The organism is Microbacterium sp. CCNWLW134 (genome assembly GCF_037083565.1).
Taxonomy (GTDB): domain Bacteria; phylum Actinomycetota; class Actinomycetes; order Actinomycetales; family Microbacteriaceae; genus Microbacterium.
The window spans coordinates 366,454-422,791 of sequence record NZ_JBAOJU010000001.1 but is presented as its reverse complement, the minus strand read 5'-3'; the positions used below and the strand labels follow the sequence as shown (position 1 = coordinate 422,791).

The window sequence follows — 56,338 nt, the reverse complement described above, 5'->3', positions numbered from 1 at the left end:
CGCCAGCAGCCCTGCGTCGGCACGCGGACCGGCCGAGAAGACGTCGGCGGTCTCGGCGAGCACCGCGCGTGCCGCCCACAGCGCCGCATCGGCGTCGCCCAGATGCTGATGGGCGATCTGGTCGGCGCGCTCGGTGCTCGCCGCGGCACGGAGCGCCGGCAGCAGCCCCATCGCCCCACCCCACCACGCTGCCGCGACCCCCACGCCGCCGTGCGCGAAGCCCGGGCGGCGCAGGTACCAGCCGTCGTCGCCGACCGGTTCGGCCGGGGTACCCGAGAAGTCGACCGGGGCACTGACGACCTGCGACAGGCCGCGGGCATGCCACGGACCTGCGTGCGCAGTCACGGTGTCGTGACGCAGCGGCACGGCGAAGAGCCGCCGACGTTCGTCGTCGACCCAGGCGGTCACGAGGGCGTGCGAGAGCGAGCCGGCGAGCGAGCACCACGGTTTGGTTCCGCGGAGCGTCCAGCCCGTGGCATCCCGTTCGGCCGTCAGCCGCGTGCCGGCGCCTTCAGCGGCGAAGACGCCCCAGGTCGCGGCGGCGTCCGGCTCGACGCCCGCCTCGTCGAGGATGGCGAGTGCGTCGAGGTGCGGTTCGAGGATGCGCGCGGCGCCGACATCGAGGAACGCGGCGCCGGCGAGGAGCTGCCAGCGGTCGGTGAGCGAGGCGTCGCGGGGCAACGTCCGTCCGACCTCGGCCGCCCACGCGAGGGTCACGGGCACGTCGACACCGAACCCGTCGATCACCGCCGCAGCGGCGAGCACCTCCTCGACCCACTCCGCCGGCTCGACGAACAGCGACAGGCGCGGCGGCTGTGATGACGTCATCTGGTGCGATCCTCCGAGACCAGTGTGACGGGGCGACCGTTATCGCGGCCTCGGGGTTGTCGCGTGGACGCCGCCCTGCTATCAGCCGGCTGCCGCGGGCGAGGCGCTGCTCCGTGCGGCGCGGAATCCGATCGCCGCGATCGAGGCGAGGAAGGCGACGAGCGCCAACGCGCTGGCGGCCATCAGGGGTGCCGCCCATGGCGAGTAGTCCGCGCCGCTGATGGCGAAGGTGTCAGCCAGGTTCATTCCCGGTGAGAAACTCGCGACGAACTCGGCGGGGGCGCCGAGCACCAGAATTCCGAGATAGCCCACGACGACCCACTCCGGCTCGTTCCTGAGGAGGATCTGACCGAGCACGAGCAGGATGAGCGCGAGGACGGGACCGACGGCGAGGATCGCCGGAACCACGAACCTGTCGATCGAACCCTGGGACAGTTCGGTCTGACGCCAGATCTCTTCCAGCGGCAGGCCCGGGACGGCGGCGAGCGGGTTCAGCACCATGATGTGGATGTAGGCCCACGCGGCGTACAGCGTCACCACCACCGTCCCGATGATGGAGATGGCGAGCGTGAGCCGGCGGCGAGGATCAGACGTCATCAGCCGGCGACCTGCTCGGTGAGCCACTCGCGCAGCAGGCCGAGGAACGGCTGCGGATACTCGACGCTCGGCATGTGCGCCGTTCCGGGGAAGACGTGGAGTGATGCGCCGGTGACGGCTTCGGCGAGATGCTCTGCCTGCGCCCGCGCGGCGGACGTGTCGTGCTCGCCCACGATGAACAGGGCGGGCACCGTGATCTCGGCGAGGCGCCCGTACGCGCGCGGCTCCATCGGCACGGGCCGGGGATCGCCGTCGAGCAGCGGCTTGTTCGCATCGCCCAGCTCGCGCAGCCGCTGGAGGAAGAGCGGGTCGACGTCGGCCGTTTCGCGCGTCGGGCCGACACCCCAGGAGAGGGCTTCGAGCTCGACGAGGAGATCCCAATCGCGCGCCTCCTCGGCCTGTTCGATCGAATGCTGCAGCTCCTCCTCGCGTCGGGTCGGTTCCACATCCGGGAACCCGCCCGGACCCGACCCGATCGTCACGAGACCCGCGACGCGGTCGGGGTGCTCGAGAGCGGTGTCGATGGCGACCGCACCCCCGTACGACGCCCCGATGAAGATCGCCTGCTCCACGCCGGCGGCATCGAGGACGGCGACCGCGTCGTCACGGTTGGAGTACTCCACATCGTCGGAGGGGCTGTTGCCGAACCAGCGAAGGTCGTACCGGATGACGCGGAAATCGCGCTGCAGGTCGGCCCACAGCGGATCCCACATCGCCGAGGTCGCGATGCCGGCGTGGAGGAAGAGGAGCGCGGGCGCGGCGTCAGGTCCGGCGGCCTCCCAGAAGAGGCGGGCACCGTTGTGGCGGAGAGTCGGCATGGGGACACCGTACCCACCACTGTCCGGTCGAGCGATGTGATGCTTCACTACCGGCATGACACTCGGAGCTGTGGGCGGGCAGGTGGCCGACGCACTCGGCTTCGGCGAGCAGGCGCGGGAACTCGTGGCCGAGCCGACCGGCGCATTCCCGTGGGGCGCGCACCTGCCGGTCGGCACCCTGGCGACCGACAGCGTCGCACTGGCATCGCTCGCGATCGCACTCCTCCGGGGCAACCCGTCGCCGGTGCGCGTGGACCGGGCGCGGGTGGCGGCATCCTTCGGCAGCGAGAAGGTGCTGCGCATCCACGGCGCCGCGCCGTCGGCGTGGGCCCCGCTGTCGGGCTTCTGGCGCGCTCGCGACGGATGGGTCCGCACGCACGCAAACTACCCGCACCACGAGCGGGCGCTCCGCCGGCTGCTCGGTCTCGGAGCAGACGCGGAGACGGATGCCGCAGCGGCGGCCATCGCGGCACGAACGGCCGCCGACCTCGAAGACCGCGCCGCCGAGATCGGTGCGATCGTCGGACGTGTGCGGGCTCCCGAAGAGTGGCGAGAGTACGAGCAGGGACGGATCGTCGCGACGTCGCCGATCGTGGAGCGGCGGCGGATCGGCGATGCGGCACCACGGCCCGAGGGTTTCCGGGTGCTCGACCTGACGCGGGTGATCGCAGGGCCCATCGCCACGCGCGACCTCGCACTCGCCGGCGCGGAGGTGCTGCGCGTCGACTCCCCTGCCCTGCCCGAGGCGGGGTGGATCCACCTCGACACCGGGCAGGGGAAGCGTTCGACTCTGCTCGACCTTCGACAGGCCGGTGATCACGCGACCTTCGAGCGCCTGCTGTCCCGCGCGCACGTCGTGGTCACCGGCTACCGGCCGGGGGCATTGGCGCGGTTCGGTCTCGAACCCGAAGACCTCGCCGCGCGGCATCCGGGACTCGTGACCGCCTCGGTCTCGGCGTGGGGAACCGACGGACCCTGGGCGGCGCGACGCGGATTCGACAGCATCGTGCAGGCGGTGAGCGGCATCGCGATGGTGGAGAGTCCCGACGGCGAGACGCCTGGCGCGCTCCCCGTCCAGGCCCTCGATCACGCGACCGGGCACTTCCTCGCCGCGGGCATCGTGCGGGCACTCGGCGCTCAGCGGAGGGAAGGCGGGTCGACCGACATCCGCATGTCTCTCGCCCGCACCGCTCACGCGCTGCTGACCTCGACAGACCCGGCGACCGAGGCGGCCGCGCTCGTCACCGCACCTCCGCCGCTGGCGTTCCCGGGCGCGCCCGAGCATTACCCCGTCGTCGGTGGCGAGTGGGGGGCGGATGCGGCGGAGTGGCTGGGCTGATCGCCGGAGCTCGGGGGAACGGTGATGCGCATCACGGTCTTGCTCCTGCCGATGTGCTGTCACGTGGCCGGGCGCCCATCCCCTTCGCCGGAGGGCTCCAACCCTCGCTCAGCAGGCGGCACGGCGGAAGGGACGGCACGCTCGGCCCGTGAGAAGGCGACGCGGCACACGAGGATTCCGAGGACGAACAGCCCGACGACCGACAGGACGTAGAGGGCGTAGACCGACATCACCCAGAAGAGCGGCCATCCCTCCGGCGCGGTGCGTCCGTCGCTGAGACCCGTGGCCTGCGAGACGAGGTCGGTCGCGAAGAAGGTGACGATGGTCGCGGCGGTGAGGATGCCGGCGGCCACCCTCAGCCGTCGGAGGATCACCGTCGCAAGCACGAGGAGGAGCGCTCCGGCGACGACGACGAAGAACAATTCGCCCGGAATCAGGAAATCGAAGAGGAAGCGGCCCGACCCCACAGCGAAGATGACCCCGAGAACGAGCGGCGCCAGCAGGGGGAAGCCTGTGAGGACCGTTCCCGCGACGGCGCTCACTCGCGCGGTGAGGGTTCCCCAGAGCATGACTGGCGTCCTCTCCGGGCGGCTCAGCCGAGAACGAGCATCAGGATGCCGCTGACGATGTTGATCACGAGGAAACCCCCGACGGCAGCCGCGCCGATGACGAACGGGAGCCAGGCGCCGTCGATACCGGCCCGCGTCTCGCGGGTGGCGACGAACGCCGTGAGCCCGAGAGGGGCGGCGAAGACCGCCCCGGCAGCCACCAGCACGAGCGCCATCACCCACCAGGGAGGAGTCGCCGAGGGCGCATCACCGCCGGCGAGCAGGGAGGCAAGGCCCTCGCCGACGATGAACGCGAGCGCCAGAGAGGGCACGAGGAGGAGGAGTGACCACCAGCCCGCGCGACGTGGGTGTGGCGTCATCGGCGCCGTCGCAGCGTGACCGTGTCCGGGCATCCCTCCCCCTCGCGCAAGGATCGTCGACGCGGCACCCCCATGCCCCCGTTGCCGATCCGTTACTTTGCATGGTGCCGCCGCTCGCGCGCCCAAGGCGGGACCAAGGTCCCGCGCCGTCGCCCGGGAAGTTCAGCTGATCGAGCGGAAGAGACCGGGGTAGTCGAGCACCAGACCGTCGTCGTCAACGGTGAGGAGGGCGCGGAAGTCGGAGTCGCGCGACTCGTACCGCCACTGCCGTTCACCGACGCGGGTGTAGCGCTGCGGATCGCGGACCACAGTGAGTGCGGGGACGGCGATCCACGCGGTGTCGATGTCGGCGCTCTGGCCGATCGGGAGGTCGAGCCGCCGGATCGGGAGCGTGTTGGCCAGCGGGGTCGCAGAGATGTCGATCTCGGTCGCGCCGTCGAGGTCGCCGCGGTGCTCACCGTTCACGAGCCACCGGCCGTCGGAGAACGACAGGCTGAGGGTGCGTCCGCCGATCGCGAGATCGGCAAGCCGGAAGAGACCTGCGGCGTCGGTCTCGACGCGGTACGCGAGGCGTCCGTCCGGAGTGTCGATGTCGCCGTTCGCAACCATGCTGTGCCCTGAGAAGTGGATTTCGCAGGTTTCGGTGCTGGCGGTTTCGAGCCCCTGCCACGTGATGCGCGACATCCGCTTCTCCTCGTTCTGAACATGGGTTCCGATGAACTCCGCCATGGCGGCATCGGTGGGCAGATCCACGCGAAGTCGGATGCTGTCGGTCGCCGGTCCCGCTCCGTTCACGACTGCTGCGCCCCCGAGCGTATCGAGGTGCGGGGCGACCGTCGCCGCCACGCGAGACGGCAGATATCCCACGTCGCGCCCGTTCGAGAAGACCGCGACCCGCGCGGCACGGCGCGAGCGGCGGTCGGTCTCGTGACGGAGGACGTACAACCGCTGACGGCGGTGATGCCGCTCGGGGTCGTTCACGACGTAGTGCGTGCGTTCGAGCGCGACCCGCCGTGTCGGCAGATGACGAAGATCGGGAAGATCGACATGACGACGGGAGCGACCGGTCGCCACGTGGATCAGGTGTTCCCACCATGTCGGCATGGGCGCCCCTCCTTGACTGTGGTGCGCCTTCTTCAAGGCGGAGCGAACTCCTATCTTTTCACGCTCGCCTGTGCGAGTGCCTGGCGCAGTGGAGGGCGGCTCGACGCTTTTCGCTCGCGCTGCCGCCGCGGCGTCGCGCGCTCAGGTTCGGCGGCTCAGCTGTCCGCGGATGATGCCGAAGAGCACGGTGCCGACGAACAGGATGATCCCGATCACACCGAGCCACAGCAAACCTTCGAAGACGAATCCGACCACCGTGAGAATCGCCCACACCACCAGGAGGATGACGACCACTGTCCACATACCCGGAGGCTACGCCTGAGGTGCGGCCTCCGATAGGGACCTTCGACTCATCCCGCTTCGCCGACTGTGGTGGAGACGCACCCGGGTGAGCACCGCGACCGGGGTGAACGGACGCCCGTTGAAGCGCGTCGCGGTCACCGACGTGTAGGCGCCCATGACGGGGCTTACCACGAGGTCGCCGACCCGCAGGTCGGGGAGGTCGCAGTCGCGCGCGATGACATCGGCCGAGTCGCACGTGGGCCCGGCGAGGGTGGCGCGGCGGCGTGGCGGGGCGGGCGCGATCAGATCGCGCTCGGCGAACACGAGCGGATGCACGCCTTCGGTGAGCACGTTCGAATACGAGCCGTACAGGCCGTCGTCGAGGTAGTACCAGCGCCCGTCGGGGCGTTCGGCGACACCGTCGACGCTCGTGACCAGCAGCGCCGACTCGGCGACGAGCACCCGGCCGGGTTCGGCGAGGATCTCGTAGCGCGCGGCGAGCGGCTCCAGCACCGGACGAATGACCCGCGCGATCTCCTCGAGCGCCGCGACCGGCCGGTCGTAGGCGATCGGAAACCCGCCGCCGATGTCGAGCAGGGTGAAGCGGCGACCACTCGCGCGCTCGAGGCGCGACATCAGCGCAGCCGTGTCGCGGATCGCGGCGGCGAAGCGGGCGGGGTCGTCGAGCTGGCTGCCGACGTGGAAGCTGAAACCTGCCACGGTGAGGCCCCATGCGTCGGCGCGAGCCACGAGCGCTTCGGCGCGCTCGGCGCTGACGCCGAACTTGCTCGACAGGTCGCTCCCGGCGTGGGGGCTGCGATAGGCCAGTCGCACGAGCAGGCGCACGTCGGGCGCACCGCCTCGGCGGAACTTCTCGAGCTCGATCTCGTTGTCGACGACGAAGGTGCGGATGCCGGCGGCGAGCGCCGCACCGATCTCGGCAGGCTTCTTGACGGGGTGGGTGTGGATGACGCGATGCGGCGCGACACCCTGGCGTTCGAGCAGCGCGATCTCCTCCCCCGAGGCGACGTCGAAGCCGCATCCCTCCTCGGCAAGAGCGGCGATCACCGCGGGGTGGGCGCAGACCTTCACCGCGTAGTGGAACCGCACGAAGGGAAGCGCCGTTCGCAGCCGTGTGTACTGGCGCACCACGATCGCGGGATCCAGGAGCAGCACCGGAGTGCCGTGGAGCGCGATGGCGGCGCGGGCGTCATCCGTCTGCATCACCGCCGCGCACTCGCGCCGGCGACGGTCGATGAGGGTCGCGGCGGTCTCGTTCATCAGTCCTCCTTCGGGTGCGCGGGGCGGAGCCGGGTCTTGGTGGTGAGCACGAAGCTCGTCGCGGCCATGGCGTAGAAGACCCCGTCGGCGAGGATCTTGCCGGCGAGCAGTCCCCAGAACGGATCGGGGATCAGCCAGACGCACAGCGAGATCGCCACCGGGCGCACGACGAGCGAGTCGACCAGCTCGGCGGCGCCGAACTCGGCGACCAGGAGGACGACGGTGAGGGTGAGCGCGCGGAAGCCGCGGCGCCCGAGCCGGCGCTGCTCGAGGACGACGATCGTCGCGAGCACGGCGTAGAACCCCAGGCTCTCGCCGATGATCGCCGCGACCGCGACGGCGACGGGGTGGGTGATCCACTCGAGGATCAGCAGTCCGAGAAGAAGGAGGGTGGCGGTGCCGACGATCTCCGCGAGCAGGTAGCGACGGATCCAGAATCGGATGCCGCGGCGCGGAGTCGTGGTGATGGTCGGCGGTGTGACGGCGGGGGCTGCTAGAACGGACATCGGTGTCCTCCTCCCCGTGAGAGAGGGCATCGGCGTGGTGGTGATACGCGCGAGCGCCGATCGGTCGGGCGTCAGACCTCGGCGAGGAGGTGTTCGAGCACCTGGGCGACGCCCTCTTCGGCGGAGGCGGGAGCGGTGCGATCGGCGATCTCACGGACGGACGGATGAGCGCCCGCCATCGCATAACTCGTGCCGGCCCACGACAGCATCGGGATGTCGTTCGGCATGTCGCCGAAGGCGATGACCTCGGCGGGGTCGACGTCGAGGCGCCCGCAGAGGGTGTGCAGGGCGCTGGCCTTCGTGACGCCGGCCGCGCTGATCTCGACAAGACCCGGCATGGTCCAGGTCACGGTCGCGGCGTCGCCGACGATCTCGGCGATCCTGCCGTGCAGCAGGTCGGCATCGACATCGGGATCCCTCACGAGAAGCTTCACCGCGGGGTCGGTCCAGATCTCGCGGAGCGGTCCGCGCGGCGCCCCTGCGACGGCGGTGCGTGCAGCGAATCGCGGGTCGAGACGGATGCCGTCGGCGCACTCGATCGCGAACCGTGCGCCGGGGAGCTCGGCGGAGATGATCGCCGAGAGGGCGAGACCATCCTCGGCTTCGATGCCGGTGAGTGAGATGATCTCGCGCGCGTGGGCGTCGTACGTGATGGCGCCGTTCGAGACGATCGCCATGCCGTGGTTTCCGACGTGCGGCCAGAAGCCGGTCATCCAGCGGAGGGGTCGGCCCGTGACGAAGACGACGGCGACGCCCGCGGCGTCGAGGCGGCGCAGGACGTCGGCGGTGTAGTCGGGAAGTTCGAGCGTGCCGTCGGGGACGAGTGTGCCGTCGATGTCGGTCGCCACCAGCGTTCGACGGCCTGTGTTCACAGTCTCAAGGGTAGGTGGCGTGCAGGCGGATCGGGCCTGTGCGGCCATACTCTGGCGGGACCATGACTCACGCCGCCGTCGCACCGATCGTCATCGCGATCGACTCCTTCAAAGGGTCGATCCGGGCGGCCGACGCGGCCCAGGCGATCGCCGAAGGATGGTGGAGCGTCGAACCCGAGCGCGACGTCGTCCTCTGCCCGATGGCCGACGGCGGAGAGGGAACCCTCGACGCATTCGCCGCCGCGGTCCCCGGGGCGCGACGGATGTCCTCCTGGCTGCTGCTCCCCGCAACCGACGACGCCCCGAACGGAACGGGCGTGGTCGAGCTCGCGTCCACCTCGGGGATCGAACTCCTCGGCTCGCCGCCGCAGCTGAGACCGTGGGACGCCGACACCCGCGGCTTCGGCGAGGCGATCGCCGCCGCGCTCGCGCACGGGGTGTCACGGCTGATCCTGGGCATCGGCAGCAGCGCATCCACGGACGGCGGCGCGGGGATGCTCACCGCCCTCGGGGCGCGATTCACCGATGCCGTGGGCAGGCCGATCGCCCCGGGGGCACGCGGGCTCTCGAGCGTCGCCGACGCCGACCTGCGCCACCTCGCTCCCCTGCCGCCGGGCGGCGTGACGGTCCTCACCGATGTGACCAGTCCGCTCCTCGGTGAGCGCGGGGCCGCGGCGGTCTTCGGACCGCAGAAAGGGGCCGGGATCACCGACATCCCACTCCTCGACGCCGCCCTCGCGCGCTTCGCGGACCTGCTCGATGCCGACCCCGAGACCCCGGGCGCGGGAGCCGCAGGCGGCACCGGCTTCGGCCTGCTCGCGTGGGGCGCACGCCTCGTGCCGGGTGCGGAGGCGGTGGCGCAACTCATCGACCTACCGGCCCGACTCGCCGCGGCATCCCTTGTCATCACGGGCGAGGGCTCCTTCGACCGGTCATCCGCAGCCGGGAAGACGGTCGCCCACGTGCACGATCTCGCGGCCGCGCACGGGGTGCCGGTCGCGCTCGTTGCGGGCCGCATCGCCGACGACACTGCCACCGACCGGTTCGCGACCGTGGTCTCACTGACGAAGATCGCGGGTTCCGCCGAGGCCTCCCTCGCCGACCCGCGGCTCCGACTGCGAGAGGCGGGGGCGATTCTCGCGCGATTCGGACCCACCCCCCGCCGGCCGCTGATAGCGTCCCACTCATGACCGTCGCCCGGGAGAGCGCGGCCACGGGAGCACCGCACACCACGGCCGGGCAGCCCGACACGGCCGAAAACCGGCCCGCGGTCACCCGCTTCACCCCTCTCACCTTCATCTGCGTCGGCGTCGCGATGGCGGGCGGGCTCGCCCTCGGCCTTCCGATCGCCGCCGTTCTCGCCGCAGCTTCCGCTCTGATCCTCGCCCTCGTCGGCGCCGCCGTCGCCCTCTCCCGTCACCACCCGTTCGCGCGCCTCGGCGGCGCGAACGTGGTCACCCTCATCCGGCTCACCGTCGTGGCCTTCCTCCTCGCCGTCCTCTTCGCCGGCGGCGGACATCCCGTCGCCGTCATCGCGGTCAGCGTCGTCGCGCTCAGCCTCGACGGCGTCGACGGGTATCTCGCGCGCCGCCAGGGACTCTCGTCACGATTCGGGGCGAGCTTCGACATGGAGGTCGACTCGGCCTTCGCCCTGGTCCTCGCCCTGCTCGCCGGACTCGGGCCCGCCGGGCCCCTCGCGATCCTCCTCGGCCTCCCCCGCTATCTCTTCGGCGCGGCCGCCCTCGCCTATCCGTGGCTGAACGGCCCCATCCGTCCCCGGTACAGCCGCAAGGTCATCTGCGTCCTCCAGCTCATCGCCCTCATCGCGCTGCAGTTCCCGTTCCTGTCGGCTCCGGTCGCGATCGCCATCGTGATCGTCACCGCGGGACTGTTGGCCTGGTCGTTCGGCGTCGACATCCTGGAGCTGCGTCGGAATGCGGATGACTCGGGCCGGCCGGCACTCATCCGCCTCGGGCAGGCTCTCCTCACCGCCCTGATCCTCGCGGTCGTGTGGCAGGTCGCAGGCGGCGTCGACGTGCTCGACATCCTCTTCACCGCGAACCCCTGGTGGCTGCTGGCCGCCTGCGTGCTCCTCGTCACCCACACCGTGCTCTCCGCGCTCCGCTGGCGGGTGACCGCCGCCCCGCTCGGCATCGACCTCTCGGGCGGGCACGCGATCCGCGAGTATTTCCTGGCCCAGCTCGTGAACACCACTCTGCCCGGCGGGGTCGTCGGCGACGCCGCCCGCGCCGCGCGGACCCGCCATCAGGCCACGCTCGGTCGCTCGGTCGGGGCGGTCGTCGTCGAGAGAGGAGTCGGCCAAGTCGCCCTCCTCGCGGTCTTCGCCGTCGCCTTCCTCGCCACCCTCTTCGCCCCCGGCGGCATCGCATGGCCCCCCGTCCTCGTGGCCGGAATCTCCGTGGCGCTCCTCGCCCTCGCGATCGCCGGGCTCGTCCTCGTCCTTCGCCTGCGGTTCGCGCCGCCCGCCCCCGGCTCGCGGCTCGGCCGACTCGTCGACGGCACCCGTCGGAGCCTCACCGCCCCCGGCGTGCTCCCCGCGCAGCTGGTCCTCAGCGCCGGCGCCACGGTGTGCATCCTCGCAGCCTTCGCCTGCTGCGCCGCTGCGGTCGGAGCCCCGCTCCCCCTCGGCGCGGTCTTCGCGGTGGTGCCGCTCGTGCTCTTCGCGATGGTGCTGCCGATCTCGGTCGGCGGCTGGGGTGTGCGCGAGGGTGCCGCCGTCGCGCTGCTTCCGATCGCCGGCCTCACCACCGCTCAAGCCTTCGCCGCGAGCGCCGCCTTCGGAGTGATGGCCCTCGTCGCCTCGCTCCCCGGCCTCGCCCTCGTCTGGACCCGCCGTCGCACCCTGGAGACCACCACATGACAGACCGCAAGACCCTCACCCGCCGCACCCTGCTCGGCGCCGGCATCGTCGGTGTCGCCGGCATCGCGGCGGCCGGCATCGGCCTGAGCACGCGCCCGGGAGGGCTGTTCGGCGGCGGAGACGCTGCACGCGCGGCATCCCTCCAGCTGTCATGGCTGCACTCGGTGCAGTTCGGGGGCAGCTACATCGCACAGGACCGCGGCTGGTACGAGGGTCTCGACGTCACCCTCCTGCAGGGCGGCCCCAACGCCCCCGTCGAGCCCCCGGTCGTATCGGGGTCGGCGCTCATCGGCATCTCTGCCGCCGACTACACCGCCGCCGCCGTCGCCGAGGGGGCGCCGTTCAAGATCATTGGCGTCGCGATGCAGAAGAACCCGTTCGTCATCGCCTCCCTCCCCGGAAATCCCGTGAACGAACCCGCCGACCTCGTCGGCAAGCGCATCGGCATGGCCCTGGCCAACACCCCGGTGCTCGAGACGCTGTGCACCCTGAACGACGTCGATGTCGACGGCATCGAGGTCGTGCCGACGCAGTACTCGGCCCAGCCCCTCCTCGCCGATGAAGTGGACTGCCTGCTCTGCTGGGAGACCGACCTGCCGGTGGCGATGACCGTGCAGGGAGTCGAGAGCGTCACGATGCTGATGGCCGACTACGGCTACGCCCTCCACTCGCAGACCTACATCGCCACCGAGGAGAGCCTCGCCAACCGGCGGGCCGACCTCGTCGCGCTCATGCGCGGCGAGGTGCGCGGATGGGACGAGTATCGCGCCGACACGAATGCCGCCGCCGCCCTCACGCTGGAGATGTTCCCCGACGCGGGCCTCGACCTCGAGACGCAGGAGCTGCAGGCCGAGCGGCAGGTGCCGCTGATGTTCTCGGAGGTCACCGACGAGAACGGGTTCGGATGGTGGACCGACGAGTCCGTGGCGCAGAACCGCGAGACGCTCGCCCTCCTGGGGCAGGACGTCCCCGCCGACCTCTGGGATCGGTCGGTGCTGGAAGAAGTCCATGGCAGCTGAGCCCCGGGTCCTCGTCGATGGGGCAGGCAAGGTCTACCCCGACGGGCTCGAGGCGGTCGCCTCCCTCGATCTGGAGTTCGCCGGCGGTTCGACGACCGCCCTGGTAGGGCCGTCGGGATGCGGCAAGTCGACGCTCCTGCGCATGATCGCCGGACTCGAAGACCCCACCTCCGGATCGATCACGATCGACGGCGACTCCCCCCATGCCGTCGCCGAGCGCGGCGAGCTCGCCGTCGCGTTCCAGGACCCCTCGCTCCTCCCCTGGCGGAGCGTTCGCCAGAACGCCGCTCTCGCGCTCACCCTCACCCACCGCGACGTCGACGCGGCAGCGATCGACCGCATGATCGCGCGCGTCGGCCTCGACGGCTTCGGCGACGCTCGGCCCGCCGCCCTGTCGGGCGGGATGCGACAGCGCGCCGCGATCGCGCGCGCTCTCATCACCGAGCCCCGCCTCCTGCTCCTGGACGAACCCTTCGGCGCGGTGGACGAACTCACCCGGCAGGACCTCATCGCCGAGCTGCCGCCGCTCTGGCGCGAGAGAGGCACCACCACGCTGCTGGTCACCCACTCCATCTCGGAGGCCGCACGCATCGCCGACCGCATCGTCGTCCTGAGCCCCCGCCCGGCACGGGTGGTGGACGACATCGCCGTCCCGCGCGGCGACGCCGCGGCGTTCGAGCGGGTGGTCGCCGCGGTGACCGAGGCGCTCTCGCGGTCGCGGGCGGCATGACCGTCCGATCTTCGACGGGCCGCAGGGTCTGGGTCGACACGGCCCTCGCCGTCGTTCTGCTGCTCGTCGTGTGGGAGGTCGCCGCACGCCTGCTCACCTCGGCCTTCGTCCTCGCGGCGCCGAGCGAGATCGCCGTCGCCCTCGTCACCCAGGCGGGGCTGCTGTGGCGGGCGCTCCTGGTCACCGGGCAGGCCGCGCTCGCCGGATTCGTCATCGGGAATCTCGCCGCCATCGCCCTAGCCGCCCTGGCGGTGCTGCTCCCGGCGACCGAGCGGATCGTCACCGCCGTCGCACTCGTGGTGTTCTGCCTGCCGCTCGTCGCGACCGGGCCGGTGCTCCGCGTCATCCTGGGCCCGGGCGACGGTCCCCAGGTCGTCCTCGCCGCCCTCGCGGTGTACTACACCACGATGATCCCGCTCCTCGTGGGGCTTCGCGCGGCGCCCGCCACGTGGTTCGACCTCGTCCGCAGCTACGGCCGCGGGGCGGGGGCGGCCCTGGTGCACGTGCGCGCCCGGGCGAGTCTGCCGTACCTGATCGCGGGGCTGCAGATCGCTGCGCCCGCCGCGTTCCTCGGTGCGATGGTCGGCGAGTTCACCGGTGCGCAGAGCGGCCTCGGGGTGCTGACGATCCGCGCGTCGCGCGACCTCGACATCCAGCTCACCTGGGCGCTCGCCACCGTCGCCACGGTGGTCTCGGTCGTGGCGTACGTCGTGATCGGCGCGATCGGGCGCCGCTTCGTCAGCGAGCGGCCCCCGCTCATCCTCGCACCGGTCCGGCCCCGCCTCCCGCGGCGAGAGCGGGTACGCAGCGCGGCGATCACGACCATCGCGTTCCTCGTCGTCATCGTCGTGCTCTGGTGGGGCGGGATCGCGGTCACCGGGATCAGCCCGTTCTTCGCGCGCACGCCGGTCGACGTCATCCGGATCTTCGCCGGCGTCGACGACGGCGGCGAGGTGCGCGGCATCCTCCTCGCCGCCCTCGGCGAGACCGCGCTGCTCGCGATCGCCGGATACCTCGCCGGGCTCGCCGTCGGCGCGATCGGCGCGATCGCCCTCACTCTCGCCCCGCGGGCGGCGACCGTGTCGATGCCCATCGCCATCGCGCTGCGCGCCGTGCCCATCGTCACCACGGCACCCCTGGTCATCCTGCTTCTGGGGCGCGGGCCCGTCGGCGCGATCTCGCTCGTGGCGCTCATGGTCTTCTTCCCCACGCTCATCGCCTGCCTCGAGGGCCTCCGTCAGGCGCCCGGCCAGGCCCTCGACGTGCTGCGCAGCTACGGCGCACCCGCACGCGTGCAGCTCGTGCGCGTGCGGATCCCCGCGATGCTGCCCGCCTTCTTCGCCGCCGCCCGCATGAGCGTGCCGGCCGCGGTGCTCGCCGTCACCGTGGTGGAGTGGCTCGCGATCGGCACGGGGGTAGGCGCTGCGATGGCCCTCGCCGCCTCGCAGTCGGGGTACGACCTGCTCGCCGTCGCGGTCGTCGCCGTCACCGCCCTGTCGGCGCTCGGGTACGCCTTGGTCGGTGTCGTCGAGTCGCGGGTGCTGCGCGTCTACGCTCCGGAGCAGCAGGCGTGAGCGGGCGGGCGGCCTTCGCCATCCCCGGTGACCTCGACACTGTCACGGGGGGCTACCTCTACGAGAAGCGTCTGCTCCTCGGGCTGCGCGAGGTCGGGGTCGACACCGCGTACGTGCCGCTCACGGGATCCTTCCCCGATCCCTCCGAGACCGAGGTGGATGCCGCGCTGGCGGCCCTGCAGCAGGTCGATCCGCGGCATCCGCTCATCCTCGACGGCTTCGTGTTCGGAGCGATGCCGACCGCGGCGCTCGCCCGCGTGCGCGCGCCGATCGTGGGGATGGTCCATCACCCGCTCGCCCACGAGGAGGGCCTGTCGCCGGAGCGACGGGAGTACCTCTTCGCCAACGAACGCGACAATCTCCATCTCGCGGCGGCCGTGCTCGTGCCGAGCCCGCACACCGCACGCATCCTCATCGACGAGTACGGGGCAGACCCGGGCACGATCACGGTCGCGCGGCCGGGCACCGATCCCGCGCCGGGGGTCCGGCGCGGCGCGGAGCCGCCGCTCATCCTGTCGGTGGGGATCCAGCATCCGCGGAAGGGTCACGACGTGCTGCTGCGCGCACTCGCGCGCCTCACCGACCTCCCCTGGTGTGCCGAGATCGTCGGAACGCCGTGGGACCAGGGGTTCTCCGCCTCGCTGCCGCCGTTACGCGACGAGCTCGGGCTCGCGGGGCGTGTGCACATCGCCGGCGGTATCGGCGACGACCAGCTCGACGGGCTCTGGGCGCGGGCGACGGTGTTCGCCCTCGCGACGCGTTACGAGGGGTACGGGCTGGTGTTCGACGAGGCCCTCGCCTGGGGTGTGCCGATCGTGTCGTGCCGCACCGGCGCAGTGCCCGAGACGGTGCCGGTCGAGGCCGGCGTGCTCGTGCCGCCCGCTGACCCCGAGGCCTTCGCCGCAGCCCTCCGCTCCGTGCTCGCCGATCACGACCTGCGTGACCGGATGACGCGCGCGGCGCGCGCCGCGGGCGCTGCCCTCCCGTCGTGGCTCGACACCGCCCGCACCGCGCAGCAGGTGCTGGAGTCGGTCACCCGTCGTTCACTCACCCCACGTTCCCCGTTCATCGACTTCGAGGGGTCGAAACCCGAGCATTGACCAACCGTTGTCTGACGGCTCGGATCGATGAGAGGCGCCACGATGACCGCACCCCTGCGGGTTCTGTCGCTGTACGAAGGGTTCTTCGCCGGAGGCGCGCGGGTGCTCCATACCGACGTCGTCGCCGGGCTGCACGCCGGCGGCCAGAGTCATCGTGTGCTCTCGGTGGCGGCGCGTGCGCGGCGCGAGTCGACCGTGCAGGTGATGTGGGATGACCCGCGCTGCCGTCGCCTCGTCGAGGCGGGCGTGGAGGTGCGCAGCCTCGGGCGCACCGCGGGCGATGCCCCGCTCGGTCCCGAGACCTTTGGCTCGCGGCACCTCCGCCGCGCGTCGGCGATGATCGCGCAGGCCGACATCGTCGTCTCGCTCAAGGAACAGCCGCTGGGGCTGTTGCTCGCCCTCCGCGACCGCGGCATGATGCCCGACGTTCCGGTCGCCGTCTGCCTGCACCGCTCCGACCCGGCGCACGCGGGATCGGCGCGCGACTGGCTCGCCGAGGCGGCACGGACGGGACTCGTCTCGGCCGCGATCGCCTGCGCCGCGTCGACCCGCGACGCCTACCGCGAGGTGCTCGGCGGCGGCGGGGAGGGCGGCGTGGAAGCGCAGGTGGTCGCGAACGGCATCGACACGGAGCGGTTCCGGCCGGGGACGGCGCGCGAGCGCGCGGCGATCCGGCGGTCGCTGGAGATTCCCGCCGACGCGCCCGTGGTGCTCTTCGCCGCGCGGTTCGACGCGATGAAGAACCCCGGGCTGTTCCTGCGGGCCGTCGCCGCGCACGCCCGGCGACGGCCCGAGACGCACTACCTGATGTGCGGGGCGGGGATGTCGTCGGCGAACCCTGCACTGCGTGCCGCGTTCGCGGAGGCCGGCGTCCCGGCATCCGCTCGGGTTCACCTGATGGGTATCCGCGACGACATGCCGGCCCTGCACCGGATCGCCGACATCGTCGCGCTCACCAGCGCCTTCGGCGAGGCGTCGCCGCTGTGCCTCATCGAGGGCGCCGCGTCGGGCGCCACACCGGCCACGACCCCGGTGGGCGACGCCGCACGCGTCGTCGAGGGGTTCGGGATCGTCACGGCCCACGACGCCGCGTCGATCGCCGGGGCGTGGGACGTGGTGCTCGCCGAGCGACCGGCGTTCCGGCGCCTCGCGCTCGCGGCACGGCCGCGTCTGTCGCGCGCGCGGATGATCGAGGAATACCGCGGTGCCATCGAGGCCCTCGCCACACGCCTGCCGCTGGCTGCGTGACCCCCGCCCGGCGACCCCCTGTCGGTGGGCGCGGTGGCAGGATACGCTGACCGTGTTGCCCCAGACCTCGGCAGCCTGCTCAGACGTTGCGCCGGAGGTGGGGGAATGTCACGGAAGACACCGCCGATCCCGACGGCGCGCTCGACCTGAACACCTGGGGGTTTTCAGCGCCGCGAAGACGTCGCCTCTCGGCGACCCACCGTCCTCGCGGCAGCGCCGTCGGCTGCCCGGCGAGGGGCGGCCGACGGCGTTCGCTCACGAAGACGCCGCGAGGCGCGCGAGGCCCTCGTCGATCGACACCGCCGGCGCCCACGCGAGCGCTTCGCGGGTTTCGCGCTGGTCGAACCAGTGCGCGGTGGAGAGCTGTTCGGCCAGGAAGCGGGTCATCGGCGGCTCGTCCTCACCCGGCCTCACCGCCCAGATCCGTTCGATGATCGACCCGGCGGCGCGCGCGAGAGACGCCGGAACACTCCACCGCGGCGGAGCGACGCCGGCGGCCAGGCAGATGCCCGCGAGGAGCTCGCCCACAGCGCGGGGCTCGCCGTTGGTCAGCACGAACGCGCGACCGTGCGCGTGCGCGGCGCGCGCGAGGGCGGTGCTGATGCCGGTCGCCGCGTTGTCGATGTAGGTGGAGTCGATGAGCGCGGTGCCGCCGTTCAGGAGCGGCAGCCGCCCGGCGCGGGCACGCGCGACGATGCGCCCCACCAGCTGCGGGTCCCCCGGTCCCCACACCAGATGCGGGCGGATCGCCACGACCGGCATCCGAGGCGTATCGCGCGCGAGGGCGAGGAGCTCGGCCTTGGCCTTGGTGCGGGCGTAGTCGCCGCGCGCATGCTCGGGTGAGGCGGGCTCGGCCCCGACGCCGGCCAGCGCCGTTCCGGCGTGGGCGACCGACGGTGACGAGACGAAGACGAACCGCGAGACCCCGGCGCGCTCGGCGGCATCCAGGATCGTGCGGGTGCCGCCGACATTCACCGCCTCGAACTCGCGCGGGTCACCCGCGAGCGACACCTTCGCGGCGAGGTGGATGACCCCGTCCACGCCGTCGAGCGCGCGCGTCGCGGCATCCTGATCCGTGACCGACCCCAGGATGTCGTCGGCTCCCGCCACCCCGGAAGGGCGACGCTGGAGCGTCCGCACCTCGTGTCCGGCGGCGACGAGGTCGGCGGCGACGGCGCCGCCGAGGAAGCCGGATGCTCCGGTGACGACGACCTTCACGGCGTCGTCGGCCTCTCGCCGGCGAGCACGCGCTCGGCCCAGACCGACAGTCGGGTGCGGTCGATCTTGGAGTTGTGGCGGATGTCGGTGGGAAGCGCCGGCACGGCGAGCACCGCGACGAGCGAGACGTCGGTGGCTGTCCGGATGCGGGCGGCGAGCTCGGGAGCGGCGAGGCCGGGGGCCTTCGTGGCCGGCGTCGTCTCGATCACCGCGACCGCCTGGCGGAGCCCCTGCGGACCCACGCCGACCACCGCGGCCCGGCGGACGCCGTCGACCTTCTCGATCTGCTGCTCGGGACCCACAGGGGCGAGCGGACCGTCGGCCGTGACGAGCACGTGCGGCACGCGCCCCTCGACCCAGAGGCGCCCCTCGGCGTCGAGGTGTCCGACGTCGCCGGTGCGGTGCCAGCGCCCGCCGTCCACAGGGGTCTCACGGGCGGCCTCGCGGTCGGTGAGCCAGAGACGGTCGTAGTGGTCTTTCAGATGCGGGGCCGAGACGAGGATCTCCCCGAGCACGCCGGAGGCCTCGCTCGGGTTTCCGGTGGCGCGGCCATCGGCGTCGAGGGCGCTGATGCGGATGCGATTCCCGCCGATCGGACTGCCGACGCAGACCCCGGCGTCGGGGGCGTCCGCCGCCGCGCGGATCCCTTCGAGGGTGATGTCGGTGACGAGGAGGCACTCGGTCATGCCGTACGGGGTGTGCGCGGTCGCGTTCGGCATGACGCGCGCGGCGGCGGCGAGAAGGGTCTCGCTGATCGGTGCGCCGGTGGAGAGGAACGTCTCGACGCCGGCGAGCGCGGCGCGGTCGTCGGCGGTGAGGGCGTCGGCGGTGGCGACGACGTTGAGGATCGCCGCCGGCGAGAGGAACACGATGCGCGCCTGCGAGGCGCGCACGGCCGCGGCGACGGCGGTCGCGGTGAGCGTGCGAGGCGCCGAGACGTCCATGTCGGGGGTCACCGAGAGCGTGCCGAGAGCGGGGCCGAGGAGGGCGAAGGGGGCGAAGCCGGTGACGAGGCCGGTGCCCGGCGAGACGTCGAAGTGTGCGGCGAGGATGTCGCGGAGCGCCGAGAGCTGCCGATGGGTGTACGCGACGCCCTTCGCTGGGCCCGTGGACCCGGAGGTGAAGAGGATGGCGGCGGGGTCATCCGGGCCGGGAATCGGGGGGAGCTCCGCGGCGGTGCCGGCGCGGGTGACATCGGCGAGGCTGTGGCGGATGCCGAGGGCCCGGGCGCTGACGGACGGCAGGGTCGGCACCGAGATGCGCATTCCCGGCCAGCCGAGCACCCGGGCGGCGGCGAGGCCGGGCAGCTCGCCGATGACGACGTCGGGCCAGGCACCGCGCACCGCGCGGGTGAGGCCCTTCAGACCCAGACCCGCGTCGGCGACGACGACGACCGCGCCGATGCGGAGGCATGCGTAGATGATCGCCGTCAGGGTGGGGCCCGGGGGAACGAGGAGGGAGACGCGATCGCCCGGGCGCACGCCGACGGCAGTGAGTCCCGCGGCGAGGGTGCGCACGCGGTCATCCAGGTGCCGCCAGCTCACCCGGCGGGTCGCGCCGGTCGCGCCCATCTCGATGACGGCCGTGGCGTCGTCGTCGCGGCGCGCGTCGAGACGCTCCCAGAGCGGCGTCCACTCGGTCAGCGGTTCGGCGTCGGTGTGTGACGTCGGTGCGACCTCGTAAGCGTCGGCGAGCCACGTCAGCACGGCGGAGGCGTAGTCGCGGTCCTCGGCGATGAGGTGCCCGGCGCCTTCGAAGCGGTGGACGTCGGCCTGCGGCATCCGCTCCGCGAGATCGTCGAGATACCGGTCGCCGAAGATCGGATCGCGGGGGCCCCAGAGCATGAGGGCGGGCACCGTGAGTCGGCTGACGCCGTCGGCGATCCGCTGCAGCTCGGCGAAGCTCCCGTGGCGGGCGTCGACAGGGATGTCGGCGACGAACCCGCCGATCGCGCGTCGACGATCGGCGGCGCCGTAGGGCGCGCGGAACGCGGCCTTCACCTCGGGGCTCAACGCCGGCGAGGCGAGGGCGAGGGTGGTGTCGAGGAACGCCGTCGTCTGCACCGTCGAGGCGGCGAGGACGCCGCGCGCGCCCGCGAGGCGGAGCGGCGCAGGGATCGGCACCCCCTCGGGGTGATGCACGGCGGTGTTGAGGAGCATGACGCCGGCGAGGAGCTCGGGGTGGTCGATGGCCCACCCGAGCGAGATGACTCCGCCCCAGTCGTGTCCGAGGGTCACGACCGGGCCGTCGAGCGCGAGCGTGTCGGTGAGCGCGGCGAGGTCGCGTACGCGCTGGGCGAGCGGGCGCGGCACGTCGGTGCGCTCGGAGAATCCCATGTCGAGCTGGTCGACCGCGACGACCCGCCATGCGGGCGCGCCCGCCTCGGCGGCCGCGAACGAACGGGCGACGACGCTCCGCCAGAGGTACGACCACGTCGGGTTGCCGTGCACGGCGAGGATCGTTCCGCGTGGGGCGACACCCAGCCTCTCGAGTGCAGGGCCGGTGTCGAGGACGTGCCAGGTGCGCGTCACCTGCTCGTCCACGCCGCGGCCGGGGACGGCGACGAGGCGTGAGAAACGAGGGTCGAGTCCGGGAAGGTCGGCGGGAGGCAGCGCGGCCGGCGAGGTCACCGGTCCGTCACCAGGCCAGTTCCATCATCGCGGTGTTCAGCCCCGAGCCGACGCCCATGAGCAGCACGCGGTCCCCGCGCTTCAGCGAGGACTGCTGCTCGGCCAGGGTGATCGGAATGGAGGCGGGCCCCACGTTGCCGTAGCGGTCGTAGGTGACCGGTACCCGCTCGGGGTCGAGTTTCGCGGCCCTCACGATCGCGGTGGTGTGCACCGAGGAGACCTGATGAGTGATGTAGCGGTCCATGCCCGACCACTTCCACTCGGGTGCCGCCTCTTTCCATGCCGAGACGACGAGGTTCAGGCCGCCCTTGAGGAGCGCTTTGGCGTCGGTGAACATCCCGTCGACGCTGCCGACGCAGAGCTCGTGGAACTGCGTGGCTGCGCGAGTCACCCCGCCGAGGAGCCGGTGGCCCTCCGGGTGCTCGTCTGCGCGGCCGAGGACCGCTGCCGCCGATCCCGAACCGAGGGTGAGAGAGGCGAACTCGCTCATGAAGCCGTCGCGGTCGGCGTCGGAGTTCACGAGGCGGTTGATGGTGTTGATCTGGATCTCGTCGGCGTCTTCGCCGTTGACGACGATCGCGTAACGGATCTGGCCCGACTCGATCATGCCCGCGGCGAGGCTCATGCCGTTGACGAACCCGAGGCAGGCGTTGGCGATGTCGAAGTTGATCGCCGAGGTGGGAAGGCCGAGGCCGTGGTGCAGGCGCACCGCCACCGAGGGCTCGAGGTGCTTGCGGGTCACCGAGGTGTTGATGAGAAGGCCCACCTCGCCCGGCGCGACACCCGCATCGGCGAGCGCCTTCGCGCCGGCGGCGATGGTGGCGTCATCCGACGACTCGCCCTCAGCCCAGTTGCGCCGTTCGTTGACGCCGGCCACGCGGCGGAGCAGCCCTGGACGCAGGCGGAGACGGGCAAGCGCCGCGGAGAGACGGCCTTCGATGTCGTCGGACGTCGTCACCCGGCTCGGCAGCACACTCGCCACCGACAGCAATGACACATTGCTGAACCGGGTGGTCGCATTTCCGGCCACGAAACCTCCGTTCGACGGGCTCGAGCACGCCCGCCGGTGAAACCAGAAGTCTACGCGGGCCGTATACGCACCCTGGCATGCAGCTCCCAGGAACCGGCTCGGGCTTGCATGTGCAACCGCGAGATGCAAGGTCTTCATTCCCGGCGCCCATCGACCCACAATCGCGCCATGGATGACGACGAGCAGAAGAAGATCGCGGATGACTTCGCCGAGGCCGTGAACATGACACCGAAGGAGCTGGAGGACTGGCTCGACACCGACGAGTCGAAGGACGTCGGGCAGAAGGACGGCGGCGGCGAATCGACGGGGCACGCCTCGGGGCGGCGGATCGTGACCATTCTTCGGAAGAAGAAGGCCGATCTCACCGACAGCGACTACGCGCACATGAAGAAGGTGTCGGGGTACGTCTCACGGCATTCATCGCAGCGTCCGAGCGGCGATGTGACCGACACTCCCTGGCGCTACTCGCTCATGAACTGGGGCCACGATCCGAAGAAGTGAGGCCGTCCCGGAAGAACTCGACACCGAGGTCGGCGTGGTCGACGAACACGCCGTCGACGCCCCCCTCGCCGTTCGCACCGTCTCTGATCAGGGCCCACTCCGCCTCGTAGTCACCGAAGGCGGCCTTGCCGCCGGGTCGCCGGAACTCCTTGACGAGGAACGGGTTCTCGGGCCGGCACGTCCAGGTGAAGACCTGGAGTCCGCGCGCGTGCGCGTCGGCGACGATGCGCGAGCGGTCGGTGGCTCGGCCCAGGCGGTCGGGGGCGAGCAGCATCCGTTTATCCACGCTGATGCCGTCGACGCGCCCGATCAGGCGATCGAGCCCGGCGGGGTGGGCGATCGACGGGTAGGTCGGAGCGTCGTCGCCGTGCGCGACCACCAGGTCGAAGGGCTTGCCCGCCGCCTCGAGCAGGTAGACATACCGGGCGGGGAGCCCGCGCTCCTGCAGGGCGAAGAGGATGCCGGACTCGAACGACTCCACGATGAGCGGCCACTCCCCCGCCGCCCACCCGGCAGCGCGCAGCTCGTCGTGGACGATGGCGGCGAGGTCGAAGCCGAGCGAGGCCATGAAGGTGGCGTGCTTGATCTCCAGCACGACGCCGATCTCACGCCCCTGGGCGAGCGACGCATCGCGCACGAGGTCGAGCACGTCGATGAGGCGCAGCACCGGCTGCCGACCGTCGAAGGTCGCACTCGTCGGGCGGACCTCGGGAAGGCGCTCGCGGCACCTGAGCGTGGCGAGCTCCTCCCAGGTGAAGTCCTCGGTGAACCAGCCGGTCAGGGCGACCCCGTCGACCTCCTTCGTGGTGCGACGATCGGCGAATTCGGGTCGCGTCGCGACATCCGTCGTTCCGGAGATCTCGTTCTCGTGACGCACGACCAGCACGCCGTCCTTCGACAGCACGACGTCGGGCTCCACCGCGTCGACGCCCATCTCGAGGGCGAGGGTGTACGAGGAGCGCGAGTGCTCGGGGCGATAGCCGGGGGCGCCCCGGTGGCCGATGACGAGGGGGCGGCGCACGATTTCAGGCTAGACGCTCAAAGTCCCTTCACAGCAGGCCGCCTGCCGGGAATCGGACAGGGTCCGATATCGTTGATTCACAGCACACCGCTGTGGCCCGAATACTTTGGAGTGTGAGAGCAGTGGCCCTCAACAACCCCGCATTCAACAACCCGGCGTTTCAGGACCCTCGCGCCGTGCAGTCATACCCGGGCGGTGCGCGTGCAGCAAGCCTGACTCCGCCGCCCGCCGCCGCCGCAGGGTCCGCCTCGCGCGGTGGCGTCGACCTCGCCGCACAGGCCCAGATGGAGGGCGCCTTCGCCGGCCCGCCCGCCGGCTCGGCCGAGACCGGCCGAATGACGATCGAGGACACCGTCGTCAAGACGGCGGTGCTCTTCGCGGTCTTGGTCGCCACCGCCGCCGTCGGCTGGGTCTGGACGCTCGGCGGCCTCGTGCCGACGACCCCGAACGTCTCGGCGCTGCCGATGATCGTCGGCGGCCTTGCCGGCTTCGTCCTGGCGCTCGTGATCATCTTCACCTCGCGCAAGAAGGTCCGCCCCGCGCTGATCTTCGGGTATGCCGCGGCCGAGGGACTCTTCGTCGGTGGCATCTCGGCATTCTTCGAGGTGATGTACCCCGGCATCGTCCTGCAGGCGACGCTCGCCACCCTGGTGGTGGTTGGTGTGACTCTCGCCCTCTTCGCCAGCGGCAAGATCCGCGCCTCTGCCCGTGCGACCAAGATCTTCCTGATCGCGATGGTCGGCTACCTGGTCTTCTCGCTGGTCAACGTCGGCTTCATGCTGTTCGGTGCCACCGACAGCGCGTTCGGCCTGCGCAGCGACATCCAGATCTTCGGCATCCCGCTCGGCGTCATCATCGGCATCGTCGTGGTTCTGATGGCCGCGTACTCGCTAGTGCTCGACTTCGACCAGGTGCAGCAGGGTGTCCGCAACGGCGCCCCGCGTCAGTACGGCTGGCTGAGCGCCTTCGGCATCATGGTCACCGTCGTCTGGCTCTACATCGAGATCCTCCGCATCCTCGCGATCCTTCGCGGCAGCGAGTAATCTCTCGCGTCTCGAACGGCCGGCCCGGTTTCGGGCCGGCCGTTCTGCTGTGAGCAGAACGCGTGGCGCAGCGCGGCATCCGCTCTTTAGCCTCGCTTCATGACCGACCGTCTCCCGCCCGAACCACTCTGGCGCGACGCCCTCGGCGAGCGCCTGCGGCGCCTGCGCCACGAGCGCGGCGAGCGCCTCACCGACACCGCCGATCGCGCGGGCGTGTCGCCGCAGTACCTCTCCGAGGTCGAACGCGGCCGCAAAGAGCCCTCGAGCGAGATGATCGCCGCCATCGCCGGCGCGCTCGACACCACTCTGGTCGACCTGACGCTCGGCGTCGCCGACGATCTGCGGAGCGTCCAGAGCGTGCGTACCACGAGCATCCGCGGCGCATTCGCCCTCGCCGCCTGAACCGCGCCCGGGTACGGTGGGCCGCATGGCCGCGAAGACACCGCCCGCGATCCTCGACGTCGACGGCGAGGAGGTGCGGATCTCCAGCCCCGACAAGGTCGTCTTCCCCGAGCCCGGGATCACCAAGCTCGACCTCGTCGAGTACTACCTCGCCGTCGCCGACGGAGCCCTCCGTGGGGCGGGCGGGCGCCCGATGGTGCTCAAGCGCTTCCCGCGCGGCATCGACGCCGAACCGTTCTTCCAGAAGCGCGTGCCCGAGAACCACCCCGCGTTCATCGACACCGCCACGCTGCACTACGCGTCGGGCACGTCCGCCGAAGAGGCCGTCATCCGAAACCCCGCCGGGCTCGCGTGGATCGTCAACCTCGGATGCCTCGACCTGAACCCGCACCCCGTGCGCGCGGAAGACCTCGACCACCCCGACGAGCTGCGGATCGACCTCGACCCGATGCCGGGCGTCGAGTGGTCGCAGATCGTCGACGTCGCCCTCGTCGCCCGCGAGGTGCTCGACGACGTGGGGCTCGTGGGCTGGCCCAAGACGAGCGGGTCGCGGGGCCTGCACATCCTCGTCCGTATCGCCCCGGAGTGGGACTACAAGCAGGTGCGCCTCGCGGCCGAGACCCTCGCCCGCGAGGTCGAGAACCGCGCACCCGGCCTCGCGACGGCGCGGTGGTGGAAGGAGGAGCGGGGCGAGAGCGTCTTCGTCGACTTCAATCAGAACGCCAAGGACCGCACCGTCGCCTCGGCGTATTCGGTGAGGCCCCGGCCCGACGCCCGGGTGTCGGCACCGCTGTCGTGGGACGAAGTGCGCACCGCTCTTCCCGAGACGTTCACCGTGCCGACGATGATCACCCGGTACGCCGAGATCGGCGACCCGCACGCCGGCATCGATGAGGCCGTCGGGTCGCTCGACGGACTGCTGCGGCTGGCCGATGAGCTCGGCCCTGCCGAGAAACCGCCCCGCGGCGGTGACGGATCCGGACGCCGCCAATCGACGATGCCGCTCATCGAGGTCGCCCGCACCAAGACCAAACCCGAGGCGGTGGAGGCGCTGGAGACGTGGAAGGCGCACCACTCCGGCGTCGCCGCGCAGCTGCATCCGGCCGACGTCATGATCGACGGCATGCGCGGATCATCCTCCCTCTGGTACCGGGTTCGGGTGAACCTGCAGCATGTCGCCGAGGGCGAGCGGCCCCCGCAGGAGGACCTCATCGCCGACTACGACCCGTGGGCCGGAAAGGTCTGGCCGAAGGCCGAGCGGTAGATCACGTCGGCCGCTGGAGCCCCGCGACGATGGTGTCGAGTCCGTACGCGTAGGCCTCGTCGAGATCACCGCCCAGGCGGAAGGCTCCGGCCAGCTCCATGGTGAGGAAACCCGTCGCCCACGCCGTGACCACGCGCGCGGCATCGAGACTCTTCGTCGCCTCGAGGATGGGGTCGGCGACGTCGCGGAACGCTCCCGCCGCCGACTCCGAGTCGAGCAGCAGGCGGAAGCTCGCCGGATTCGCTCGCGCGAACGCCCGGTACGCATGGGCGAGCTCGGCGACGCTTCCGTCGGTCGCGGCGAAGCGGCGGGAGAGATCGGATGCCGCATCCTCTGCTACGAGGCGCAGAAGCTCGTCGCGGCCCTCCACCCGCTTGTAGAGAGAGGGCGCGCGGACCCCCACACGCTCGGCCACAGCCTGCATGGTGACGCCCGCGAGCCCGTTCTTCTCGAGCAGATCGCGGGCGGTGGCGACGATCGCCGGGAGGGTGGTGCGCTCAGGGGTGGGCATCGCGTGTCTCCATCGAAGGCGAGGGGGCGTGGAATAACGAAGAGCTATTGACGTTAGCCATGAAGGCTATGTATCGTAGCCATCGTAACCCACGCAGAGAGAAGACGGCAATGCGACTCGCACCCCAGCTCCACCGCATCGGCAACGACATCGTCGCGGCGTATCTCGTCGAGACCGCCGACGGCATCACCCTCATCGACGCCGGACTCCCCGGGCACTGGCGAGACCTCCTCCGCGAGCTGCGTGCGATGGGACGGGAGCTCAGCGACATCCGAGGGGTCATCCTCACGCACGGCGACAGCGACCACCTTGGCTTCGCCGAGCGGCTGCGCAGCGAGCACGGTGTGCCCGTCTACATCCACGCCGCCGACGCCGAGCGGGCGAAGGGCGGCTCGAAGCCGCCGACGCCGATGGGACGCAAGCGGCTCGGCGCGCTGGTCGGCTTCTTCGCCTATGCGGCGCGCAAGGGCGGGGCACGTACCCGACACCTCACCGAGGTCATCGAGATCGAAGACGGGCAGGTGCTGCCCTTCCCCGGCGATCCGCAGATCGTCGCACTCCCCGGCCACTCGCCCGGAAGCATCGCGGTGCACGTCCCCGCGGTGCGGGCGGCGTTCGTCGGAGACGCCCTCACCACCCGCTCGGTGCTCACCGGCGAGGTCGGGCCGCAGCCGGCGCCCTTCACCGACGAGCCGGCCGAGGCGCTCGCCTCGCTCGACCGGCTCTCCGGGCTCGACGTCGAGTGGATCCTCCCCGGCCACGGCGCGCCCTGGCGCGGCCGGCCGACCGACGCGGTGGCCGCGGTGCGGGCGGCGGCGTCGGCCTCACTCCCCGGATTCGCGGGGTGAGGCCGGTCCCTAACTCCTGCACTTCGGCGCCCGGGGCAGCTCAGCGACCGGAAACCGGCGCCCGACGGCGCGAAACGCAGGAGTTGGGGGACACGGGGTGGCTCAAGCCCGGGTGAGAACGGTGTCGGCGAGGCCGTACTCGACGGCCGCGGCGGCGGTGAACACCCGATCGCGGTCGGTGTCGACGCGCAGCTTCGTCGCGTCGACGCCGGTGTGCCGGGCGAGGATCTCCTCCACCTCCCCGCGCACGCGCACCAATTCATCCGCCTGCAGGATGAGGTCGGGGATCGCTCCTCGGCCCTGTCCCGCCGGCTGGTGCAGCACGACGCGCGCGTGCGGCAGCACGGCCCGCTTGCCGGCGGCGACGGTCGTCGCGACATCAGGCCGCACGTGCTGCATCGTGTCGTAGATGGCGAGCATCGCCGCGGGGTCGCCGCCCTCGCAGTTGATGTAGAGCTGGATGTCGCGTTCGGGGCTGTCGGCATCCAGGTGCAGCAGCTGAGCGATGAGGGCGTTCGCGACGCCCGCGTCGATGGCGGTGCCGAGGTAGACCACGCGTTCTGCGAGAAGGTGCGAGTAGACATCCATGATGCGATCACCCCGGGGATGCTGCGCCACCACGTTCGGGATCGTGTACCCGCTCACGCCGCCACCTCCGATGCGCCGATACCGAGGCCGGCCGGCCGCCGCCGGCGCGGCACGACCTGGTCGAAGCCGTCGACGATCCCATCGATGAAGCCGTAGGCCTTCGCCTCGACTGCGGTGTACCAGCGGTCGCGGAGCGAGTCGTCGAAGACGCGGTCCACGGGCTGACCGGTGTCGTCGGCGATGAGGGCGAGGACGGTGTCGCGGGTGTGGCGGAGGTCGTCGGCCTGCATCTCCACCTCGACCGCCGACCCGCCGATGCCGGCTGAACCCTGGTGCATGAGCACCCGCGCGTGCGGGAGTGCGCGGCGCTTCCCCTTCGTCCCCGCCGACAGCAGGAATTGGCCGGCGCTGGCGGCCATGCCGAGGGCGAGGGTGGCGACGTCGTTCGGGATCAGGCGCATCACGTCGCGGATGGCGAGCATCGCCGGCACCGATCCGCCGGGCGAGTGGATCCACAGGGCGATGTCGGCGGCCTCGTCCTCGGCGGCCAGCGTCAGCAGCTGGGTGGTGAGGAGGGTGCCGTTGTCGTCGTCGAGTGCGCCGTCGAGCACGAGCACGCGATGGTGGAACAGTTCACGTCGGGTCTCGGGCCCGAACGCCGAAGGGCGGGGTGTGTCTGACATGCATCTCATCGTGCGACGGATGCCGCGGTCGCGGCCGCGCGCGCGGCCATCAGCGGATCAGCTCACGGCAGAGCGCCGCGAGGGCTTGGCCAGCACATCGCGCACCGAACCGGCGAGCGCCGACATCACGTGCTCGGGCTCGATGCGACGCGCCGCCTCCACCGCCTCGACGGAGAGCCGGTGCCGCAGGTCGAGGTCGGTGAGCACCCACACGAGTGCCTGCGTCATCGCCTCGATGTCACCGTTGGGCACGAGCAGTCCCCCACCGCCGGCGAGCGCTTCGGCGGGCCCGAAGGGCGCGTCGTAGGCCACGACCGGGCATCCGCGCACCAGGGCCTCCGCCAGCGAGAGCCCCTGCCCCTCGTGCCGGGAGGTGGAGAGGAAGACGGCGGCCTCGTCGAGCACACGCCCCGGGTCATCCGTCGGTCCACGCAGCACCACATGGGATCCGACGCCCAGCTCGTCGATGAGCGCCTGCACCTCTGCGCGCAGCGGCCCGTCGCCGAAGATGTCGAGCCGCGCCTCGGGAAGCACCTTGATGACGCCGGCGAACGCCCGTACGGCGTGGTCGACCCGCTTCTGGAACGCCAGCCGGTTGAGCATCACGACCTGGTGCGGGTCGCGGCCGGCGAGCGGCGCGACGGCGGATGCGGCGGGGACCCCGTTCGGCACGACGATGTGGACGTCCGACGCGCCGAAGCGCTCCTGGATGGCGTCACGCTGCGCCGCGGTCGGCCAGAGCACCGCATCGAACCGCTCGGCGACGCTGAACCACCTCTCCCACAGGGCGTTCGTCTCGGCGTCGAGGGTGTAAGGCGGCTCCATGTGCACCGTGTGGATCGAGTGCAGCAGCCGCACATCGGGGTCCTCCCACCCGGCGAGAAGCTCGCCGAGCTGCCGCGACTCGCACACGACGATCACCGGCCGTGTCGGGTCATCCGCTCGGAGCTCCGCCGTCACGTGTTCGAGCCATGCGCGGTAGAGCGCGCCGAACCCGGAGAGGATGCCGCGCACCCGCCCGTCGGTGCCGTGCACGGCGATCGGGGCCGAGGTGATGTGCCAGTCGGGGTCGTCGGGGATGACGGGCAGCGACAGCGCCGGGCGACCCGCGGGCACCGGGCGGTATTCCAGCGCCGGGTCGGGGTCTCCGGGATGCACCGCATCGAGCAGCCACGCGGCGGCACCGCCATCCGCTCCGCTCGCCTCGTCGAAGAGGTTCCGCATGCGGTCGACGCCGACGATGAGGTCGCGTCCGTCGAAGACGGCGCGGTGGTGGGCGTGTTCTTCGGGCGTGCCGGGGTCGACGGTGAGGAGGAGGGGCCCGCGCCCGCCATGCACGCCGGCGGCGGCCATCTGGCGCGCCCGCGCGAGGGTGGCCAGGGTGTATCCGCCGTCTCGGTCGGGGATCAGACGGCTGGAGAGGATGACGTACTCGGCGTCGGGGAAGACGGTCATCCGCTCAGCTCACTCCCACTCGATGGTGCCCGGGGGCTTGGACGTGACATCGAGCACCACCCGGTTCACCTCGCGGACCTCGTTGGTGATGCGGTTGGAGATCTTCGACAGCACGTCGTACGGCAGCCGCGTCCAGTCCGCCGTCATGGCGTCTTCCGAGGAGACGGGGCGGAGGACGATCGGGTGACCGTAGGTGCGGCCGTCTCCCTGCACCCCGACCGAGCGCACATCGGCCAGAAGCACGACGGGGCACTGCCAGATCTCGCCGTCGAGGCCGGCCTTCGTCAGCTCGGCCCGCGCGATGGCGTCGGCATCACGCAGAATCTCGAGACGGTCAGCGGTGACCTCACCCACGATCCGGATGCCGAGGCCGGGGCCCGGAAAGGGCTGGCGCGCGACGATCGCCTCGGGGAGGCCGAGCTCGCGACCGATGGCGCGGACCTCGTCTTTGAAAAGGGTGCGCAGCGGCTCGACGAGCTCGAACTGGAGGTCTTCGGGAAGGCCCCCGACGTTGTGGTGCGACTTGATGTTGGCCGCCCCCGTCCCGCCGCCGGATTCCACGACGTCGGGGTACAGCGTCCCCTGGACGAGGAACCGGATTGGCTCGCCGTCGGCGGCGGCCTCGGCGACGAGGTCGCGCTCGGCGGCCTCGAACGCGCGGATGAACTCACGCCCGATGATCTTGCGCTTCTGCTCCGGGTCGGAGACACCCTCGAGCGCAGCGAGGAACTGCTCGCGCGCGTCGACGGTGATCAGGCGCACGCCGGTGGAGGCGACGTAGTCGTTCTCGACCTGCTCGCGCTCGCCCTTCCGCAGCAGCCCGTGGTCGACGAAGATCGCCGTGAGCTGGTCGCCGACCGCGCGGTGGACGAGCGCGGTCGAGACCGCGGAGTCCACACCGCCCGAGAGCGCCGAGATGACGCGGGCGTCGCCGACCTGGGCGCGGATCTTCTCGACCTGCTCGGCGATCACGTTCCCGCTGTTCCAGTCGGCCGGGAGCCCCGCGGCCTTGTGCAGGAAGTTCTCGAGCACCGCCTGACCGTGGTCGGTGTGCTTGACCTCGGGATGCCACTGCACCCCGTACAGGCGACGGGCATCGTTCGCGAACGCGGCCACCGGGGTCGCAGCGGTGCGGGCGAGCACGTCGAAACCCTCGGGGGCCTTCGCGACCTGGTCGCCGTGGCTCATCCAGACGTTCTGCTCGGCGGGCTGACCCTCCAGGAGCGTTCCCTCGGTCACGATCGTGGCGTCGGTGGCGCCGTACTCGCGCAGGCCGGTGTGCGCGACCTCCCCGCCGAGGGCCTTCGCCATCGCCTGGAAGCCGTAGCAGATGCCGAGCGTCGGCACCCCGAGCTCGAGCACGCCCGGGTCGAGGGCCGGCGCGCCGTCTTCGTAGACCGACGACGGTCCGCCCGAGAGGATGATGCCGACGGGCTGGCGCGCGGCGATCTCGTCGGGGGTGGCGGTGTGCGGGACGATCTCGCTGTACACCCCGGCCTCGCGCACCCGTCGGGCGATCAGCTGGGCGTACTGCGCGCCGAAGTCGACGACGAGGACGGGACGCTGGGACGTCTCGGTCTGTTCGGTCACCGGGTGCCTTCCGAAGCGGGGACGGTGGATGAGGCGGACGCCGCGGCAGCGGCCTCGCGCTCGGCGAGGTAGCGGCGGACCTCACGGGCCACCCGCGCCTCCATGAAGAACGACAGCAGCGGCACGACGCCGCCGAGGGCGAGGGTGATGAAGCGCAGGAAGGGCCAGCGCATGAGGCTCCAGATGCGGAAGCACGCGAAGAGGTACACGACGTAGAACCAGCCGTGCGCGACGAGGATGAACAGCGAGATGTTGAACCCGTCGCCCGTGGAGATCATCTCGCAGGTGTTCGTCGCCGGCAGGAACAGCGACCACCACTGGCAGTCGGCGCCGGCGATGACGGGAGCGAACCAGAGGAATCCCCCGGAGCCTCCCGCGAACAGCTCGATGTGCAGCGGGGTGTACTTCAGGATCATCTCCGCCACGAGGAGGAGCAGGCCCACACCGGTGATGATCGAGCAGATCTGGTAGAAGGTCAGCGCTCCGCGGATCGCCGGAAATGAGGCGAGTTTCGGGGCACGCGGCATGCCCCGAGTCTACCGGCCGGGCCGCAGCGGCGATTCAGGATGTCTCGGCGCTGAACCAGGCGCGGGGCCGAGTCAGACGCGGGCGGCCACGATGCCCCCGTCGACGTCGATCGTCGCGCCGTGCAGGTACGCCGCCTCGTCCGACGCGAGGTAGCGGACGGCGAAGGCGATGTCGATCGGTCGGCCGGGCTTACCCGCCGGGGATCCGGCGGTCATGGCCTCGAGGATCTCGGCGGCGTCGGCGTTGCCGGGAGTCAGGGTCGCGCCGGGCGCGACCGCGTTCACACGCACCCCGCGCGGACCGTACTCCGCCGCCCATGCCTTCGTCAGGTGGTCGAGGGCGGCCTTCGTCGCGGGGTACAGGCCCACCGCCGGAGTTCCGACGTTCGCCATCCACGAGGTGATGTTCACCACCGCGCCCGCACCGCGCTCGGCCATGGCCGGAGCGAGGGCCCCGACGAGATCGTGCGGGACGCGGATGTTGGTGGCGAGGAGTGCGGCGACATCCGCATCGGGAAGATCTGCGGTCGGGCCGACGGGGAAGATCCCCGCATTGTTGACCAGGATGTCCACGCGGCCGCCCAGCGCTTCGACGGCGCGCGCGGCGAAATCCCGCGCGGCGTCGGGGCTCTCGGCGAGGTCGCCGGTGACGACGCTCGCTCGCCCCCCGCGCTCGGTGATGGCGACGGCGACGGCGTCGGCGCGCTCGGCGCTCCGGCCGTGGACGACGACGTGCGCTCCGGAGGCGGCCAGGACGTGGGCGATCGCCTCACCGATCCCGCTCGAGGATCCGGTCACGATCGCCGTTCGGTCGGCGAGCCGCTCATCGCGCGGGAGGGTGGGAAGGGAGGAGGAAGTGGTCATGTCCTCAGACTCCCGCTCGACGACGTGGACGGCTTGATTCTCACCGTCGTGACCTTGACGGAAACCGTCTGGGATTGAATGGTCGAATGGATACCCGCACGTCCGCGACCCTCGAGCGAGCGGCCGAGAAGGCTCGTCGTCACGGCCGCGACACCGCTCGCGCGGAGGCGTTGGGGGTCACGCTCGGGCGCACCACCGCGCCGACGCCGATGCTGTTCGTTCGCTACCCGCCATGCCTGGCGATGGTGCTTCACGGCCGCAAGCAGTCGCTCGACGCCGATGGTGCGGGAGCGGAGTGGGGGCCGGAGCACTTCCTCATCACGCCGGTGAATCTGCCGGTGATCGCCCGGGTGATCGAGATCGGCCCCGCCGGCGATTTCCTCTCGCTGAACTGGCGGCTCGACCCGACCATCGTCAGCGAGGTCGCCGCGCACCTGCCGGGAGCCGCGACGAGTGCACCGTCGCCGCGCCTGGGTACGGTGACCGCCGGCATCGCCGACGCCGTCGATCGTCTCCTCGGTCTCCTCGACACCCCGGAGGACGCGCCGGTCCTGCTTCCCCTGATCATCCGCGAGCTCACCCTCCGCCTGTTGCAGAGCGATCAAGCGCCGCGTCTGCACGCCGCCGCGGAGCACGCGCACGCCGATGCGGTCAGCACCGCGATCGACCACTTCGCCGCCGATCTCGCGCGCCCGTGGACGGTCGACGACGCCGCAGCCCTCTGCCATGTCAGCCCCGCGACGTTGACGCGGCGGTTCCGCGAGATCACGGGTCTCACACCGATGCGCTACCTGAAGCGGCTGCGCCTCGGCGAGGCCCGCCGTGTCATGCTGACCGAGGGGCGATCGGCGTCGCAGGCGGCCTTCGCCGTCGGCTACCTCAGCGCCGCCCACTTCTCGCGCGACTACCGCGCGGCGTATCGGCTGCCGCCGACCAGAGACATGCAGCGCGCGTCAGGCGGATGACTCGGCGCGGGCGTCTTCGAGGTCTTCGACCTCTTTCTCCCAGGCGTCCTTGGCCAGGCGGTACCAGAGGTAGAACGCGAAGCCGGCGAAGATGACCCACTCGGCGGCGTAGAAGACGTTCAGCCAGTTCACCGCCGACCCCGCCTCCGGCGGTGCCGAGACGATCTCGTCGAGACCCGCCTGGGGCGCCTCGGCGACGATGTACGAGCGGTAGACCTCCAGCCCCGCGGTGTCGCTCCACCGCGACAGCAGGGCGGCCGGCGACATCCGGATCAGGGTCTGCGGATCCGCGCCCGACGGCGGCGGCACCGCGCCCTCGTCGGAGATGAGCCGCCCCTCGATCGCGATCGGGGCACCCGCCGCCGCGGCGTCGGCGTTCAATCGCTCGGCCGCCGCCTCCGCGGCATCCTGTGTCGGCGCCCAGCCCACGGCAACGGCGATCGAGGTGGGGACGGCGGTGTCGGCCACGCGTAGCTGGCCGGTGACCCAGAGGCCCTCGACCCCGTCGTTGAACCGGGAGGAGACGACGATGAAGTCACCCGGCACCCATGCGCCGCTCACCATCACGCGCTGCCCGACGAAGGGCTCGGGGAGATACTCGCCGGGCTCGCTCACCTCGGCGAGCGGTCGGACCTGCTCGGTCGCCCCCGGCGGAAGCGGCGCGGTATCGATCGCCCGGCCGAGCTGCCACTGGCCGAGCCACGCGAACAGGCCCGCGACCACCAGGGAGAGGGCGAGGAGGGCGATCCACTGCGGCCGGATCAGCACCTCGCGCAGCGTCGGCGGGAACTCCTGCGTGGGAGCCGGCGGGGGCAGTGGGGCGGGCTGGGTCATCACTGCGGGTACGGCGCGACGACGACCTCCACGCGCTGGAACTCCTTGAGGTCGGAGTAGCCGGTCGTCGCCATGGATTTCTTCAGCGCCCCGATGAGGTTCGCGGTGCCGTCGGCGACGGGCGCCGGGCCGTAGAGGATCGACTCGAGTGTGGTGACCTGGTCGACCTTCACGCGGCGGCCGCGCGGGAGCTTGGCGTGGTGGGCCTCGGGACCCCAGTGGAACCCTCCGCCGGGAGCATCGGTCGCGCGCGCGAGCGCGACGCCGAGCATGACCGCGTCGGCGCCCATCGCGAGGGCCTTGACGATGTCGCCGGAGGTGCCGACACCTCCGTCGGCGATGACGTGCACGTAGCGTCCACCCGACTCGTCGAGGTAGTCGCGCCGCGCGCCCGCCACGTCGGCGACCGCCGTCGCCATCGGTGCGTGGATGCCGAGGGTCGCCCGCGTGGTCGAGGCCGCTCCCCCGCCGAAGCCGACGAGCACCCCCGCGGCACCGGTGCGCATGAGGTGGAGCGCGGCGGTGTAGGTCGCCGCGCCGCCGACGATGACGGGGACGTCGAGGTCGTAGATGAACTTCTTCAGGTTCAGCGGCTCAGCGACGCTCGAGACGTGCTCGGCCGAGACGGTGGTGCCGCGGATGACGAAGAGGTCGACCCCCGCCGCGACGACGGTCTCGTAGAGGTCGGCCGTGCGCTGCGGAGTGAGGGCGCCGGCGACGGTGACGCCGCCCGCACGGATCTCGGCGAGCCGGTCGCGCACGAGCTCGGGCTTGATCGGCTCGGTGTACAGCTCCTGCATGCGGCGGGTGGCGGCGGCATCGGGGAGGCTGGCGATCTCGGCGAGGAGCGGCTCGGGGTCGTCGTAGCGGGTCCACAGGCCCTCGAGATCGAGGACACCGAGACCGCCGAGCTGGCCGAGCATGATGGCCGTGCGGGGGCTGACGACGGAATCCATCGGGGCACCCAGCACCGGGATGTCGAACTGGTAGGCGTCGATCGACCACGCGGTCGAGACATCCTCGGGGTTCCTCGTCCGCCTGGAGGGGACCACGGCGATGTCGTCGAACGTGTAGGCGCGGCGAGCGCGCTTGGCGCGGCCGATCTCCATCTCCATGGTCACCGTCCCAGCCTACCCGGCGGGTCTGACGCGGCCGCGGGCGTCGTCCTTCTCAGGCGACCTGGTAGCGTCCCGACGCCACCGCGCGGGCGCGGGCCTTGGCGGCCTCCTCCTCGCGGTTCTTCGGGGGCGCGGTGGTCACGAGGTCGTCCAGCAGGTGCTGCGTGGCGTGGGCGATCTCGGCGACCGCCCGGTCGAAGGCCTCCTGGTTGGCCTTCGAGGGCTTGGTGGTCCCGGCGATCTTCCGCACGTACTGCAGGGCGGCGGCGTGCACCTCGTCCGACGAGGCGGCGGGGGCGAAGTTGTGGAGGGTGTGGATGTTCCGACACATGCGAGCGACGATACGCCGGGCTCGCGATGCTCACCAGGGTTCGTCGGCGCGGGGGGCGAGGTCGAGGATCTGCGGGAGCTTGGAGGGGAAGCACGTCTGCAGCAGCTCTGCGATGCGCGCGTCGGTGTCGTAGCTGTCGACCAGCCGCATCCCGATCATGACGTTGATGAGCATCCCCTGGGCGAGGAACGTGCTCGCCTCATCGGCCGAGAAGCCGACCTCCTCGCGGAAGAACTGCCACACGTCGGCGAAGATCGTGCGCGCGGCGGGCCCGATCACCGGATGACTGCCGAGCAGCCACGCGTGCGAGAGGGTCTGGTGCAGCCCCCGCACGCTCACGAGCTGCACGTACGCGTCGCCGATCCGCTGCGGGAGGTCGCGATCGGATGCCTCATCGGCGAGCGCCTGGCGAAACGCCGACATGAGGGCATCGGATGACGCGGCGAGCGCGGCGAGGAACAGGCTCTCCTTCGACCCGAACAGCCGCACCACGTAGGGCTGGCTGACACCGGCCGCGCGCGCGACGTCGTCGGTGGTCGTGCCTTCGTAGCCGCGCGCCCCGAAGATGGCGATGGCGGCGGCGACGATCTGCTCGCGGCGCTCGTCCGAACTCATCCGACGGGCGGGGCCGGGCGACGTCGTCGTCGTCGTCGAAGAAGAAGCCATGTTGACATGTTATCAGTCGATTACTACATTGGCCTCCAGCAAGTAATCATCCGATTACAACCAAGGAGTCCCGATGTCCCGTCGACCGTTCGCGCTCGTCCTCGCCGCGGCATCCCTGCCGATGTTCATGGCGACCCTCGACAACCTCGTCATGACCAATGCCCTGCCCGTGCTGAGCCGCGAGATGGGGGCGAGCGTGGAGGAGCTGCAGTGGTTCGTGAACGCCTACACGCTCGTGTTCGCCGGGGCGATCCTCGTCGCCGCGGCCCTCGGCGACCGCTTCGGCCGTCGCACCGTCTTCGCCATCGGCATCGGCGTCTTCGGGCTGGGCTCCGTGCTGGCCGCTCTCAGCACCGACCCGGGCCAGCTCATCGTCGCCCGGGCGATTCAGGGCCTCGGCGGGGCCGCCGTGCTGCCGCTCTCCCTCGCTCTCCTCAGCGGAGCGGTCGCGCCCGCCCGCCGACCGCTCGCCATCGGCATCTGGGGCGGGGTGTCAGGGCTCGGCGTCGCCGTCGGCCCGCTCGTGGGCGGGGCGATCATGGAGGGTTGGTCGTGGCAGGCGATCTTCTGGATCAACGTGCCCGTCGCCCTCGTCGCCATCCCCCTCGCCCTCCTCGTTCTCCCGAACGACCGTGGGGTGCGCGCGCGCATCGACCTCCCTGGCGCGCTCCTCGCCGCGGGCGGCGTGCTCGCCCTCGTGCACGCGATCGTGCGGGCCAACGACGACGGGTGGGACACGATCGGCGTCATCGGCGAACTCGCGCTCGGTGGCATCCTTCTCCTCGCGTTCGTCCTCTGGCAGGCGCGCACGGCGGCGCCCCTCATTCCGCTCCGCCTCTTTCGGGACCGGTCGTTCTCGGTGACGAACCTCGTCGGATTCGCGTTCAGCTTCGGCACGTTCGGCGCGGTGTTCCTCCTCATCCAGTTCCTCCAGGTCGAACAGGGTTCGACACCCCTCGAAGCGGCGCTGCAGACGACGCCCTGGACGCTCGCACCGATGATCGTCGCGCCGATCGCGGGGTTCATCGCGCCCCGCGTCGGCACGCGCGCCCTGCTCGTCACCGGGCTCGCCCTGCAGGGCGCCGCGCTGGCATGGATCGCCGCGGTGATGTCATCCGATGTGGCGTACGCGACGCTTGTGGCGCCCTTCATCACGGCGGGCGTCGGGATGGGACTCGTCTTCGCCCCGTCGGCGACGGCGCTGCTGGCGACCCTCGGCCTCGTCGACCACGCGAAGGCGTCGGGGGTGAACTCCACGGTGCGCGAGCTGGGCGTCGCCCTCGGCACAGCGGTCATGACCGCGGTGTTCGTCGGGGCCGGGGGCGCCCTGGTTCCCGGCGAGTACGTGGCCGCGGCGCGCCCGGCGATCTTCCTCGGCGCAGCGGTCCTGGCGATCGCGACGGTGGCGGCGCTGTTCCTCCCCGCCGGGCGGAGCGCGACCGAGGAGGCCCTGGCCGAGATCGACGTCGCCGAGGCCGGCGACGACGTCAGCGTCCCCGCAGCAGTCGGGTGAGCAGCCCGTCGAAGACGAACAGCAGGAAGGCCGCCGAGCCGATCCACGGCGAGATGATCACCACCAGCAGGGAGATGATCACCGCGCTCAGTGCGCCGCGGCCATAGGCGCGGGCGTCGGCCTCGGAAAGATCGGGCATGAGGTCGGCGCGCCGGCGCACCGCCCACGACCACTGCAACCAGCTGGTGAGGATCGCCAGGAAGAAGGTGATCGGCATGAGCACGCGTCCGGCCGTGTACGTCGAGTACTCGGTTGTCAGGCCGGTGGCGAAGGGGACGACGACGATGAAGAGCAGTCGGATGTTGTTCAGCCAGATCATCACGCCGTCGACCCGGACGATCCACTCGAACTGCTCCACGTGGGTCATCCACAGCAGGCACAGCAGCAGGAAGCTGAGAGCGAAGTTGAAGAACTGCGGCACCATCGCGGCCAGCGCCCCCCAGAGCTCGGCGTTGGACTGGACCGCGCCGAAGGTGTGGGTGGTGAGATCGAGCACGAGCAGGGTCGCCGCGATCGCGAAGACCCCGTCGGTGAAGGCGGCCAGGCGCGTCGCGCCGACCGTGGCCTCCGGGTGGACCTTCCCCCTGATCACCTCGCCAGGCTAGCGGTGGGCGGTTGGACTTCGGAGAAGTGCACGAGGATCGGAGCCGAGTGCGTCCAGGCTCCGAAGGTGCTGGCCCTCTCCGAAGAAGGTTCATTCACGCGGCGAGGTGAAGGCGGGCGGCGATGGCCCGACGGATGACACGGAGCACCGTCTCCCGGTCGTGCACGACCTGTGCGTAGCCGAAGCGCAGCACCGTGTATCCCCGCAGACGCAGCTCAGCGTCGTGAGCGATGTCCTTCGCGCGCTGCGCGGCCGAAGAATGGAACTGCCACCCGTCGAGCTGGATGACGAGCTTCTCGCCCACGACGATGTCGACGGGCCGCCCCGCGAGCCACACTTGCTGTCGAATATTGACGCCCCAGCGCCGCAGCGGCACGACGAGCAGGGTCTCGAGCCCGGAGTCGGACAGCCCCGTGACAGCCTCGGCCAGTTCGCGCGCCGCCTTCGAGGTCCAGGGCAGCGAGCGCAGGTACTCCGGCGCGAGCTTCTCCACGCGCACGGCCGACTCCCAGAGCACCAGAGCGTCGTCGTTCGGAAGGCAGCCGGCGATGTGCTGCAGCGCATCTTCGACCTCGGCGCACAACGATCGCGGTGCGGGAAGCAGGGGTTTCGTCCAGTGCAACGTCGCGTCGATCGGGCCGGTGAGGTGGGCCGAAGCGGCATGCGGGGGGAGGTGCAGGTGCACCCTGGAAGGAGGGGAAGCCACCCACCATTGGCGACGGTTCGCCAGCGAGACGCATGACACCCGCCCGCCGGCGCGGGCCGCAAGAACGAGAGCGGGGTCGGCATCGGATGTCGCCACCCATGCCCGGCGGATGAGAGTGCCGAAGCCGCTGCGGACGAACGACTGCAGCGACGGGAGGGCGAAACCCGCGGCGAGGATGTCAGCGCGATGAGCGATGCCGTCACGGGAGGCGAGCCACTGCAGGAGGTTCACATCGGCAGTGTGGCCACGTTCGCGGCATCCATCCGCCGGTTCGTTGCATTCCGTGGACAGCTCGACGCACGCCCGGCGTGTGCAGAAGAGGACGGGCGCGCGCGTGCTTCGGAGATCCACGCGCGGTTCGGACCCGAACGCCCGAAGCGCTCCGAAGAAGCGCGAATTCTCCGCAGCTCGGCGCGCCGCGGCGACTCAGCGCTTGTAGTTCGGAGCCTCCACGACGATCTGCACGTCGTGCGGGTGCGACTCCTTCAGCCCCGCAGACGTGATGCGCACGAACTTGCCCTTGGCCTTCAGCTCGTCGATCGTGCGGGCGCCGACGTAGAACATCGACTGCCGGAGGCCGCCGACGAGCTGGTAGGCCACCGCCGACACCGGGCCGCGGTAGGGAACCTGGCCCTCGATCCCCTCGGGGATGAGCTTGTCGTCGTTGGGCACATCGGCCTGGAAGTAGCGGTCCTTCGAGTACGACGTCTTCTTGCCGCGCGTCTGCAGAGCGCCGAGCGACCCCATGCCGCGGTACTGCTTGAACTGCTTCCCGCTCTGGAAGACGATCTCGCCCGGCGACTCGTCGGTGCCGGCGAGGAGCGAACCGAGCATGACGGTGTCGGCTCCGGCGACGAGCGCCTTGGCGATGTCACCCGAGTACTGCAGGCCGCCGTCGGCGATGATCGGCACGCCCGCCGCGCGGGCGGCGAGGGATGCCTCGTAGATCGCCGTCACCTGCGGCACGCCCACCCCGGCGACCACCCGGGTGGTGCAGATCGAGCCCGGCCCGACACCGACCTTGACCGCGTCCACGCCGGCGTCGATGAGAGCCTGTGCACCCTCCCGCGTCGCGACGTTGCCGCCGATGACGTCGACGCCCGCGAACGACGGGTCGGCCTTGAGGCGCCGCACGATGTCGATGACCCCGGCCGACTGGCCGTTGGCGGTGTCGACCACGAGCACGTCCACGCCCTTGTCGCGAAGCGCCTCGGCACGCTGCCACGCGTCGCCGAAGAAGCCGATCGCGGCCCCGACGCGCAGGCGCCCCTGCTCGTCCTTGGTCGCGAGGGGGTACTTCTCGCTCTTGTCGAAGTCCTTGATGGTGATGAGACCGGCGAGCTTGCCGTCGTCGTCGATGAGCGGCAGCTTCTCGACACGGTGCTTCGCGAAGAGGGCGATGACGTCGTTCGCGCCGATCCCGACGCGCGCGGTGATGAGCCCCTCGGTCGTCATCACATCTTTCACCAGCGTGGTCTGACGCTCGAAGCCCGAGACGAAGCGCATGTCGCGATTGGTGACGATGCCGACGAGCTGCCCCTCGGCGTCGACGACCGGGAGCCCCGAGATGCGGTACTTCGCGCACAGCGCGTCGACCTCTTCGATCGTGGCGTCGGGAGTGGTCGTGATGGGGTCGGAGATCATCCCCGACTCGCTGCGCTTGACCCGGTCCACCATCGCCGCCTGCTCCTCGATGGAGAGATTGCGATGGATGATGCCGATCCCGCCCTCACGCGCGATGGCGATCGCCATGCGGGCTTCGGTGACGGTGTCCATCGCGCTCGAGAGGAGCGGGGTGGCGACCGTGATCCGACGGGTCACACGCGAGGACGTGTCCGCCTCGCTCGGGATGACATCGGTGTGACCGGGAAGCAGCAGCACGTCGTCATAGGTGAGACCGACGAAGCCGAAGGGATCGTTTTCCATGGGGGCTCCTGCGCGCGAGAGGGGTGTGCTGATTCTAAACGCGGGAGGCTGCGACCTATTCCGACCGATCGGTCACTTATGCTCGACCGACACTGTTTTCAAATGCCAAGTCGGTTCGTAGGTGAAACACGCCCGACACATTACGCTCATACCGTTCATCAATGCCGATGCACCCCGATGTCGGCATTGGCGCCGGACTGGAGGATCTGTGAGTCCCACCATCGCTGCGGCTCAGCGGACGAGACGCAGGGCGATCCCCGCGATCATCGCCCTGTTCCTGATGCTCATGGGCATCTTCGTGTCATCCGTTCCCGCCTTCGCCACGGATTCCGAGAACCCGTATCGCATCAGCGGCAACGTCCAGCTCGACGGCGAACCCCTCGAAGGGGTGCGCCTCGTCATCGACGGGCCCGGCGGCGAGCAGGAGGTCGAGACCGACGAGAACGGCCAGTGGCGTGTCGGGGTGCCCGAGCGGGGTGAGACCTACACCGTCACCCTCGACGAAGAGACGCTCCCCGAGGGCATCGCCGTGGTCGACCCCGAGGACGACTCCCCCAACATCAAGGAAGTGGAGATGGGGCAGGGTGGCCGCGCGACGGTCAACTTCTTCATCGGCGAGGGTGAGCGAAACGTCACCGGCTTCCTCGACCAGTTCGTCCAGCGCATCATCCAGGGTCTGAGCTTCGGCCTCATGCTGGCCCTCGCGGCCATCGGGCTCTCCCTCGTCTACGGCACCACCGGCATCTCCAACTTCGCCCACGGCGAGATGGTGACCTTCGGGGCGGTGATGGCCGCGGTCCTTGTGGGGCCGGCGAGCCTGGCGCTGCCGTGGTGGCTCGGGTTCCCGGTCGCGGTGGTGCTGAGCGCCCTCCTCGGCCTCGTGATGGACATGGCGCTCTGGCGACCGTTGCGGCGCAGGCGCGTGGGCATCGTGCAGCTCATGATCGTCTCGATCGGTCTGTCGCTGGCGATGCGCTACACCTTCCAGTTCTTCATCGGCGGTGGCACCATCCAGCTCCCGGGCTCCAACGCCCCGCGCATTCCGCTCTTCGGCACGGTGGAACTCAGCGTCATCGACATCGCGTCGCTGGCGATCTCGATCATCGTCATCGTCGCCTTCGCGCTGTGGCTGACCCGCTCCCGGATCGGCAAGGCGACACGGGCGATCTCGGACAATCCGTCACTGGCGGCGGCATCCGGAATCGATGTGGACTTCGTGGTCCGCATCGTCTGGATCCTCGCCGGCGCCCTGGCCGGCCTCGCCGGCATCCTGTACGCGTATTACCGTCCGGGCATCCGCTGGGACATGGGAGCGCAGATCCTGCTGCTGATGTTCGCCGCCGTGATCCTCGGTGGCCTCGGCACCGCCTACGGCGCGCTCGTCGGCGCGATCATCGTGGGCATCGTGGTCGAGGTCTCGAGCCTGTGGATCCCGTCGGACCTCAAGTACGCCAGTGCGCTGTTCATCCTCATCGTGATCCTGCTGTTCCGACCACAGGGAATCCTGGGCCGGCGAGAGAGAATAGGTTAGGGCCCGGCAATGGACTGGCTGCAGATCCTCTCCAACACCGCCTCCTCGATCCTGAGTCCGGCGACCATCGGCTACGCCCTGGCGGCGCTCGGTCTCGCGGTGCACTTCGGCTACACCGGCCTGATCAACATGGGCATCGCCGGGTTCATGGCGATCGGGGCATACGGCTACGCGATCGGCGTTCTCACCTTCGGACTGGAGTGGTGGCTCGCCGCACTCCTGGGCCTCGTGGCGTCGGCGGTCTTCGCCGTCATCCTCGGTATCCCGACCCTCCGACTGCGCGGCGACTATCTCGCGATCGTCACGATAGCGGCGGCCGAGGTGGTGCGTCTGCTCTTCCTCACCACCGCGTTCGACGAGGTCACGGGCTCGGCCGACGGGCTCAGCGGGTATCACGCGAGTTTCCGCGGGGCGAACCCGATCCCCGACGGCACCTACGGCTTCGGACCCTTCACCTACAACGAGACCCAGTGGTGGGTGCGGATCATGGGGCTTTTGACCCTCGCGTTCGCGGTGCTCGTGGTGTGGATGCTGACCCGCAGCCCCTGGGGCCGGACGATCAAGGGCATCCGCGAGGACGAAGACGCCGTGCGCGCGCTCGGCAAGAACGTCTATGCGTACAAGATGCAGTCCCTCATCCTGGGTGGTGTGCTCGCCGCGGCGGGCGGCATCGTGTACGCCCTTCCCTCGGCGGTCAGCCCCGGTGTGTACGTGACCTCGCTGACGTTCTTCGTATGGACGGCGCTTCTGTTGGGCGGTGCGGCGACGGTGTTCGGCCCGCTCCTCGGATCGCTGATCTTCTGGGTGCTCCAGACCTTCCTCTCCAACGTCCTCCCGGCGTTGGTGGCGGCGGGCATCCTTCCCTTCATGACCCAGATCCAGGCGGGAACGCTGCGCTTCATCATCGTGGGCGTCGCGCTCATGCTCCTCGTGATCTTCATGCCGCAGGGCATCCTCGGCAACAAGAAGGAGCTGACCTTTGTCCGATAACCAGTCCTCCAACGAGCCCGTCGACGATGTCGATCCGATGGCCGCCCCCACGCCGCGCGCGAAGACCACCGGTCTCCACGTGGGCGAGGTGCGGCCCGGAGTGCCGAAGGTCGACCCGATCCTCGTCGCCGACGGCGTGCAGCGCTCCTTCGGCGGTGTCAACGCCGTCGACGTCGAGCATCTCGAGATCCCGCGGGGCGCCATCACGGCGCTCATCGGACCGAACGGTGCCGGCAAGACCACCCTGTTCAACCTGCTGACCGGCTTCGACAAGCCCAACACGGGCACGTGGAGCTTCGAGGGGAAGAACCTCTCCGGCATCCCGGCCTATCGCGTGTCGCGCATGGGACTGGTCCGCACCTTCCAGCTGACCAAGGCCCTCGGCCTCCTCACCGTCATGGAGAACATGAAGCTCGGCGCGACCGGGCAGCGCGGGGAGAAATTCTGGGCCTCGCTCTTCCCGCCGCTGTGGCGCAAGCAGGACGCCGAGATCGAGCAGCGCGCCGAGGGTCTGCTGAAGAAGTTCAAGCTCGACGCCAAGTCGGCCGACTTCGCCGCGAGCCTCTCGGGCGGTCAGCGCAAGCTCCTCGAGATGGCCCGGGCCCTCATGACCCAGCCGACGCTGGTCATGCTCGATGAGCCGATGGCCGGGGTGAACCCGGCGCTGACCCAGTCGCTCCTCGATCACATCCTCGACCTCAAGGACGAGGGGATGACGGTGCTCTTCGTCGAGCACGACATGCACATGGTCCGGCACATCGCCGACTGGGTGGTCGTCATGGCCGAGGGACGCATCGTCGCCGAAGGCGACCCGGCATCCGTCATGAAGAATCCCGCGGTCATCGATGCCTATCTCGGCGCGCACCAGGAGCTCGATCTCGGTGTCGTCACCGGCCGGATCCCGGTCGTCGAGGCCGATGCCGGAACGGATGCCGCGGCCTCAGCGTCGTACAGCGCCCAGACGCTCGTCGAAGAAGGCCTGGCCGAGGAAGAGCAGGAGGAGCAGAAGTGAGCACTCCCACCGAGGCCGGCGCGGCCACCGCCACCGGCACCCCCGTCGTCTTCGTCGATGACGTTCACGCCGGATACCTTCCCGGGGTGAACATCCTGAACGGATGCTCACTGGTCGCCCATCAGGGCGAGCTGATCGGCATCATCGGGCCGAACGGTGCAGGCAAGTCCACGCTCCTGAAGGCGATCTTCGGGCAGGTGAACATCCGGAAGGGCACCGTCACGCTCGAGGGCGACGACATCACGGGACTCAAGGCCAACAAGCTCGTGGCACGCGGGGTCGGGTTCATCCCCCAGACGAACAACGTCTTCCCCAGCCTCACCATCGAGGAGAACCTCCAGATGGGGCTGTATCAGCGCCCGAGTGCCTACAAGGAGCGCCTGGAGTTCGTCACCGGCATCTTCTCCGAGCTCGGCAAGCGGCTGAAGCAGCGCGCCGGGTCGCTCTCGGGTGGTGAACGTCAGATGGTGGCGATGAGCCGTGCGCTGATGATGAGCCCCAAGGTGCTGCTCCTCGACGAGCCGTCGGCGGGTCTCTCCCCCGTGCGGCAGGACGAGGCGTTCATCCGGGTCTCGGAGATCAACAAGGCCGGGGTCACGTGCATCATGGTGGAGCAGAACGCCCGCCGCTGCCTGCAGATCTGCGACCGCGGGTACGTCCTCGACCAGGGACGCGACGCGTACACCGGCACCGGCCGCGAACTGCTGAACGACCCCAAGGTCACCGAGCTGTACCTCGGCACGCTCGGCGCCTGACGCGCGCGGCGCCGCCGGTCGAGGTGGCGCAGATGGCCGTGTTGCGGCACACAGGGTGACCGTTCGCGCCACCTTCCTGCGAGCGTTCGGGGATAGGTGGCACATCTGGTCGGGTTCGCTGCACCCAGGCCGACCATCTGCGCCACCCCGGCCCTCCTCTTCCGCGCGCAGCGCGTGCACCCTCGCGCGCAGCGCGTGCACCCTCGCGCGCAGCGCGTGCACCCTCGCGCCGCATGGAGAACGGGCCCCGGAGTCGATGACTCCGGGGCCCGTTGCCGTATCAGACTGAATCAGCCCTCGTACGCCGAGTAGGTGTTGTCCTCGCCGTACTGGTAGATGCCGATCGACGCCTCGGTCGGGTCGCCGACCTCGTCGAAGGTGATCGGGCCCGAGATGCCGTCGTAGTCGGCCGTCCCGCCACCGAGGATGATGTCGGCGCACTCCGCGTAGCTGGTGCACTTCTCGCCTTCGCCCTCGCCACCGGACACGGTGATGAGGTTCTCAGCGATGTCGGCGGGGTCGGTCGAACCCGCCGCGAGCGACGCGAGAGCCAGCAGCACGACCGCGTCGAACGACTCGGCGGCGTAGCTGTACTCGGTGAGCTCGGGCAGGCCCTCGGCCGAGACCCACTCGTCGAGCGACGCGGTGAAGTCACCGATCGAATCGATCGAGAGACCGGGCAGCGTTCCCTTGGCACCGGTGAGGGCACCGGGCTCGAGCTCCTCGCTGAAGTCGGACAGGTTGCCGTCGACGAAGTACAGCTTGTCGGCGGGGAACGAGCCGAGCAGACCCGGGAGGATCGTCGTGACCTCTTCGAACGTGATCAGGGCGATCGCGTCGGGGTCGGCGGCGAGCACCTCGGAGATCTGCGCGTCGAAGTTCGTGTCACCGGTGTTGTACGTCGGCTGGGCCACGACCTCGCCGCCGGCCGCCTCGAACGCCTCGGTGACGTAGCCGGCGAGGCCGGTGCCGTACGAGTCGTTCAGGACGATCATGCCGAGGGTCTGGTTGCCGTCCTCGGCGATGAGGTTGCCGAGCACCTCACCCTGCAGGACGTCGGACGGTGCGGTACGGAAGTACAGCCCGTTGTCGTCGTAGGTGGTGAACGCGTCGGAGGTGTTGGCCGGCGAGAACTGGATGACGCCCGCGCCCACGACCTGGTCGATGAACTGCAGCGAGGTGCCCGACGAGGCGGCGCCGATGATGGCCGAGACGTCCTCGCCGAGGAGGCGGGGGATCTCGGTCTCGTAGGCCTTGTTGTCAGTGTCGCCCGAGTCGCCGTAGACGACGTCGATGGTGAGACCGGTCTCTTCGGAGACTTCGTTGATCTGCGAGGCGGCGTAGCCGACACCGGCTTCTTCCGGCGGGCCGAGGAAGGCGAGGTTACCGGTCTGCGGCAGGGCCGTACCGATCTTGAGGGCGAGTTCTTCGCCGGGTGCCGCGGCTGACGGCTCAGCGCTGTCGCCGCCGGTGTCGCCACCGCCGCCGGAACATCCGGCGAGGACGAGGGCGCTGGCGCCTGCGAGCGCGACGGCACCGAGGACGGTGCGCTTGCGCGAGCGAGTGAAGACGCTCATGTTGCTCCTTGCTGTGTAAGGGTGCGAAACGGCTCGGGAAAGCCGCTTCCAGTGGGATAAACCTAATCGCGATCCCGTCTCGCCAATGTTGCCGTTCGTTAACGATCTGTAACGCTTGCGCAGGCTCCCGGCGGCACTGTGCGAAAAGAGGTCGCGAATCGCACAACAGGGTGGAGGATGACACCCGTGGCACGCATCACGGTCGTCGGCGGCACCGGCCTCATCGGACGCAAGGTGATGGCGCGGCTGCGGGCCGACGGGCACGAGGCGTGTGCGGCCTCCCCCTCCACCGGAGTCGACCTCGTCACGGGGACGGGCGTGGACGACGCCCTCGCCGGATCATCCGTCGTCATCGATGTGTCCAAACCCCGCACCTACGACCCCGATGCGGTGTGGCGGCATTTCGACCTCGCCACGCGCACTCTCGTCGCAGCGGAGTCGCGCGCGGGCGTCATCCATCACGTCGCCCTGTCGGCGGTGGGAACCGAACGGATCCCGCAGCCGATCCCCTTCTACCGGGCCAAAGCGCACGGCGAGGCGATCCTGCGCGACTCGGGGGTGCCCTTCTCGATCGTGAGGGCGACGCAGTTCTTCGAGTTCGGTGCGCAGATCGGCGCGCAGGCGCGCGCCGGAGGGACGGATGACGCGCGCGTCGCCGACGTGGAGGTCGAGCCGATCGCGGGCGACGACGTCGCCGCTGTGCTCGCAGGTCTCGTGGACGAGTCGCCGTCGGGCGGCGCCGCCGAGATCGCCGGGCCGGAGGTGATGCCCCTCGCCGATTTCGTCGCGCGCTGCCTTGCGGCGACCGGCGACGACCGACCCGTCGTCGCCGACCCGCGTGCGCTCTACTTCGGCGCCGTCATCGACCGGAGCGAGCTGCTCCCCGGGCGGGACGCGTGGATCGCGCCGACCCGGCTGAGCGACTGGCTCGCGTGACCCTCACGTCACCGCGCCGACATCCGACACTCCGCGGCGGGCATGACGGATCGAGTCGACGGTCAGCACGATGAGGGCGATCCAGACGAGGCTGAAGCCGATCCAGCGCTCGAGCGGCATCGGCTCGCCCAGGAGGAACGTACCGGTGAGGAACTGCAGGATCGGCGCGACGAACTGCAGCAGACCGATCAGGCTGAGGGGGACGCGCCGCGCGCCGGCGGCGAAGAAGAGGAGGGGTGTGGCGGTCACGACGCCCGCCAGCGACAGCAGCACGGCGTGCCAGACGCCCGCCGTGCCCATCGTGATGCCCGAGGTGAGCCCGACGCTCACGAGCACAACGAGGGCGACGGGCGTCAGCCAGAGGGTTTCGAGGGTGAGTCCGCTCACGGCGTCGACGGAGGGGCCGATCTGCTTCTTCACCAGGCCGTACAGGCCGAACGAGAACGCCAGAGAGAGCGCGATCCACGGGAAGGCGCCGTAGCCGACCGCGATGACGATGCAGGCGACGGCGGCGATCGCGAGCGCGATCCACTGCGTGGTCCGCAGGCGCTCGCGCAGCACCACGACACCGAGCAGCACGGTGACGATCGGATTGATGAAGTACCCCAGGCTCGTCTCGATCACGTGCCCGGTGAGGGCCGCGATCAGGAACACCTGCCAGTTGATGTAGATGAGGATGCCGGCGACCGCCGTCCACAGCAGCAGTCGCCGGGTGCGCAGGATGACGAGGAACTTCCCCCAGCCACGCGTGACCGCGAGCAGCAGCGCGCAGAACAGCAGCGACAGCAGGATGCGCCAGGCGACGACCTCGAACGCGCCTGTCGGTTCGAGCAGGAGGAAGTAGAGCGGCAGGAAACCCCAGATGAGGTAGGCCGCGAGCGCGTACACGGCGCCGAGAGTGCGTTCCCGCGTCGGATCCGCGGGTGGGGCGACACCCCCGGTCGTCTCGGTCGTCTCACGCGTCACCGGCTCAGCCTACGCGCGGGTGGTGGCGCGGATGTCGGGCCGATCGGTCATCCGTGGCCTGTTCGATGTCGTGCGCACACACGAAACGGGGGCCGGATGCCGAAGCATCCGACCCCCGTGGAGTGTGTCGCCGAGATGGACTCAGCGGACGACGACCGCCAGCACGTCGCGAGCGGAGAGGACGAGGAACTCGTCCGCACCGAACTTGACCTCGGTGCCGCCGTACTTGGAGTAGATCACGCGGTCGCCGACGGCGACGTCGAGCGGGATCCGGTTGCCGTTGTCGTCGATGCGGCCGGGGCCCACGGCCACGACCTCGCCCTCCTGGGGCTTCTCCTTGGCGGTGTCGGGGATGACCAGACCGCTCGAGGTGGTCTGCTCGGCCTCGACCTGCTTGATGACGATGCGGTCCTCGAGCGGCTTGATGGAAACCTGAGTGGAAACCGTCACGGTCTACCTCTTCTTTCTTGAGATGAAGACTGGTTAGCACCCACACCTTGAGAGTGCTAATCCAGTGTAGGCAAACCGTTGGCACTCCCGCAACGTGAGTGCCAGATTCGGGGCGTGCACAGTAGCAGGTCGCGACGCACGGGGAAACGGTCGCCCGCCACCTACCGGAGGTCCGAGGAGGTGTGTATCATCCGAGGTGGGACGCCGCTCTCACAGCTGAGACCACTCAGTGACGAACAACGCGGCAAATAGAGTCGAATTGGGGCGGAACCTGGGGAGGTTCCGGAATCGACTCTCTTGGGGGAGATGAGATCTTGGCTACTGGGGCTACGTATTTTTTGGGGATCGACGTCGGAACGACGCGGATCGCTGCGGCAACCGCGCGGACCGCGCCCGACGGCAGCATCGTCGCGGCACCGTTCCCGCTGGGACGACGCAATGACAGCGCCGCGACGGTGGTGTTCGTCGCCGACGACGGCGAACTCCTGATCGGAGACGCCGCCGAGCGTCGTGGCATCACACAGCCCGAGCGGCTCGTGCGCGAGTTCAAGCGCAGCATCGGCGACGATGTTCCGGTGGTCGCCGGCGGACGGTCGATCCCGGCAGAGAAGCTGTGGGCGCACACCGTCGCGGCCGTCGTCGACGCGGTCGTCGAGCGCGAAGGCTCCCGCCCCGCCGCGGTGATGCTCACGCACCCCACGGCGTGGGGTCCCCACCGCATCGGCCTCATCCTGTCGGCGCTCGACAAGCTGGGCGTCAAGGACGTGCACCTGATCACCGAGCCCGAAGCGGCGGCCCGTCACTACGAGTCCGGTCGGGTGATGGCGGCCGGGCAGGCTCTCGCCGTCTACGACCTGGGCGGCGGCACCTTCGACTCCGTCATCCTGCGCAAGAGCGCCGACGGCTCCTTCGCTCCCGTGGGCATCCCGGTCGGGATCGACAACCTCGGCGGCGCGGACTTCGACGACGCCGTGTTCCGTCATGTCCTGCGCTCCTCGGGTGTCGCCGAAGCCGACCTCAACGACGCCGACCCCGACATCCGTCTCGCGTTGGCGCAGCTGCGCCGCGAGTGCGTCGAGGCCAAGGAAGCCCTCTCGTTCGACTCCGACGTCACCGTGCCGGTGCTGCTCCCCTCCGGGGCGACGAGCGTGCGCCTCACGCGCCAGGAGTTCGAGGAGATGATCGACGGCTCGATCGAGCGCACGATCGACACCCTCGAAGACGGGCTCGACTCGGCCGGTCTCGAGCCCGAGGCCCTGGAGAGCGTCCTCCTCATCGGCGGTTCCTCCCGGATCCCGCTCGTGGCCGAGCGCCTGTCCGAGCGTCTCGACCGACCGATCGCGATCGACGCCGACCCGAAGTCCTCCATCGCCCTGGGCGCCGCCCGCGCCCTCGTGCCTGTCACGGCGGAGGAGTCGGCAACGACGCTCGCGCTCGTTCCCGCAGGGGCTGCAGTCGGCGCTGCGGGTGCGTTGGCGACGACGGATGCCGCGGCTGCCGCCACGACCGACCTCGCCCTGTTCGACCCCAAGGGTCCGGCCGAGCAGAGGGCGGCGCGTCGCTGGTACCAGCGCGTGCCCGCCGTCGCCGCGGCCGGAGCGGGCGCCCTCGCCATCGCCACGGGCCTGGTCTTCGCCAGCGCCGGGGGGCTGGGTGCGGGCACCTTCGACACCACCGCGTCGACCGAGAATCTGCGCGAATGGGTCGACGTGGAGCTCACGCCGTCGCCGGCGGCTGCCGCTGATCTTCCGACGTCCGACCCGGTCGCCGCCGGCCCGCAGCCGCAGGCACCCCAGGCCAAGCAGGATCGGGGCTCGAGCCAGTCGAAGCCGAAGGCCACCAACCAGCGCAAGCAGGCGGCCGAGCGCAACGCCGCGGTGCGGCCGCCCGACCCGAAGCCGGCCGCGACCCAGTCGCCGACCTCGGGTAAGCCGTCGTCGCCGAAGCCCTCGCAGTCGAGCGGCGGCGGGAGCACGACGCCTCCGACGTCGAACCCGACGACGAGCAACCCCACAACCAATCCGACCAACGAACCGGATCCGACGCCGACTGACACCGGAACGCCGGACCCGACACCCACCGACACCGGAACGCCGGACCCGACACCCACCGACACCGGAACGCCGGACCCGACGCCGACCGACACCGGAACGCCGGACCCGACGCCGACCGAGACCACGCCGGACCCGACGCCGACGGAGACAACGCCCGCGCCTGAGGTCACTCAGACGCAAGCGCCGCAACCCGACCCACCGGCGGAATCTCCGCCCGCCGAGTCCACCCCGAGTCCCGACAACCCCGCCTGACCCGGTGAGCTCTCCGATGACGACTCTGCTGAACAGTTCGTCGGACAACCGGACCGCCTCGATGATGCCTCGTGCACTCCACGCGCTGACCGCGTTGCACGCCATCGTCGCGACGGACCGTCCGGTCCGCGCCGCCATCGTGGGGAGTTCCGGCTCGGGAAAGACCGACGCCCTCCGCTTCCTCCACGCCCAGCTCGAAGCCGAAGACCGGCCGGTCAGGCTGCTGTCCGCACGCGATCGCATCTCGACGGTCCCCGACGACGTCGCGCTCCTGGTCGATGACGCCCACACGCTCGACCCGGCACGTCTGTCCCAGCTGATCGATCGCGTCCACCGCCCTGATGCGGCCGTGGTGATCGCGTACCGCTCCTGGCCGGCTCCTTCGGAGCTCCTCGAGCTGACGCGCGCTGTCGAGCGCAATGCGCCCGCGATCCTCCTCGGCGAGGTGACCCTCGCCGAGCTGCGCGAGCTCCTTCCCGACGCCTCGGTGGAGTGCGAGGAACGCATCCTCGGCGCGACCGGCGGCATCGCCTGGCTGGTGTTCGAGTGCGCGCAGGCGCACGCCGCACTCGCTTACGACGGGCGGGACTGCGGGGACGACGAGGCCCACGCCGATGTGACCCGCGCGCTGATGCGCCGGATCAGCCACCGCCTCGATACCGTCTCGCCGCGTCTTCGGCGCCGGATCGAGTCGCTGAGCCTGGGCGTGAGCGACACGGAGGGCGATGACCGCGAGGCGCAGGCCGAGCTCTCGGCCGAGGGACAGGCCGAGGGTCTGCTACTGCACAACGGCCGGCCCGCTCCTGTCGTGGCGATGACCGCCCGTGCCAGCGTGCCGGTCGATCGGCTGGTCGATCTCGTCGAGGCCGGGACCCTCGACCTCGTTCCCGGCTCCGATATCGCGACGAGCCTCGACGGCATCGTCGATTCGCTCCTGGGCGATCGTCTCGCCGCCCGCGCTCGCCGCGAGGTGGGTCGGGATCCGCGGCTGGCGGTGACCCTCTTCGAGTACGCGATCCGCTGCGGCTCCGACTCACGCGTCCTCGCCGCGTCGCACGCGCACGCGTTGTGGGCCGCGGGCGACGTCGACGCGGCGGGTGCCCTTCTCGACGAGTTCGCCCGCGACGGCGACGGCGACGGGTCCACCCTCTCTCCCTCCGACCATGATCTCCTCGCCGACGCGGTCGCCGCCACCTGGGCGGACCGCGGACTGATGTCGCTCGCGCATCAGAGTTACCTCGCCGTCCCCCCGCTCTCCCCCGCGGCCAAGACGAGAGCTCTGGTCACGGCGGCAGGCGCTGGGTCGGTCGCTCAGAACGGGGATCCGGCGCCGGATGCCTCGGGCGCGGCCGGCTCGGCGCCATCGGCGAACGGCGTGGCGATGCAGCTGTGGGCACGGGGGCTGCGTGCCTCGCTGCAGGCGTCGCACTCCCGCAGCGCCCTCGACGATCTCCGGCGAGCGTCGGAGTTGGCGAATGCCGGCCACGACGCATCTCCGACCACCGAGCTGCCGGCGGTGGTGGCTGCCATCGTGGCCGTCGGACTGGGTGATGTCACCGCTGCACACGCCGTCCTCGATGACGCACTGCGCGCGCGGCAGGGAGGCGCCCGCTGGCTTCCGCACCTCCAATTGTGGAACGCCTGGGTCGCGCTGCAGCGGGAGCAGCCCGCCGAGGCGCGGGCGCTGCTGACAGCGGCGACCCAGGGCAGCCGCCTGTCGCCGCGCGATGATCTGATCGCCTCCGCGATCGCGGTCGGGCTCGCACGTCGGTACGACGACACCCCGACTCTCGAGGCGACGTGGGCGTCGGTGAAGTCGCGCGCGACGCGACCCGAGATCGACCTCTACCTCTTGCTGCCCCTCGGCGAGCTGGTGATCGTGGCCGCACGTCTGGGCGATACGCACTGGACGCAAGCCGCCTTCGATCGCGGTCTCGCTCTCCTCGCCGACCTGGGCGAGCCGTCGCTCTGGTCGGCTCCGCTGCATTGGGCCGGCATCCAGCGCGGGATCATGCTCAACCACCCCGACGACCTCGCTCCTCACGCGCGGGCGCTCGTCGCGGCATCGGGACGCAACCCGCTCGCCGCGAAGATGTCGCATGCCGGCCGCGTCTGGACCTCGGTGCTCGCAGGACAAGTCGACGCGGACGCGGTGGAGGATGCGGCCCGAGGGCTCGCCTCCGTCGGCCTCGCCTGGGACGGCGCACGACTTGCCGGACATGGCTCGCGCCGCTCCGACGACCGGAAGGTCAGTTCGCGCCTGCTCGCCTGCGCGCGCGAACTGCATCCTCGCGAGGCGCCGCGCACGAGCGAGGGAGAGTCCCCCACGGCTCCGTCCCGCACGGCCGCACCGAGTCTTCTGAGCGAGCGCGAGCGCGAAGTCGCCGAGCTCGTCCTGCAGGGGAAGACCTATGCCGAGATCGGCAAGGAGATCTTCATCTCGCCGCGGACGGCGGAACACCACATGGCGCAGATCAAGCGGCGCTTGGGTGCCACCTCGCGGTCGGATCTCATCGCGAAACTGCGCGTCACCCTGGGGGCGGCCGGATGAGCCGTCGCCTATCGGGGGAACCCCGTAGTACCCCCACGACTTTTCGGGCTAACCCCCGATTCCAGACCGAAGACCAACGCATAGCCTCTGAAAAGAGTCTCGCAGAGACAGGAGCCGACTTATGACTACCCCGCTGGCGACCATCGCCGACGCCCTTATCGAGTTCATTTTGAGCCTGCTGAACGATCCTGACGCAGCAGCTGAATATGACGCCAACCCTGAGGCCGCTCTCGCCAGCGCCGGCCTCGCCGAGTGCACGGCGGAGGATGTCCGCGCTGTCGCGCCGATCATCGTCGACCGCCCCGACGTGCACCCGACCCCGCACCCGAACCCTCCCGGCCCCGGCCCCAAGCCGCCGGTCGAGAAGGAGATCTGGAACATCGCGAACAACTTCCACATCGACAACCGGGCGACGATCGTCGACCAGTCGGTGAACCAGAACATCTGGGCCGAAGGCGACGTCAACCAGATCTTCGACCAGGAAGCCAACGTCGCATCGGGTGACGAGTCGATCGCCGCCGGTGATGACGCGTCCGTCGACAACTCCGAAACCGACGTCACTGTCGGCGACGTCTCCATCGGTAACGAGGAGACCAACGTCGACATCACGGATTCGTTCGATGACGAGTCGACGAACACCGACACCGACGTCGTCGTGGTGGCAGACGAGTCGTTCAACGACGAGTCGACGAACGTCGACGCCGATGTGTCGGCCGACAATTCGTTCAACGACACCACCGAGGTCGTCGTCGAGGAGTCCTACGATTACGACAACAGTGGCAACATCGCCTCTGACGACGCGATCGTCTACACCGAGGAGACTGACCAGCCGTAACGGTCTCCCCGTAAGGTTCTTCTGTGACCGACGATCAGAAGCCCCCTCAGCCGCGCGCCGATGCCCCAAGCCGGCGCGCGGCTGAGGATTCTTTCGTGGACGATGTCCTCGCGCAGCACGCGGCGACGGAAAAGAAGCGCCGTGACCGCCAGCGTCCGGCGAACGCAGTGCCGACACAGGCGCCGGCGCCGGAGGCTCAGATGCAGGGACAGGTGCCCCCACAGGGCAGCGGTACGCCGCAGCAGGCCGGACAGGTCGTTCCTCCTGGGGATCAGCGACGGCCGCACCCCCAGGGTCAACCGCAGCCGAACCAAGGACAGCAGCGCCCGCAGGGGCAGCAGGCGCCCAGCCGAGCTCAGCAGCGCCCACAGGGGCCGCAGCGCCCGCAGGGGCAGCAGGCGCCCAGCCAGGGGCCGCAGCGCCCGCAGGGGCAGCAGGCGCCCAGCCAGGGGCCGCAGCGCCCGCAGGGGCAGCAGGCGCCCAG

Annotated in this window: 54 protein-coding genes and 1 pseudogene (1 of these 55 cut by a window edge); 23 read left to right on the top strand and 32 right to left on the bottom strand. The window is 70.6% G+C overall.

Features of this window, described 5'->3' with window-relative positions; translation table 11 throughout:
* From V6S02_RS01995 to V6S02_RS01985, 3 genes are all read right to left on the bottom strand, one after another.
* Positions 1-828, bottom strand: partial view of an acyl-CoA dehydrogenase gene (locus V6S02_RS01995; protein WP_336399666.1) — the 5' portion only. Its footprint begins 204 nt before the window's first position; only the first 828 of its 1,032 coding nucleotides appear in the window; it begins with the start codon at positions 826-828; its stop codon lies beyond the left edge, outside the window.
* A gap of 81 nt (positions 829-909) precedes the next feature.
* Positions 910-1,425, bottom strand: a complete 516-nt coding sequence (locus V6S02_RS01990) for a hypothetical protein (RefSeq protein ID WP_124294145.1) — start codon at positions 1,423-1,425, stop codon at positions 910-912.
* Complete coding sequence (locus V6S02_RS01985) at positions 1,425-2,243, bottom strand: alpha/beta fold hydrolase (RefSeq protein ID WP_336399665.1); 819 nt, start codon at positions 2,241-2,243, stop codon at positions 1,425-1,427. The genes V6S02_RS01990 and V6S02_RS01985 overlap by 1 nt, the downstream gene beginning before the upstream one ends.
* 55 nt (positions 2,244-2,298) lie before the next feature.
* Here V6S02_RS01985 and V6S02_RS01980 point away from each other — a divergent pair, with 55 nt between their 5' ends.
* The gene (locus V6S02_RS01980; protein ID WP_336399664.1) at positions 2,299-3,582 is read left to right on the top strand and encodes a CoA transferase; all 1,284 of its coding nucleotides are present in this window, start codon (positions 2,299-2,301) and stop codon (positions 3,580-3,582) included.
* Positions 3,583-3,641: 59 nt separating this feature from the next.
* Here V6S02_RS01980 and V6S02_RS01975 read toward each other — a convergent pair whose 3' ends face one another.
* From V6S02_RS01975 to V6S02_RS01945, 7 genes are all read right to left on the bottom strand, one after another.
* Entirely contained in the window at positions 3,642-4,151 is a 510-nt protein-coding gene (locus tag V6S02_RS01975) for a hypothetical protein (protein WP_336399663.1), read from the bottom strand.
* 23 nt (positions 4,152-4,174) lie between these two features.
* The gene (locus V6S02_RS01970; protein WP_336399662.1) at positions 4,175-4,510 is read right to left on the bottom strand and encodes a hypothetical protein; all 336 of its coding nucleotides are present in this window, start codon (positions 4,508-4,510) and stop codon (positions 4,175-4,177) included.
* A 162-nt stretch (positions 4,511-4,672) separates the two neighbouring features.
* Positions 4,673-5,614 (bottom strand): putative glycolipid-binding domain-containing protein, encoded by a 942-nt coding sequence (locus V6S02_RS01965; RefSeq protein ID WP_336399661.1) that lies wholly within the window; start codon positions 5,612-5,614, stop codon positions 4,673-4,675.
* 141 nt (positions 5,615-5,755) lie between these two features.
* Entirely contained in the window at positions 5,756-5,917 is a 162-nt protein-coding gene (locus V6S02_RS01960) for a hypothetical protein (protein WP_200829936.1), read from the bottom strand.
* Between the two features lie 9 nt (positions 5,918-5,926).
* Positions 5,927-7,177 carry a type III PLP-dependent enzyme gene (locus V6S02_RS01955; protein WP_336399660.1) on the bottom strand — a complete coding sequence of 417 codons (1,251 nt, stop codon included), beginning with the start codon at positions 7,175-7,177 and terminating at the stop codon, positions 5,927-5,929.
* Positions 7,177-7,683, bottom strand: a complete 507-nt coding sequence (locus V6S02_RS01950) for a hypothetical protein (protein WP_336399659.1) — start codon at positions 7,681-7,683, stop codon at positions 7,177-7,179. Before V6S02_RS01950 ends, V6S02_RS01955 begins: the two co-directional genes overlap by 1 nt.
* A gap of 71 nt (positions 7,684-7,754) precedes the next feature.
* Positions 7,755-8,555: an HAD family hydrolase gene (locus V6S02_RS01945; RefSeq protein ID WP_336399658.1), complete on the bottom strand. Its 801-nt coding sequence runs from the start codon at positions 8,553-8,555 to the stop codon at positions 7,755-7,757.
* A 62-nt stretch (positions 8,556-8,617) separates the two neighbouring features.
* Here V6S02_RS01945 and V6S02_RS01940 point away from each other — a divergent pair, with 62 nt between their 5' ends.
* From V6S02_RS01940 to V6S02_RS01910, 7 genes and pseudogenes are all read left to right on the top strand, one after another.
* The gene (locus V6S02_RS01940; protein WP_336399657.1) at positions 8,618-9,745 is read left to right on the top strand and encodes a glycerate kinase; all 1,128 of its coding nucleotides are present in this window, start codon (positions 8,618-8,620) and stop codon (positions 9,743-9,745) included.
* Positions 9,742-11,436: a lysylphosphatidylglycerol synthase domain-containing protein gene (locus V6S02_RS01935; RefSeq protein ID WP_336399656.1), complete on the top strand. Its 1,695-nt coding sequence runs from the start codon at positions 9,742-9,744 to the stop codon at positions 11,434-11,436. The genes V6S02_RS01940 and V6S02_RS01935 overlap by 4 nt, the downstream gene beginning before the upstream one ends.
* Positions 11,433-12,455 carry an ABC transporter substrate-binding protein gene (locus tag V6S02_RS01930; protein WP_336399655.1) on the top strand — a complete coding sequence of 341 codons (1,023 nt, stop codon included), beginning with the start codon at positions 11,433-11,435 and terminating at the stop codon, positions 12,453-12,455. Before V6S02_RS01935 ends, V6S02_RS01930 begins: the two co-directional genes overlap by 4 nt.
* Before the next feature lie 82 nt (positions 12,456-12,537).
* Positions 12,538-13,185: pseudogene (locus V6S02_RS01925) on the top strand (ABC transporter ATP-binding protein); the annotation flags it as partial.
* Positions 13,182-14,759 carry an ABC transporter permease gene (locus V6S02_RS01920; RefSeq protein ID WP_336399654.1) on the top strand — a complete coding sequence of 526 codons (1,578 nt, stop codon included), beginning with the start codon at positions 13,182-13,184 and terminating at the stop codon, positions 14,757-14,759. The pseudogene V6S02_RS01925 and the gene V6S02_RS01920, both read left to right, overlap by 4 nt.
* Positions 14,756-15,859 (top strand): glycosyltransferase family 4 protein, encoded by a 1,104-nt coding sequence (locus V6S02_RS01915; RefSeq protein WP_336399653.1) that lies wholly within the window; start codon positions 14,756-14,758, stop codon positions 15,857-15,859. Before V6S02_RS01920 ends, V6S02_RS01915 begins: the two co-directional genes overlap by 4 nt.
* Positions 15,860-15,901: 42 nt before the next feature.
* Entirely contained in the window at positions 15,902-17,107 is a 1,206-nt protein-coding gene (locus V6S02_RS01910; protein WP_336399652.1) for a glycosyltransferase, read from the top strand.
* A gap of 255 nt (positions 17,108-17,362) precedes the next feature.
* Here V6S02_RS01910 and V6S02_RS01905 read toward each other — a convergent pair whose 3' ends face one another.
* The 3 genes from V6S02_RS01905 to V6S02_RS01895 are packed head-to-tail and all read right to left on the bottom strand — an operon-like array spanning position 17,363 to position 21,985.
* Complete coding sequence (locus V6S02_RS01905) at positions 17,363-18,325, bottom strand: NAD-dependent epimerase/dehydratase family protein (RefSeq protein WP_336399651.1); 963 nt, start codon at positions 18,323-18,325, stop codon at positions 17,363-17,365.
* Positions 18,322-20,955, bottom strand: a complete 2,634-nt coding sequence (locus V6S02_RS01900) for an alpha/beta fold hydrolase (protein WP_336399650.1) — start codon at positions 20,953-20,955, stop codon at positions 18,322-18,324. Before V6S02_RS01900 ends, V6S02_RS01905 begins: the two co-directional genes overlap by 4 nt.
* Positions 20,956-20,962: 7 nt before the next feature.
* The gene (locus tag V6S02_RS01895) at positions 20,963-21,985 is read right to left on the bottom strand and encodes a 3-oxoacyl-ACP synthase III (RefSeq protein ID WP_336399649.1); all 1,023 of its coding nucleotides are present in this window, start codon (positions 21,983-21,985) and stop codon (positions 20,963-20,965) included.
* 168 nt (positions 21,986-22,153) lie between these two features.
* On the opposite strand from V6S02_RS01895, the gene V6S02_RS01890 reads away from it, so the two are divergent.
* Entirely contained in the window at positions 22,154-22,486 is a 333-nt protein-coding gene (locus V6S02_RS01890) for a DUF3140 domain-containing protein (RefSeq protein WP_124294163.1), read from the top strand.
* On the opposite strand, the gene V6S02_RS01885 is transcribed toward V6S02_RS01890, so the two are convergent.
* Positions 22,455-23,507, bottom strand: coding sequence for a glycerophosphodiester phosphodiesterase family protein (locus V6S02_RS01885; protein WP_442927886.1), 1,053 nt, complete (start codon positions 23,505-23,507; stop codon positions 22,455-22,457). The two genes, V6S02_RS01890 and V6S02_RS01885, sit on opposite strands and share 32 nt — an antisense overlap.
* Positions 23,508-23,629: 122 nt before the next feature.
* Here V6S02_RS01885 and V6S02_RS01880 point away from each other — a divergent pair, with 122 nt between their 5' ends.
* The 3 genes from V6S02_RS01880 to ligD all read left to right on the top strand — a co-directional run bounded on the left by V6S02_RS01880 (position 23,630) and on the right by ligD (position 26,216).
* Positions 23,630-24,550 carry a Bax inhibitor-1/YccA family protein gene (locus tag V6S02_RS01880; RefSeq protein ID WP_336400760.1) on the top strand — a complete coding sequence of 307 codons (921 nt, stop codon included), beginning with the start codon at positions 23,630-23,632 and terminating at the stop codon, positions 24,548-24,550.
* 99 nt (positions 24,551-24,649) lie between these two features.
* A complete protein-coding gene (locus tag V6S02_RS01875; protein WP_124294165.1) occupies positions 24,650-24,952 on the top strand; it encodes a helix-turn-helix domain-containing protein in 303 nt (100 codons plus the stop codon).
* A 25-nt stretch (positions 24,953-24,977) separates the two neighbouring features.
* Positions 24,978-26,216 (top strand): non-homologous end-joining DNA ligase, encoded by a 1,239-nt coding sequence (ligD, locus tag V6S02_RS01870; RefSeq protein WP_336399648.1) that lies wholly within the window; start codon positions 24,978-24,980, stop codon positions 26,214-26,216.
* 1 nt (position 26,217) lies between these two features.
* Here the strand turns inward: ligD and V6S02_RS01865 are convergent, their stop codons facing one another.
* A complete protein-coding gene (locus tag V6S02_RS01865; RefSeq protein ID WP_336399647.1) occupies positions 26,218-26,727 on the bottom strand; it encodes a TetR/AcrR family transcriptional regulator in 510 nt (169 codons plus the stop codon).
* Positions 26,728-26,837: 110 nt separating this feature from the next.
* Here V6S02_RS01865 and V6S02_RS01860 point away from each other — a divergent pair, with 110 nt between their 5' ends.
* Positions 26,838-27,575 (top strand): MBL fold metallo-hydrolase, encoded by a 738-nt coding sequence (locus V6S02_RS01860; RefSeq protein ID WP_336399646.1) that lies wholly within the window; start codon positions 26,838-26,840, stop codon positions 27,573-27,575.
* A gap of 102 nt (positions 27,576-27,677) precedes the next feature.
* On the opposite strand, the gene V6S02_RS01855 is transcribed toward V6S02_RS01860, so the two are convergent.
* The 6 genes from V6S02_RS01855 to V6S02_RS01830 form a co-directional block, all read right to left on the bottom strand.
* Positions 27,678-28,220 carry a ClpP family protease gene (locus V6S02_RS01855; RefSeq protein WP_336399645.1) on the bottom strand — a complete coding sequence of 181 codons (543 nt, stop codon included), beginning with the start codon at positions 28,218-28,220 and terminating at the stop codon, positions 27,678-27,680.
* Positions 28,217-28,846, bottom strand: a complete 630-nt coding sequence (locus V6S02_RS01850) for a ClpP family protease (RefSeq protein WP_336399644.1) — start codon at positions 28,844-28,846, stop codon at positions 28,217-28,219. The genes V6S02_RS01855 and V6S02_RS01850 overlap by 4 nt, the downstream gene beginning before the upstream one ends.
* Before the next feature lie 57 nt (positions 28,847-28,903).
* Complete coding sequence (locus V6S02_RS01845) at positions 28,904-30,301, bottom strand: glycosyltransferase (protein ID WP_336399643.1); 1,398 nt, start codon at positions 30,299-30,301, stop codon at positions 28,904-28,906.
* A 9-nt stretch (positions 30,302-30,310) separates the two neighbouring features.
* Positions 30,311-31,891, bottom strand: a complete 1,581-nt coding sequence (gene guaA, locus V6S02_RS01840) for a glutamine-hydrolyzing GMP synthase (protein ID WP_336399642.1) — start codon at positions 31,889-31,891, stop codon at positions 30,311-30,313.
* Positions 31,888-32,418 carry a DUF3817 domain-containing protein gene (locus V6S02_RS01835; protein WP_124294173.1) on the bottom strand — a complete coding sequence of 177 codons (531 nt, stop codon included), beginning with the start codon at positions 32,416-32,418 and terminating at the stop codon, positions 31,888-31,890. Before V6S02_RS01835 ends, guaA begins: the two co-directional genes overlap by 4 nt.
* Before the next feature lie 72 nt (positions 32,419-32,490).
* Positions 32,491-33,282, bottom strand: a complete 792-nt coding sequence (locus tag V6S02_RS01830) for an SDR family NAD(P)-dependent oxidoreductase (protein ID WP_336399641.1) — start codon at positions 33,280-33,282, stop codon at positions 32,491-32,493.
* Positions 33,283-33,368: 86 nt separating this feature from the next.
* On the opposite strand from V6S02_RS01830, the gene V6S02_RS01825 reads away from it, so the two are divergent.
* Entirely contained in the window at positions 33,369-34,247 is an 879-nt protein-coding gene (locus V6S02_RS01825) for an AraC family transcriptional regulator (protein WP_336399640.1), read from the top strand.
* On the opposite strand, the gene V6S02_RS01820 is transcribed toward V6S02_RS01825, so the two are convergent.
* The 4 genes from V6S02_RS01820 to V6S02_RS01805 are packed head-to-tail and all read right to left on the bottom strand — an operon-like array spanning position 34,236 to position 37,196.
* Complete coding sequence (locus V6S02_RS01820; RefSeq protein WP_336399639.1) at positions 34,236-35,081, bottom strand: SURF1 family cytochrome oxidase biogenesis protein; 846 nt, start codon at positions 35,079-35,081, stop codon at positions 34,236-34,238. The two genes, V6S02_RS01825 and V6S02_RS01820, sit on opposite strands and share 12 nt — an antisense overlap.
* A complete protein-coding gene (locus V6S02_RS01815; RefSeq protein WP_336400759.1) occupies positions 35,081-36,196 on the bottom strand; it encodes a GuaB3 family IMP dehydrogenase-related protein in 1,116 nt (371 codons plus the stop codon). Before V6S02_RS01815 ends, V6S02_RS01820 begins: the two co-directional genes overlap by 1 nt.
* 55 nt (positions 36,197-36,251) lie before the next feature.
* Positions 36,252-36,530, bottom strand: a complete 279-nt coding sequence (locus V6S02_RS01810) for a DUF2277 domain-containing protein (RefSeq protein ID WP_336399638.1) — start codon at positions 36,528-36,530, stop codon at positions 36,252-36,254.
* 30 nt (positions 36,531-36,560) lie between these two features.
* Entirely contained in the window at positions 36,561-37,196 is a 636-nt protein-coding gene (locus V6S02_RS01805) for a TetR/AcrR family transcriptional regulator (RefSeq protein ID WP_336399637.1), read from the bottom strand.
* A 73-nt stretch (positions 37,197-37,269) separates the two neighbouring features.
* Between V6S02_RS01805 and V6S02_RS01800 the strand changes: the two genes are divergently transcribed.
* Complete coding sequence (locus tag V6S02_RS01800; RefSeq protein WP_336399636.1) at positions 37,270-38,709, top strand: DHA2 family efflux MFS transporter permease subunit; 1,440 nt, start codon at positions 37,270-37,272, stop codon at positions 38,707-38,709.
* Here V6S02_RS01800 and V6S02_RS01795 read toward each other — a convergent pair.
* The 3 genes from V6S02_RS01795 to guaB all read right to left on the bottom strand — a co-directional run bounded on the left by V6S02_RS01795 (position 38,684) and on the right by guaB (position 41,945).
* A complete protein-coding gene (locus V6S02_RS01795; RefSeq protein WP_336399635.1) occupies positions 38,684-39,301 on the bottom strand; it encodes a TMEM175 family protein in 618 nt (205 codons plus the stop codon). The two genes, V6S02_RS01800 and V6S02_RS01795, sit on opposite strands and share 26 nt — an antisense overlap.
* A 106-nt stretch (positions 39,302-39,407) precedes the next feature.
* Positions 39,408-40,250 (bottom strand): endonuclease domain-containing protein, encoded by an 843-nt coding sequence (locus V6S02_RS01790; protein ID WP_336399634.1) that lies wholly within the window; start codon positions 40,248-40,250, stop codon positions 39,408-39,410.
* 195 nt (positions 40,251-40,445) lie between these two features.
* A complete protein-coding gene (gene guaB, locus V6S02_RS01785; RefSeq protein ID WP_124294181.1) occupies positions 40,446-41,945 on the bottom strand; it encodes an IMP dehydrogenase in 1,500 nt (499 codons plus the stop codon).
* Between the two features lie 280 nt (positions 41,946-42,225).
* Between guaB and V6S02_RS01780 the strand changes: the two genes are divergently transcribed.
* The 4 genes from V6S02_RS01780 to V6S02_RS01765 are packed head-to-tail and all read left to right on the top strand — an operon-like array spanning position 42,226 to position 46,233.
* A complete protein-coding gene (locus V6S02_RS01780; protein ID WP_336400758.1) occupies positions 42,226-43,476 on the top strand; it encodes a branched-chain amino acid ABC transporter permease in 1,251 nt (416 codons plus the stop codon).
* 9 nt (positions 43,477-43,485) lie between these two features.
* Positions 43,486-44,466: a branched-chain amino acid ABC transporter permease gene (locus tag V6S02_RS01775; protein WP_179558721.1), complete on the top strand. Its 981-nt coding sequence runs from the start codon at positions 43,486-43,488 to the stop codon at positions 44,464-44,466.
* A gap of 37 nt (positions 44,467-44,503) precedes the next feature.
* On the top strand, positions 44,504-45,478 hold the full coding sequence (locus V6S02_RS01770) for an ABC transporter ATP-binding protein (protein ID WP_336400757.1): 975 nt from the start codon (positions 44,504-44,506) through the stop codon (positions 45,476-45,478).
* Complete coding sequence (locus V6S02_RS01765) at positions 45,475-46,233, top strand: ABC transporter ATP-binding protein (protein ID WP_442927885.1); 759 nt, start codon at positions 45,475-45,477, stop codon at positions 46,231-46,233. The genes V6S02_RS01770 and V6S02_RS01765 overlap by 4 nt, the downstream gene beginning before the upstream one ends.
* Before the next feature lie 290 nt (positions 46,234-46,523).
* On the opposite strand, the gene V6S02_RS01760 is transcribed toward V6S02_RS01765, so the two are convergent.
* Positions 46,524-47,810, bottom strand: coding sequence for an ABC transporter substrate-binding protein (locus tag V6S02_RS01760; protein ID WP_124294184.1), 1,287 nt, complete (start codon positions 47,808-47,810; stop codon positions 46,524-46,526).
* A gap of 186 nt (positions 47,811-47,996) precedes the next feature.
* On the opposite strand from V6S02_RS01760, the gene V6S02_RS01755 reads away from it, so the two are divergent.
* A complete protein-coding gene (locus V6S02_RS01755; RefSeq protein WP_336399633.1) occupies positions 47,997-48,746 on the top strand; it encodes an SDR family oxidoreductase in 750 nt (249 codons plus the stop codon).
* A gap of 3 nt (positions 48,747-48,749) precedes the next feature.
* Here V6S02_RS01755 and rarD read toward each other — a convergent pair whose 3' ends face one another.
* Complete coding sequence (rarD, locus tag V6S02_RS01750; protein ID WP_336399632.1) at positions 48,750-49,712, bottom strand: EamA family transporter RarD; 963 nt, start codon at positions 49,710-49,712, stop codon at positions 48,750-48,752.
* Between the two features lie 141 nt (positions 49,713-49,853).
* Entirely contained in the window at positions 49,854-50,162 is a 309-nt protein-coding gene (groES, locus tag V6S02_RS01745) for a co-chaperone GroES (protein ID WP_124294187.1), read from the bottom strand.
* Between the two features lie 314 nt (positions 50,163-50,476).
* Between groES and V6S02_RS01740 the strand changes: the two genes are divergently transcribed.
* The 3 genes from V6S02_RS01740 to V6S02_RS01730 all read left to right on the top strand — a co-directional run bounded on the left by V6S02_RS01740 (position 50,477) and on the right by V6S02_RS01730 (position 55,854).
* Positions 50,477-52,468 (top strand): Hsp70 family protein, encoded by a 1,992-nt coding sequence (locus V6S02_RS01740; RefSeq protein WP_336399631.1) that lies wholly within the window; start codon positions 50,477-50,479, stop codon positions 52,466-52,468.
* Positions 52,469-52,484: 16 nt separating this feature from the next.
* Positions 52,485-55,019 carry a LuxR C-terminal-related transcriptional regulator gene (locus tag V6S02_RS01735; protein WP_336399629.1) on the top strand — a complete coding sequence of 845 codons (2,535 nt, stop codon included), beginning with the start codon at positions 52,485-52,487 and terminating at the stop codon, positions 55,017-55,019.
* A 121-nt stretch (positions 55,020-55,140) separates the two neighbouring features.
* The gene (locus V6S02_RS01730; RefSeq protein WP_336399628.1) at positions 55,141-55,854 is read left to right on the top strand and encodes an IniB N-terminal domain-containing protein; all 714 of its coding nucleotides are present in this window, start codon (positions 55,141-55,143) and stop codon (positions 55,852-55,854) included.
* On the opposite strand, the gene V6S02_RS01725 is transcribed toward V6S02_RS01730, so the two are convergent.
* Positions 55,827-56,338, bottom strand: a 512-nt coding sequence (locus tag V6S02_RS01725; RefSeq protein WP_336399627.1) for a hypothetical protein, incomplete at its 5' end; no start/stop codon positions are given. The genes V6S02_RS01730 and V6S02_RS01725 overlap by 28 nt on opposite strands.

What these genes read in the sequence shown, in the direction of transcription:
- V6S02_RS01770 (WP_336400757.1), top strand. Translation starts at nt 44,504, where the DNA reads ATGGCCGCCCCCACGCCGCGCGCGAAGACCACCGGTCTCCACGTGGGC.
- V6S02_RS01820 (WP_336399639.1), bottom strand. Translation starts at nt 35,081, where the DNA reads ATGACCCAGCCCGCCCCACTGCCCCCGCCGGCTCCCACGCAGGAGTTC.
- V6S02_RS01890 (WP_124294163.1), top strand. Translation starts at nt 22,154, where the DNA reads ATGGATGACGACGAGCAGAAGAAGATCGCGGATGACTTCGCCGAGGCC.
- V6S02_RS01950 (WP_336399659.1), bottom strand. Translation starts at nt 7,683, where the DNA reads ATGTCCGTTCTAGCAGCCCCCGCCGTCACACCGCCGACCATCACCACG.
- V6S02_RS01830 (WP_336399641.1), bottom strand. Translation starts at nt 33,282, where the DNA reads ATGACCACTTCCTCCTCCCTTCCCACCCTCCCGCGCGATGAGCGGCTC.
- V6S02_RS01780 (WP_336400758.1), top strand. Translation starts at nt 42,226, where the DNA reads ATGCTCATGGGCATCTTCGTGTCATCCGTTCCCGCCTTCGCCACGGAT.
- V6S02_RS01835 (WP_124294173.1), bottom strand. Translation starts at nt 32,418, where the DNA reads ATGCCGCGTGCCCCGAAACTCGCCTCATTTCCGGCGATCCGCGGAGCG.
- V6S02_RS01805 (WP_336399637.1), bottom strand. Translation starts at nt 37,196, where the DNA reads ATGGCTTCTTCTTCGACGACGACGACGACGTCGCCCGGCCCCGCCCGT.
- V6S02_RS01800 (WP_336399636.1), top strand. Translation starts at nt 37,270, where the DNA reads ATGTCCCGTCGACCGTTCGCGCTCGTCCTCGCCGCGGCATCCCTGCCG.
- ligD (WP_336399648.1), top strand. Translation starts at nt 24,978, where the DNA reads ATGGCCGCGAAGACACCGCCCGCGATCCTCGACGTCGACGGCGAGGAG.
- V6S02_RS01735 (WP_336399629.1), top strand. Translation starts at nt 52,485, where the DNA reads ATGACGACTCTGCTGAACAGTTCGTCGGACAACCGGACCGCCTCGATG.
- V6S02_RS01930 (WP_336399655.1), top strand. Translation starts at nt 11,433, where the DNA reads ATGACAGACCGCAAGACCCTCACCCGCCGCACCCTGCTCGGCGCCGGC.
- V6S02_RS01860 (WP_336399646.1), top strand. Translation starts at nt 26,838, where the DNA reads ATGCGACTCGCACCCCAGCTCCACCGCATCGGCAACGACATCGTCGCG.
- V6S02_RS01815 (WP_336400759.1), bottom strand. Translation starts at nt 36,196, where the DNA reads ATGGAGATGGAGATCGGCCGCGCCAAGCGCGCTCGCCGCGCCTACACG.
- V6S02_RS01910 (WP_336399652.1), top strand. Translation starts at nt 15,902, where the DNA reads ATGACCGCACCCCTGCGGGTTCTGTCGCTGTACGAAGGGTTCTTCGCC.
- V6S02_RS01940 (WP_336399657.1), top strand. Translation starts at nt 8,618, where the DNA reads ATGACTCACGCCGCCGTCGCACCGATCGTCATCGCGATCGACTCCTTC.
- V6S02_RS01810 (WP_336399638.1), bottom strand. Translation starts at nt 36,530, where the DNA reads ATGTGTCGGAACATCCACACCCTCCACAACTTCGCCCCCGCCGCCTCG.
- V6S02_RS01985 (WP_336399665.1), bottom strand. Translation starts at nt 2,243, where the DNA reads ATGCCGACTCTCCGCCACAACGGTGCCCGCCTCTTCTGGGAGGCCGCC.
- V6S02_RS01975 (WP_336399663.1), bottom strand. Translation starts at nt 4,151, where the DNA reads ATGCTCTGGGGAACCCTCACCGCGCGAGTGAGCGCCGTCGCGGGAACG.
- V6S02_RS01850 (WP_336399644.1), bottom strand. Translation starts at nt 28,846, where the DNA reads ATGTCAGACACACCCCGCCCTTCGGCGTTCGGGCCCGAGACCCGACGT.
- V6S02_RS01965 (WP_336399661.1), bottom strand. Translation starts at nt 5,614, where the DNA reads ATGCCGACATGGTGGGAACACCTGATCCACGTGGCGACCGGTCGCTCC.
- V6S02_RS01760 (WP_124294184.1), bottom strand. Translation starts at nt 47,810, where the DNA reads ATGAGCGTCTTCACTCGCTCGCGCAAGCGCACCGTCCTCGGTGCCGTC.
- V6S02_RS01980 (WP_336399664.1), top strand. Translation starts at nt 2,299, where the DNA reads ATGACACTCGGAGCTGTGGGCGGGCAGGTGGCCGACGCACTCGGCTTC.
- V6S02_RS01865 (WP_336399647.1), bottom strand. Translation starts at nt 26,727, where the DNA reads ATGCCCACCCCTGAGCGCACCACCCTCCCGGCGATCGTCGCCACCGCC.
- V6S02_RS01970 (WP_336399662.1), bottom strand. Translation starts at nt 4,510, where the DNA reads ATGACGCCACACCCACGTCGCGCGGGCTGGTGGTCACTCCTCCTCCTC.
- V6S02_RS01825 (WP_336399640.1), top strand. Translation starts at nt 33,369, where the DNA reads ATGGATACCCGCACGTCCGCGACCCTCGAGCGAGCGGCCGAGAAGGCT.
- V6S02_RS01935 (WP_336399656.1), top strand. Translation starts at nt 9,742, where the DNA reads ATGACCGTCGCCCGGGAGAGCGCGGCCACGGGAGCACCGCACACCACG.
- V6S02_RS01960 (WP_200829936.1), bottom strand. Translation starts at nt 5,917, where the DNA reads ATGTGGACAGTGGTCGTCATCCTCCTGGTGGTGTGGGCGATTCTCACG.
- V6S02_RS01875 (WP_124294165.1), top strand. Translation starts at nt 24,650, where the DNA reads ATGACCGACCGTCTCCCGCCCGAACCACTCTGGCGCGACGCCCTCGGC.
- V6S02_RS01920 (WP_336399654.1), top strand. Translation starts at nt 13,182, where the DNA reads ATGACCGTCCGATCTTCGACGGGCCGCAGGGTCTGGGTCGACACGGCC.
- V6S02_RS01845 (WP_336399643.1), bottom strand. Translation starts at nt 30,301, where the DNA reads ATGACCGTCTTCCCCGACGCCGAGTACGTCATCCTCTCCAGCCGTCTG.
- V6S02_RS01955 (WP_336399660.1), bottom strand. Translation starts at nt 7,177, where the DNA reads ATGAACGAGACCGCCGCGACCCTCATCGACCGTCGCCGGCGCGAGTGC.
- guaB (WP_124294181.1), bottom strand. Translation starts at nt 41,945, where the DNA reads ATGGAAAACGATCCCTTCGGCTTCGTCGGTCTCACCTATGACGACGTG.
- V6S02_RS01775 (WP_179558721.1), top strand. Translation starts at nt 43,486, where the DNA reads ATGGACTGGCTGCAGATCCTCTCCAACACCGCCTCCTCGATCCTGAGT.
- V6S02_RS01990 (WP_124294145.1), bottom strand. Translation starts at nt 1,425, where the DNA reads ATGACGTCTGATCCTCGCCGCCGGCTCACGCTCGCCATCTCCATCATC.
- V6S02_RS01730 (WP_336399628.1), top strand. Translation starts at nt 55,141, where the DNA reads ATGACTACCCCGCTGGCGACCATCGCCGACGCCCTTATCGAGTTCATT.